The organism is Caballeronia cordobensis (assembly GCF_001544575.2).
GTDB lineage: Bacteria > Pseudomonadota > Gammaproteobacteria > Burkholderiales > Burkholderiaceae > Caballeronia > Caballeronia cordobensis.
Map to the genome: position 1 here is coordinate 54378 of NZ_FCNY02000022.1, position 55994 is coordinate 110371.

General features: G+C 64.5%; 55 protein-coding genes and 4 tRNA genes (2 of these 59 cut by a window edge). 42 read left to right on the top strand and 17 right to left on the bottom strand.

Going from position 1 to position 55994, the window contains the following annotated elements; genetic code table 11:
- From moeA to AWB70_RS30925, 4 genes are all read right to left on the bottom strand, one after another.
- On the bottom strand, positions 1-549 hold the 5' end (the start) of the coding sequence (gene moeA / locus AWB70_RS30910; RefSeq protein WP_053568578.1) for a molybdopterin molybdotransferase MoeA. 756 nt of this gene lie to the left of the window's left edge; only the first 549 of its 1305 coding nucleotides appear in the window; its start codon is at positions 547-549; the stop codon falls past the left edge of the window.
- 135 nt (positions 550-684) lie between these two features.
- Positions 685-1239, bottom strand: a complete 555-nt coding sequence (mobA, locus tag AWB70_RS30915) for a molybdenum cofactor guanylyltransferase MobA (protein WP_231927739.1) — start codon at positions 1237-1239, stop codon at positions 685-687.
- A gap of 82 nt (positions 1240-1321) precedes the next feature.
- On the bottom strand, positions 1322-2428 hold the full coding sequence (moaA, locus tag AWB70_RS30920) for a GTP 3',8-cyclase MoaA (RefSeq protein ID WP_014191974.1): 1107 nt from the start codon (positions 2426-2428) through the stop codon (positions 1322-1324).
- Positions 2429-2665: 237 nt separating this feature from the next.
- Positions 2666-5989: an Rne/Rng family ribonuclease gene (locus AWB70_RS30925; RefSeq protein WP_053568577.1), complete on the bottom strand. Its 3324-nt coding sequence runs from the start codon at positions 5987-5989 to the stop codon at positions 2666-2668.
- Positions 5990-6373: 384 nt separating this feature from the next.
- Here AWB70_RS30925 and AWB70_RS38535 point away from each other — a divergent pair, with 384 nt between their 5' ends.
- The 5 genes from AWB70_RS38535 to AWB70_RS30945 are packed head-to-tail and all read left to right on the top strand — an operon-like array spanning position 6374 to position 9928.
- Positions 6374-6907 (top strand): hypothetical protein, encoded by a 534-nt coding sequence (locus tag AWB70_RS38535; protein WP_053568576.1) that lies wholly within the window; start codon positions 6374-6376, stop codon positions 6905-6907.
- The gene (gene rluC, locus AWB70_RS30930) at positions 6900-7898 is read left to right on the top strand and encodes a 23S rRNA pseudouridine(955/2504/2580) synthase RluC (RefSeq protein ID WP_041730549.1); all 999 of its coding nucleotides are present in this window, start codon (positions 6900-6902) and stop codon (positions 7896-7898) included. Before AWB70_RS38535 ends, rluC begins: the two co-directional genes overlap by 8 nt.
- Positions 7899-8558, top strand: a complete 660-nt coding sequence (locus tag AWB70_RS30935) for an HAD-IA family hydrolase (protein WP_014191971.1) — start codon at positions 7899-7901, stop codon at positions 8556-8558.
- The gene (locus AWB70_RS30940; protein WP_053568575.1) at positions 8555-8938 is read left to right on the top strand and encodes a Rieske (2Fe-2S) protein; all 384 of its coding nucleotides are present in this window, start codon (positions 8555-8557) and stop codon (positions 8936-8938) included. The genes AWB70_RS30935 and AWB70_RS30940 overlap by 4 nt, the downstream gene beginning before the upstream one ends.
- 27 nt (positions 8939-8965) lie before the next feature.
- Positions 8966-9928 carry a S49 family peptidase gene (locus tag AWB70_RS30945; protein WP_045450872.1) on the top strand — a complete coding sequence of 321 codons (963 nt, stop codon included), beginning with the start codon at positions 8966-8968 and terminating at the stop codon, positions 9926-9928.
- A gap of 3 nt (positions 9929-9931) precedes the next feature.
- On the opposite strand, the gene AWB70_RS30950 is transcribed toward AWB70_RS30945, so the two are convergent.
- On the bottom strand, positions 9932-10651 hold the full coding sequence (locus AWB70_RS30950) for an SAM-dependent methyltransferase (RefSeq protein ID WP_053568574.1): 720 nt from the start codon (positions 10649-10651) through the stop codon (positions 9932-9934).
- On the bottom strand, positions 10648-11265 hold the full coding sequence (locus AWB70_RS30955) for a Maf-like protein (RefSeq protein WP_053568573.1): 618 nt from the start codon (positions 11263-11265) through the stop codon (positions 10648-10650). Before AWB70_RS30955 ends, AWB70_RS30950 begins: the two co-directional genes overlap by 4 nt.
- A 340-nt stretch (positions 11266-11605) precedes the next feature.
- Here AWB70_RS30955 and AWB70_RS30960 point away from each other — a divergent pair, with 340 nt between their 5' ends.
- The 22 genes from AWB70_RS30960 to nagZ all read left to right on the top strand — a co-directional run bounded on the left by AWB70_RS30960 (position 11606) and on the right by nagZ (position 31538).
- Positions 11606-12238: a YceD family protein gene (locus tag AWB70_RS30960; RefSeq protein WP_053568572.1), complete on the top strand. Its 633-nt coding sequence runs from the start codon at positions 11606-11608 to the stop codon at positions 12236-12238.
- A gap of 139 nt (positions 12239-12377) precedes the next feature.
- Positions 12378-12557: a 50S ribosomal protein L32 gene (rpmF, locus tag AWB70_RS30965; protein ID WP_014191965.1), complete on the top strand. Its 180-nt coding sequence runs from the start codon at positions 12378-12380 to the stop codon at positions 12555-12557.
- Between the two features lie 138 nt (positions 12558-12695).
- The gene (gene plsX, locus AWB70_RS30970; protein ID WP_053568571.1) at positions 12696-13847 is read left to right on the top strand and encodes a phosphate acyltransferase PlsX; all 1152 of its coding nucleotides are present in this window, start codon (positions 12696-12698) and stop codon (positions 13845-13847) included.
- On the top strand, positions 13847-14836 hold the full coding sequence (locus AWB70_RS30975; protein WP_014191963.1) for a beta-ketoacyl-ACP synthase III: 990 nt from the start codon (positions 13847-13849) through the stop codon (positions 14834-14836). The genes plsX and AWB70_RS30975 overlap by 1 nt, the downstream gene beginning before the upstream one ends.
- A gap of 129 nt (positions 14837-14965) precedes the next feature.
- Positions 14966-15898, top strand: coding sequence for an ACP S-malonyltransferase (gene fabD, locus AWB70_RS30980; RefSeq protein ID WP_041731131.1), 933 nt, complete (start codon positions 14966-14968; stop codon positions 15896-15898).
- Positions 15899-15910: 12 nt separating this feature from the next.
- Positions 15911-16651, top strand: coding sequence for a 3-oxoacyl-ACP reductase FabG (gene fabG / locus AWB70_RS30985; RefSeq protein ID WP_014191961.1), 741 nt, complete (start codon positions 15911-15913; stop codon positions 16649-16651).
- Between the two features lie 249 nt (positions 16652-16900).
- Positions 16901-17140: an acyl carrier protein gene (gene acpP / locus AWB70_RS30990; protein WP_004197638.1), complete on the top strand. Its 240-nt coding sequence runs from the start codon at positions 16901-16903 to the stop codon at positions 17138-17140.
- Between the two features lie 143 nt (positions 17141-17283).
- Entirely contained in the window at positions 17284-18525 is a 1242-nt protein-coding gene (gene fabF / locus AWB70_RS30995) for a beta-ketoacyl-ACP synthase II (protein WP_014191960.1), read from the top strand.
- Between the two features lie 31 nt (positions 18526-18556).
- Positions 18557-19012: a protein YgfX gene (locus AWB70_RS31000; protein ID WP_235024396.1), complete on the top strand. Its 456-nt coding sequence runs from the start codon at positions 18557-18559 to the stop codon at positions 19010-19012.
- Positions 19013-19108: 96 nt separating this feature from the next.
- The gene (gene rpoE, locus AWB70_RS31005) at positions 19109-19708 is read left to right on the top strand and encodes an RNA polymerase sigma factor RpoE (RefSeq protein WP_008342103.1); all 600 of its coding nucleotides are present in this window, start codon (positions 19109-19111) and stop codon (positions 19706-19708) included.
- Positions 19709-19786: 78 nt separating this feature from the next.
- The gene (locus tag AWB70_RS31010) at positions 19787-20422 is read left to right on the top strand and encodes a sigma-E factor negative regulatory protein (protein WP_053568570.1); all 636 of its coding nucleotides are present in this window, start codon (positions 19787-19789) and stop codon (positions 20420-20422) included.
- 4 nt (positions 20423-20426) lie between these two features.
- Positions 20427-21470 (top strand): MucB/RseB family sigma factor regulatory protein, encoded by a 1044-nt coding sequence (locus AWB70_RS31015; RefSeq protein ID WP_053568569.1) that lies wholly within the window; start codon positions 20427-20429, stop codon positions 21468-21470.
- Positions 21471-21491: 21 nt separating this feature from the next.
- Positions 21492-23027, top strand: a complete 1536-nt coding sequence (locus AWB70_RS31020; RefSeq protein WP_014191956.1) for a DegQ family serine endoprotease — start codon at positions 21492-21494, stop codon at positions 23025-23027.
- 5 nt (positions 23028-23032) lie between these two features.
- Entirely contained in the window at positions 23033-23305 is a 273-nt protein-coding gene (locus AWB70_RS31025; protein ID WP_053568568.1) for a glutaredoxin family protein, read from the top strand.
- A 125-nt stretch (positions 23306-23430) separates the two neighbouring features.
- Positions 23431-25221, top strand: a complete 1791-nt coding sequence (lepA, locus tag AWB70_RS31030) for a translation elongation factor 4 (protein ID WP_014191954.1) — start codon at positions 23431-23433, stop codon at positions 25219-25221.
- Between the two features lie 56 nt (positions 25222-25277).
- Positions 25278-26171 carry a signal peptidase I gene (lepB, locus tag AWB70_RS31035; RefSeq protein ID WP_045450865.1) on the top strand — a complete coding sequence of 298 codons (894 nt, stop codon included), beginning with the start codon at positions 25278-25280 and terminating at the stop codon, positions 26169-26171.
- Between the two features lie 163 nt (positions 26172-26334).
- The gene (rnc, locus tag AWB70_RS31040) at positions 26335-27423 is read left to right on the top strand and encodes a ribonuclease III (protein WP_053568567.1); all 1089 of its coding nucleotides are present in this window, start codon (positions 26335-26337) and stop codon (positions 27421-27423) included.
- A 58-nt stretch (positions 27424-27481) separates the two neighbouring features.
- Complete coding sequence (era, locus tag AWB70_RS31045; RefSeq protein WP_045450863.1) at positions 27482-28381, top strand: GTPase Era; 900 nt, start codon at positions 27482-27484, stop codon at positions 28379-28381.
- Positions 28382-28397: 16 nt separating this feature from the next.
- Positions 28398-29294 (top strand): DNA repair protein RecO, encoded by an 897-nt coding sequence (gene recO / locus AWB70_RS31050; RefSeq protein WP_045450862.1) that lies wholly within the window; start codon positions 28398-28400, stop codon positions 29292-29294.
- On the top strand, positions 29291-30064 hold the full coding sequence (gene pdxJ / locus AWB70_RS31055; protein ID WP_014191949.1) for a pyridoxine 5'-phosphate synthase: 774 nt from the start codon (positions 29291-29293) through the stop codon (positions 30062-30064). Before recO ends, pdxJ begins: the two co-directional genes overlap by 4 nt.
- Positions 30065-30075: 11 nt before the next feature.
- Positions 30076-30489, top strand: a complete 414-nt coding sequence (acpS, locus tag AWB70_RS31060; RefSeq protein ID WP_045450860.1) for a holo-ACP synthase — start codon at positions 30076-30078, stop codon at positions 30487-30489.
- Between the two features lie 20 nt (positions 30490-30509).
- The gene (gene nagZ, locus AWB70_RS31065) at positions 30510-31538 is read left to right on the top strand and encodes a beta-N-acetylhexosaminidase (protein ID WP_053568608.1); all 1029 of its coding nucleotides are present in this window, start codon (positions 30510-30512) and stop codon (positions 31536-31538) included.
- Between the two features lie 63 nt (positions 31539-31601).
- Here the strand turns inward: nagZ and AWB70_RS31070 are convergent, their stop codons facing one another.
- From AWB70_RS31070 to earP, 4 genes are all read right to left on the bottom strand, one after another.
- The gene (locus tag AWB70_RS31070; RefSeq protein ID WP_045450858.1) at positions 31602-32999 is read right to left on the bottom strand and encodes a sigma-54-dependent transcriptional regulator; all 1398 of its coding nucleotides are present in this window, start codon (positions 32997-32999) and stop codon (positions 31602-31604) included.
- A 181-nt stretch (positions 33000-33180) separates the two neighbouring features.
- Positions 33181-33522, bottom strand: a complete 342-nt coding sequence (locus tag AWB70_RS31075; RefSeq protein WP_053568566.1) for a BON domain-containing protein — start codon at positions 33520-33522, stop codon at positions 33181-33183.
- A gap of 263 nt (positions 33523-33785) precedes the next feature.
- A complete protein-coding gene (gene efp / locus AWB70_RS31080) occupies positions 33786-34343 on the bottom strand; it encodes an elongation factor P (protein ID WP_014191944.1) in 558 nt (185 codons plus the stop codon).
- Between the two features lie 174 nt (positions 34344-34517).
- Positions 34518-35684, bottom strand: coding sequence for an elongation factor P maturation arginine rhamnosyltransferase EarP (gene earP, locus AWB70_RS31085; protein WP_053568565.1), 1167 nt, complete (start codon positions 35682-35684; stop codon positions 34518-34520).
- Positions 35685-35797: 113 nt separating this feature from the next.
- Between earP and uvrC the strand changes: the two genes are divergently transcribed.
- The 6 genes from uvrC (at position 35798) to AWB70_RS31115 (ending at position 39795) form a co-directional block, all read left to right on the top strand.
- The gene (gene uvrC, locus AWB70_RS31090) at positions 35798-37894 is read left to right on the top strand and encodes an excinuclease ABC subunit UvrC (RefSeq protein ID WP_053568564.1); all 2097 of its coding nucleotides are present in this window, start codon (positions 35798-35800) and stop codon (positions 37892-37894) included.
- 110 nt (positions 37895-38004) lie between these two features.
- Positions 38005-38601, top strand: a complete 597-nt coding sequence (gene pgsA, locus AWB70_RS31095) for a CDP-diacylglycerol--glycerol-3-phosphate 3-phosphatidyltransferase (protein WP_041730547.1) — start codon at positions 38005-38007, stop codon at positions 38599-38601.
- Positions 38602-38771: 170 nt separating this feature from the next.
- Positions 38772-38847 (top strand) — tRNA-Gly (locus tag AWB70_RS31100).
- 87 nt (positions 38848-38934) lie between these two features.
- Positions 38935-39010, top strand: a tRNA-Gly gene (locus AWB70_RS31105).
- Positions 39011-39087: 77 nt separating this feature from the next.
- Positions 39088-39161: transfer RNA gene (locus AWB70_RS31110), tRNA-Cys, on the top strand.
- Between the two features lie 139 nt (positions 39162-39300).
- Positions 39301-39795, top strand: coding sequence for a GNAT family N-acetyltransferase (locus tag AWB70_RS31115; protein ID WP_053568563.1), 495 nt, complete (start codon positions 39301-39303; stop codon positions 39793-39795).
- On the opposite strand, the gene AWB70_RS31120 is transcribed toward AWB70_RS31115, so the two are convergent.
- Together AWB70_RS31120 and AWB70_RS31125 are read right to left on the bottom strand one after the other, a co-directional pair.
- On the bottom strand, positions 39790-40656 hold the full coding sequence (locus AWB70_RS31120; RefSeq protein WP_053568562.1) for a cytochrome c oxidase assembly protein: 867 nt from the start codon (positions 40654-40656) through the stop codon (positions 39790-39792). The genes AWB70_RS31115 and AWB70_RS31120 overlap by 6 nt on opposite strands.
- Before the next feature lie 2 nt (positions 40657-40658).
- The gene (locus AWB70_RS31125; protein WP_053568561.1) at positions 40659-41297 is read right to left on the bottom strand and encodes an SCO family protein; all 639 of its coding nucleotides are present in this window, start codon (positions 41295-41297) and stop codon (positions 40659-40661) included.
- 278 nt (positions 41298-41575) lie between these two features.
- Here AWB70_RS31125 and otsB point away from each other — a divergent pair, with 278 nt between their 5' ends.
- A complete protein-coding gene (otsB, locus tag AWB70_RS31130) occupies positions 41576-42328 on the top strand; it encodes a trehalose-phosphatase (RefSeq protein WP_053568560.1) in 753 nt (250 codons plus the stop codon).
- A complete protein-coding gene (gene otsA, locus AWB70_RS31135) occupies positions 42325-43704 on the top strand; it encodes an alpha,alpha-trehalose-phosphate synthase (UDP-forming) (RefSeq protein ID WP_053568559.1) in 1380 nt (459 codons plus the stop codon). Before otsB ends, otsA begins: the two co-directional genes overlap by 4 nt.
- A 50-nt stretch (positions 43705-43754) precedes the next feature.
- Here the strand turns inward: otsA and AWB70_RS31140 are convergent, their stop codons facing one another.
- Complete coding sequence (locus AWB70_RS31140) at positions 43755-45635, bottom strand: ABC transporter ATP-binding protein (protein ID WP_235024397.1); 1881 nt, start codon at positions 45633-45635, stop codon at positions 43755-43757.
- 841 nt (positions 45636-46476) lie between these two features.
- Between AWB70_RS31140 and AWB70_RS31145 the strand changes: the two genes are divergently transcribed.
- From AWB70_RS31145 to AWB70_RS31155, 3 genes are all read left to right on the top strand, one after another.
- Positions 46477-47541, top strand: coding sequence for a glycosyltransferase family 4 protein (locus AWB70_RS31145; protein ID WP_053568557.1), 1065 nt, complete (start codon positions 46477-46479; stop codon positions 47539-47541).
- A 220-nt stretch (positions 47542-47761) separates the two neighbouring features.
- Complete coding sequence (locus tag AWB70_RS31150; protein WP_053568556.1) at positions 47762-48592, top strand: hypothetical protein; 831 nt, start codon at positions 47762-47764, stop codon at positions 48590-48592.
- Positions 48593-48656: 64 nt separating this feature from the next.
- Positions 48657-49130, top strand: coding sequence for a DUF2214 family protein (locus AWB70_RS31155; protein WP_041730544.1), 474 nt, complete (start codon positions 48657-48659; stop codon positions 49128-49130).
- A 106-nt stretch (positions 49131-49236) separates the two neighbouring features.
- On the opposite strand, the gene AWB70_RS31160 is transcribed toward AWB70_RS31155, so the two are convergent.
- The 4 genes from AWB70_RS31160 to AWB70_RS31175 all read right to left on the bottom strand — a co-directional run bounded on the left by AWB70_RS31160 (position 49237) and on the right by AWB70_RS31175 (position 51443).
- Positions 49237-49311, bottom strand: a tRNA-Val gene (locus tag AWB70_RS31160).
- A 69-nt stretch (positions 49312-49380) separates the two neighbouring features.
- Positions 49381-50118: a DNA polymerase III subunit epsilon gene (gene dnaQ, locus AWB70_RS31165; RefSeq protein ID WP_014191931.1), complete on the bottom strand. Its 738-nt coding sequence runs from the start codon at positions 50116-50118 to the stop codon at positions 49381-49383.
- Between the two features lie 30 nt (positions 50119-50148).
- On the bottom strand, positions 50149-50610 hold the full coding sequence (gene rnhA, locus AWB70_RS31170; protein ID WP_014191930.1) for a ribonuclease HI: 462 nt from the start codon (positions 50608-50610) through the stop codon (positions 50149-50151).
- Positions 50610-51443 (bottom strand): class I SAM-dependent methyltransferase, encoded by an 834-nt coding sequence (locus AWB70_RS31175; protein WP_014191929.1) that lies wholly within the window; start codon positions 51441-51443, stop codon positions 50610-50612. The genes rnhA and AWB70_RS31175 overlap by 1 nt, the downstream gene beginning before the upstream one ends.
- 39 nt (positions 51444-51482) lie before the next feature.
- Between AWB70_RS31175 and gloB the strand changes: the two genes are divergently transcribed.
- From gloB to carA, 4 genes are all read left to right on the top strand, one after another.
- The gene (gloB, locus tag AWB70_RS31180) at positions 51483-52319 is read left to right on the top strand and encodes a hydroxyacylglutathione hydrolase (protein WP_053568555.1); all 837 of its coding nucleotides are present in this window, start codon (positions 51483-51485) and stop codon (positions 52317-52319) included.
- A gap of 160 nt (positions 52320-52479) precedes the next feature.
- On the top strand, positions 52480-54120 hold the full coding sequence (locus tag AWB70_RS31185; RefSeq protein WP_053568554.1) for a transglycosylase SLT domain-containing protein: 1641 nt from the start codon (positions 52480-52482) through the stop codon (positions 54118-54120).
- A 126-nt stretch (positions 54121-54246) separates the two neighbouring features.
- On the top strand, positions 54247-55491 hold the full coding sequence (locus tag AWB70_RS31190) for an MFS transporter (RefSeq protein ID WP_053568607.1): 1245 nt from the start codon (positions 54247-54249) through the stop codon (positions 55489-55491).
- Positions 55492-55836: 345 nt separating this feature from the next.
- Positions 55837-55994: the 5' portion of a glutamine-hydrolyzing carbamoyl-phosphate synthase small subunit gene (gene carA, locus AWB70_RS31195; protein ID WP_045450844.1), read on the top strand. It continues 985 nt past the right edge of the window; 158 of the gene's 1143 nt are visible here — the first part of the coding sequence; the start codon lies at positions 55837-55839; the stop codon falls past the right edge of the window.

The window sequence follows — 55994 nt, forward strand, 5'->3', positions numbered from 1 at the left end:
CGACGCGAGCAAGCCGAGATCCGACGCGCGCACGATGCGGCCCGCGATCAGCGCGGGTTTGCCTTGCGCGAGATCTTCGCCCGACAGGCGGCGGTTCTGGCCGGCGCGAATCGCCGCGGTGGAAAAGCGGATCGCGTCGCCCTCGCGGGTGACGAGTTCCTGCGGCACGACCGTGTCGCAGCCGGGCGGAATCAGCGCGCCCGTCATGATGCGCACGCACTGGCCCGCGTGCAGGGCGGCATCGAACGGCTTGCCGGCGAGCGCCGTGCCCGCGACAGCCAGATCCAGCGTCGCGCCGCCCGCGAGCTCCGCGCCGGCGAAGGCGTAGCCGTCCATGGCGGAATTATCGAAGGCAGGTACGTCGATGGGTGAGATCACGTCTTCGGCGAGCACGCGGCCAAGCGCGTCGACCAAACCCACGCGCTCGCCCTGCGCGTTCCGCGTGCGCGGCACGGCCCATTGACGCACGATGTCCTGCGCGGCGGTAACGGGCAGCGCGTTCGGATCGTAATGGGCGACGCAGGCGGAGAATTCCTTAGACGTGGTCATGAATCGGCGTGGATCGCGGCCGGTGCCCGGCGAAGAAGCAGCCACGAGGCCGCGCGGTGGTTGAGCGTCCGGACGCCGGATGCCGTTACGGCGGATCGAGCGAACAGGCGGGTTGCAACGGTCGGATTACAGCAATCAATGGCGTTCGAGCTCGGCGAGTTGCTGTAAATCATTGATATTGTAAAACGGGCGTTCATCGTGAAATCGCACTTCGGCCGCCGTGTGGCGCGCGTACCACGCGCGGACTTTGCGCTCGCCGGCGTCGAGCCAGGCGTCGAGATCGTCCGCGAGAGCGGTGCGTAAAAGCGCGAAAACCGGATGCGCGCTGACCTCGCCGGAGGCATCGACCGTTGCGGCGTAGGCAATGTCGGCGCGCTTTGCGTCGAGCGCGTGCATCAATGCGGCGCCGAGGTGTTCGTCGACGAAAGGCGCGTCGCACGGCGCGATCAGCAGGAATTCGGTGGTCGCGGCATGCAGCGCGGCGGCGATGCCGGCGAGCGGGCCGGGAAAGTCCGCACGCGTGTCGGCGATGACACGCGCGCCGAACGCAGCGCCCAGGCGCGCGTAATCGTCGAGGGAACGATTCGCGCTGATCAGCACCGCGGCTGCCTGAGGCGCGACGCGCCGCAGCACGTGCAGCGCGAGCGGCTCGCCGTGCAAAAGCTGCATGCCCTTGTCGACGCCGCCCATGCGCGAGCCGCGTCCGCCCGCGAGCACGAGCGCGGTGACATTCGAGGATGAATGGACGTTCAGCACGAGCAGGCAGCCCGGCTCAGCCGCCGATGTACGACATTTCGACGCGAGGCGAATCCTCGCGCGATGGCGCCGATGCGCTCCCGCGCAGTTGCGAATAGCGGTCGCCGCGTGCCTGCCAGATGCGCGCGATGGCGGTCGCGACTTCGTCGTCGCTCGCGCCGCTGCGGATCAGGCCGCGCAGATCGTGGCCGGATACCGCGAAGAGACACAGATACAGCTTGCCTTCCGTCGAAAGCCGCGCGCGCGTGCAATCGCCGCAGAAGGCGCGCGTCACGCTGGAAATCACGCCGATTTCGCCGCTGCCGTCGCGATAGCCCCAGCGTTGCGCCGTTTCGGCGGCGGTGTGCGCTTCGAGCGGGTCGAGCGGAAAATGCGCGCCGATGCGCTCGACGACCTGCGCCGACGGCAGCACTTCGCTCATGTTCCAGCCGTTCGACGCCCCGACATCCATATATTCGATGAAACGCAGGACCGCGCCGCTGCCTTTGAAATGGCGCGCCATCGGCACGATTTCCTGGTCGTTCGTGCCGCGCTTCACGACCATATTGATCTTGATCGGATCGAGCCCGGCGGCTTGCGCCGTTTCGATGCCGTCCAGCACGTCCGCGACGGCGAAATCGGCGTCGTTCATGCGGCGAAAGAGCGCGTCGTCGAGCGCGTCGAGGCTGACCGTGACGCGCGAGAGGCCCGCGTCTCTCAGAGAACGCGCCTTGCGCGCGAGCAGCGAGCCGTTCGTCGTGAGCGTGAGGTCGAGCGGGCGGCCTTCGGGCGTGCGCAAAAGCGCGAGCCGTTCGATCAGGAATTCGATGTTCTTGCGCAGAAGCGGCTCGCCGCCCGTGAGACGGATTTTTTCAACGCCATGCGCGACGAACACGCGCGCGAGCCGTTCGATTTCCTCGAACGAGAGCAGGGCGGCGTGCGGGAGAAACTGGTAGTCCTTGTCGAACACTTCGCGCGGCATGCAGTAGACGCAGCGGAAGTTGCAGCGATCCGTGACGGAGATGCGCAGGTCGCGCAGCGGGCGCGCGAGCGTGTCCGTGAGCAGCCCGGACGGCGACGTCGCGGTGCCGGCAAAGTCCGGTATCGAGCTGACATCGGCCAGGGGAATGATGCGTCGGGACATGATGACTCGGGGCTCGCCTCGGCCGCGATGGCCTTGTTCGATGGATGATTGATTCATCCCATTTTAGCGGAACCGCGCCGTCAAGACAGTAGGCCCCCTAGTGACACGGCGTCCCGGTTTTCCCGCAGTGTCAGGCGGTTTTGCCCGTGCAATGAAAAACGCCATCGATCCGAAAATCGATGGCGTTGACGGACTGCCGCCGGATCGCGCAGGCGACCCGGCTCACGCGGCTCGCGCTCAGTGGATGCTCTTGCCGGTTTCCACTTGTTGCATCGGCGTGGTGTCGGCCGGCGGAAGCGGCTTGCGCTCGCGCGGCACGCGCACCGGCGCCGGCTCGCGCGCGGCGGCCGCATTCGCTTCGCGCAGCTTGCCTTCGTCCGTGTTGACCCAGACGAGGCCTGCGTGCTCCAGCATCGGCTGAAGCGCGGCGACAGCGATCGGCGTCGACGTCGCGGGCGCGGCGGGCGCAGCCACCTTCACCGGCTCCGAAACCACGGCGACCGGTTCGCTGGCCGCGACGCTCGCTTGCGTTTCCACTTCCGCTTCCGTGCGCTCGACCGGCTTCACCGGCTCGACCGCGGTCGCTTCGGGCGTCGGCGCGACCGCTGCGGTTTTCACCGGCTCGGCAGGCTCGGCGGGTTCCGTCACGGCGACGGGTGCCGGCGCTTGCGCTTGCACGACAGGCTCAGCCGGCGCTTCGACGGCGGCAGGCTTCGGCTCTTCCGTCTTGACGGCGGGCACGAACGGGTCTGCCATCTGCGGCTCGGCGGTCTTCGGCGACGGGCCGAACGGATTCTCGACCTCGGGCGCCGGGGCGGGCTTCGCGAAGAGATCGAACGTCGTCGGCTCGGGCGTTTGCGCCTTCAGTTCGAATGGCTCGGCTTCGGCGGCACGCGCAACCGGCGCTTCTTCGGCGGCGGCGGGCGCTTCTGCTTGCGGCTTCGCTTCGACCGGCTCGGCGACGGGTTGAGCAACCGGCTGAGCAACGGGTTGAGCAGCAGCTTCGACGACAGGCTGCTCGGCCTCTTGCGGGACGGCAGGGCGCGTCTCGCGGCGGGCCGCCGCTTCCTGCGCGGCTTCGGCGTCGAACACGCCGGCTTGCGCGGACACGCTTTCCGCTGCGCCTTCCGATTCCGCGACGTCGGCTGCGTGATTCACGGTCATGCCGTCCTCATCGCGATCGCGACGGCCGCCACGACGGCCACGGCGACGGCGACGGCGCTCTTCGCCATCGCGCGCGGCCGCTTGATCGGCGGATGCGGCGTCGAAGCCGGTCTGTTGCGCGTCGACGTCGACTTGCACCGTTTCGACGATCTCCGACGCCACGGTTTCGCTCTGGGTCAGCGCCTCGACGGCGGCTTCCGGTTGCGGCTTGCGGCGCTCGCCGCGTTCCGGACGGTCGGCGCGCTCGCCTCGATCCGGACGCTCGCGGCGTTCCTGACGCTCGCCCGCCTCCGGACGCGCGGCGCGTTCCGCGTTGCGATCGCGCGGCTCACGTGCCTCGCGCGGTTCACGCGCTTCACGCGGCTCGCGTGCCTCACGCGGTTCCCGGGTTTCACGCGGCTCGCGCGCTTCACGCGGTTCGCGGACCTCGCGCAGTTCACGGCCTTCCCGGCCGCCGCGCGCCTCGCGGTCTTCCCGACGCGCGCCCTGACGGCCCGCGCCATTGCCAGCCGGCGTCGCGCCAGCCGCTGCGCCTTCGCGCGGAGCGCTGCCGCTGCGACGGTTACGGTTGCGATCGCCGCCGCCCGTGCGCTCGCCGCGCTCACGCTGCGGGCGCGCGGCCGGTTGCGCTTCGGCGGGAGCCGGCGCGGGTTGCGCCGCCGGCTGAATGCCGAACAGATTCTTGATCCAGGCGATGAAACCGCCGCTCGCCGCCACCGGCGCCACAGCGGGCGCGGCCTCGACAGGCGCGGGTTTGACCGGTGCGCTCGGTGCGGGCTTTTCGGGCGTGATGCCCTTCACGGCCGCTTCCTGCTTCGGCTTCACTTCTTCGGTGCGCTTGCTGTAGCCGGTTTCCGATTCCAGCTCGCTCGCCGCTTCCACGGCCATCTTCCACGAAGCGCGCGGATCGTCCAGACGCGCATCGTCGTGACGCAGACGTTCCAGCTTGTAGTGCGGCGTTTCGAGATGCTTGTTCGGGATCAGAACGACGTTGACCTTGAAGCGCGACTCGATCTTGTTGATTTCCGAGCGCTTTTCGTTCAGCAGGAAGGCGGTCACTTCGACCGGCACCTGGCAGTGGATCGCCGCGGTGTTTTCCTTCATCGCTTCTTCCTGAATGATCCGCAGCACTTGCAGCGCGGACGATTCGGTATCGCGGATATGACCCGTGCCGTTGCAGCGCGGGCACGTCACGTGGCTGCCTTCCGAGAGCGCCGGACGCAGCCGCTGGCGCGACAGTTCCATCAGGCCGAAGCGCGAAATCTTGCCCATTTGTACGCGGGCACGATCGTGCTTGAGCGCGTCTTTCAGGCGCTGCTCGACTTCGCGCTGGCTCTTGGCCGATTCCATGTCGATGAAATCGATCACGATCAGGCCGCCGAGATCGCGCAGACGAAGCTGGCGCGCGACTTCGTCGGCGGCTTCGAGATTCGTGCGCGTCGCGGTTTCCTCGATGTCCGCGCCCTTGGTCGCGCGCGCCGAGTTCACGTCGATGGCGACGAGCGCCTCGGTGTGATCGATCACGATCGCGCCGCCCGAGGGCAGCGGCACCGTGCGCGAGTACGCCGTTTCGATCTGGTGCTCGATCTGGAAGCGCGAGAAGAGCGGCACGTCGTCGTGATAGCGCTTCACCTTCGAGAGGTTGTCGGGCATCACGATATCCATGAAGGCGCGCGCCTGATCATGGATTTCGGTCGTGTCGATGAGGATTTCGCCGATATCCGGCTGGAAGTAGTCGCGAATCGCGCGGATGACGAGGCTCGATTCGAGATAAATCAGCATCGGCTGGCCGGCGACGCCGCTCTGCGACGCGGCTTCGATCGCGCGCCACAGTTGCATCAGGTAGTTCAGGTCCCACTGGAGCTCTTCCGCCGAACGGCCGATGCCCGCCGTGCGCGCGATGATGCTCATGCCTTCCGGCAGTTCGAGCTGCGCCATGGTTTCGCGCAGTTCTTGCCGCTCGTCGCCCTCGATCCGGCGCGACACGCCGCCGCCGCGCGGGTTGTTCGGCATCAGCACGAGGTAACGGCCGGCCAGCGAGATGAACGTGGTCAGCGCCGCGCCCTTGTTGCCGCGCTCTTCCTTCTCGACCTGAACGATGAGTTCCTGGCCTTCGCGCAGCGCATCTTGAATGCGCGCGGAACGCATCTCGACGCCGTCGCGGAAATACTGGCGTGCGACTTCCTTGAACGGCAGGAAGCCGTGGCGATCTTCGCCGTAGTTGACGAAGCAGGCCTCGAGCGACGGCTCGATGCGGGTGACGACTCCCTTGTAGATGTTGCCTTTGCGCTGTTCGCGCCCGGCAGTTTCGATATCGATGTCGATGAGCTTCTGCCCATCGACGATGGCGACGCGCAATTCTTCTTGCTGCGTCGCGTTAAACAGCATGCGTTTCATGAAACGGCTCCAGAGCAGCTTTCGCTTCCCCTCGTCATGCGAATCGGCGTCGGTGATCGCGCATCGCGATCACGCGCTCGAAGCGGGAAGGTGGGCGTGCCACGCTTTTTTGTGTGTTGTCACAAAGCACGCTGGAGCGGGACTTCTGGCGGGAGAATTGCCGAAAGCAGGCGCGCGGCGAACGAGCCGGCCGCGCCGTGGGGCACATGCGAACAATCGAAAAGACGCCGACGCGATTGTCTGGCGCGACGGAGGATGAACGGCGGCGCCGCGGCGTCGCGCGTCTCAAATTTGACGCGCTAGACGCAAGGGCGCTCTTGCAACAGAGCCTGATTCCTCCCGACGGCAGCAGCAAAGCGGGGTCGGAAGCGCGCAGGCCGCGACATGCTCGCGGTGCTGCGCTACCGACCCTCAGCCTTGCGGCTCGACCGCGCCGGCTCGACCGCGGGCTTCTCAGCCGCCAGCGGTTCAACCGTGTCTCGTCTCGTTGCGACGCTTTGTTTCGTATCGCGCTTCGCAGCAATCAGCGCAGCAGCGATTCACGTCGTCGATGGTTCGCAATCCGGCGAGCCGCGACTTGCCTTTTTCTCCCGCGCGATGGCAGGGCAGATTGGGGCGGGCGTCCGGCTGGTTCGCCGGGCGCCGTCGCTTCTCGCCGAAAAAATTCTTTTTGACCAAAAATCCGTTACCGGCGGCGATCGACTCGACCGAACGCGCCTGTGGGCTCCGTCCTTGCCGGTGATATCGCCGTGCGTGCAACTTGTCGCTCTTCGATTTCAGGGTGAGCAACCGACCTTGGGCGCAAGTAAAATAATGGTTTATCGCTTGCACCTTTACAGTCTGACCAATCACGGCCGCCGCTTGATCGTAAGCTGCGACTTTTTCAGGCTGCTCGCAAATTATATTCAGAATGAATGAGTTAGGCAAAACATCCCATAAACAGGTCGCAAGCGAACAGGTATCGATGATCGAAGTCGACGAGACCGCCGCCGGTCAGCGAATCGATAATTTTCTGTTGCGCGTCTGCAAAGGCGTCCCGAAAAGCCATATTTACCGGATTCTGCGCAGCGGCGAAGTGCGCGTGAACAAAGGCCGCATCGACGCCGCGTATCGGCTTGCGCTGGGCGATCTCGTGCGCGTGCCGCCCATCCGCACCGCGCAGGCGGACGAAGCGCCGGTGTCGTCGAACGCGCCCGCCGCCGAATTCCCGATCCTCTTCGAGGACGACCATCTGATCGTCATCGACAAACCGTCCGGCGTTGCGGTGCACGGCGGCAGCGGCGTCGCATTCGGCGTGATCGAGCAGCTTCGCAATGCGCGGCCGCACGCGAAATTCCTCGAATTGGTGCATCGGCTGGATCGCGAGACGTCGGGCGTGCTGATGCTCGCGAAAAAGCGTTCCGCGCTCGTCCATCTGCACGAGCAGATCCGCGAAAATCGCGTCGACAAGCGGTATTACGCGGTCGGACACGGCGATTGGCAGAGCGATTGGGGCCGCCGGCGCGCCGTGAAAGCGCCGCTGCACAAGTACGTGGCGGCGGACGGCGAGCGGCGCGTGCGCATTCAGGAAAACGGGCTGCCGTCGCATACGGTCTTTAATCTGATCGAGCGCTGGCGCGACTATGTGTGGGTCGAGGCGGAACTGAAGACGGGCCGCACGCATCAGATTCGCGTGCATATGGCGAGCATCGGCCTGCCGATCGCGGGCGACGCCAAATACGGCGATTTCGCGTTGAACAAGGAGCTCGCGCGGCCGAGCGCGAAACCGTCGCTCAAGCGCATGTTCTTGCACGCTTACCGGCTGAAAATCACGCATCCGGCGACGGGCGAGCCGTTGCAACTGGAAGCGCCGCTGCCGGCGGAGTGCCGGCGCTTCATCGAGCAACTCAAAAACCAAGAGACATCGTAAATGGCGCGGCAGCAATTCGATTTGATCGTTTTCGACTGGGACGGCACGCTGATGGATTCGACCGTCCACATCACGCGCAGCATTCAGGCCGCGTGCCGCGACCTCGGGCTGCCGGTGCCGGCGGATGAATCCGCGAGCTACGTGATCGGCCTCGGCCTGAAGGACGCACTGCAGATCTGCGCGCCGACGCTCGATCCGTCCGAGTATCCGCGGCTGGCCGAGCGTTATCGCTTCCATTTTCTGACCACCGGCCAGAAAACCGAGCTTTTCCACGGCGTGCGCGAACTGCTTCAGGAACTGCGCGATCTCGGCTATTTTCTCGCGGTTGCGACCGGCAAGAGCCGCGTGGGGCTGAATCGCGCGCTCGACGAATCGCGGCTCACGAGCCTTTTCGACAGCACGCGCTGCGCCGACGAAACCTTCTCGAAGCCGCATCCGGCGATGCTCCAGGAACTCACCCGCGAGCTTGGTCAGGATCTCGCGCGCACGGTGATGATCGGTGACACCACGCACGACCTGCAAATGGCGATCAACGCCGGCGCGGCGGGCATCGGCGTCGGATACGGCGCGCATCCGGCGGATTCGCTCGCGGCGCTCGGGCCGCAGTTCTGCGCGGACAGCGTCGCTTCCCTCGCCGGCTGGCTGCGGGAGCACGCATGAGCGAAGCGGCCAATGCGGTGCGCGTGTGCGCATCGGACGAACTCGTCGACGGCGGCGCGGGCGTACGTCTCCCGGCGACGGAGGCGAGCGGCGAGGCCGTCGTGTTTTTCGTGCGCTACGACGGCAAGCCGTACGGCTATCTGAACCGCTGCGCGCACGTGCCGATGGAGCTCGACTGGAACGAGGGCCAGTTCTTCGAAAGCTCGGGCCTATACTTGATGTGCGCCACGCACGGGGCGATCTACGAGCCCGACAGCGGCAAATGCGTCGGCGGCCCATGCCGCGGCGCGCGGCTTCGGGCCGTGTCGGTCGAAGAGCGCGACACGCCGGAAGGGCGCGCGGTCTTCTGGCTGCCCGACGACGCGCTGCGCCCCGCCTGATTCCCTTCTCCTCACACCGACCAACGCATGTCCGACAATTTTCCGCCGCGCGGCAACGACAACTGGGAGCGCGAGGCGCTCGAACGCATCGCGCTCGCCGCGATCCGCGAGCAGCGCGCCGCGCGGCGCTGGCGCATCTTCTTTCGCTTCGTGTTTCTCGCGGTGATCGCGCTGATCGCATGGGGCGTGTTCGATTTCACCGGCGACCGCGCCGCGAAGGCCGGCAAGCACACGGCGCTCATCGATCTCCAAGGCGAGATCGCCGCGAACAGCGATGCGAGCGCCGACAACGTCGACGCCGCGCTGCAGAGCGCGTTCGAGGACGAGAACACGGCGGGCGTGATCCTGCGCATCAATAGCCCGGGCGGCAGTCCGGTGCAGGCGGGCATCATCAACGGGGAAATCCGGCGGCTTCGCGCGAAATATCCGAAAACGCCGCTCTACGTCGTCGTCGACGACATGTGCGCGTCGGGCGGCTATTACGTCGCGGCGGCGGCGGACAAGATTTACGTCGATCGCGCGAGCATCGTCGGCTCGATCGGCGTGCTGATGGACGGCTTCGGCTTCACGGGCCTGATGGACAAGCTCGGCATCCAGCGCCGCATGCATACGTCGGGCGCGAACAAGGGCGCGTTCGATCCGTTCTCGCCCGAATCGCCCGCGATGAACGCGCACGCGCAGGACATGCTCGACCAGATTCACACTCAGTTCATCGACGCGGTGAAGCTCGGGCGCGGTAAACGTCTGAAGGATGACCCGGAGCTCTTCTCCGGCATGTTCTGGACCGGCGAGAAGAGCGTCGAACTCGGTCTTGCCGATGGCTTCGGCGACGCCAGCTATGTCGCGCGCGAAGTCATCAAGCAGCCGGATATCGTCGATTACACACAGAAGGAAAGCATCAGCGAGCGCGTGGTGCGGCGCTTCGGCGCATCGGTCGGCGACGCCGCCGTGCGCGCGCTCACGCTCGGCGGCAAGCTCCAGTTGCGTTGATCGCTACGACGCCAGCAGCAGGAAAATCGCCGGACGCTTGTGCAGTTCCGGCGCGGCCTGCTTCTTCCAGTCCGCCGCCGTGCGCGTGACGATGGTTTCGCCCGGCAGCGTCAGATCGACGGCGACGCAAATCAGCGTGGACGGCGCGCAGGTCGCGATGAGCGTGTCGAGCATCGCCTTGTTGCGATAGGGCGTCTCAATGAAAATCTGCGTCTGATTGGCCTTGCGCGACAGTTGCTCCAGTTCGCGCAGGCGCTTGCCGCGCTCGGCGGCATCGACCGGCAGATAGCCGTTGAACGCGAAGCTCTGTCCGTTCATGCCCGATGCCATCAGCGCGAGCAGAATCGAGCTCGGCCCGACGAACGGCACCACTTTCACGCCTTTCTGATGCGCGCGCCGCACGAGCAGCGCGCCCGGATCGGCGACAGCGGGGCAGCCGGCTTCGGAAACAAGGCCGGCGTCGGAGCCGGCGAGAATCGGCGCGAGCAGCCTGTCGATTTCAGCGGGCGGCGTGTTCACGTTCAGTTCGCGCACCTCGATTTCCTGAATCGGCCGTTCGGTGCCCACTTTTTTGAGGAAAGCGCGCGTGGTTTTCGCGTTCTCGCCGATGTAATACGCGAGCGCGGCGGCTTGCGCGCGCACCGGCTCGGGCAGGACATGCGCGAGCGCGGCGGCGTCGCCATCGCCGAGCGTGTTCGGGATCAGATACAGAACGCCGCTCATGCCGCCCCCAGAACCGGATAGCCGGCGTTCGCGAGCATGCCGGTCAGCGCGATGAGCGGCAGACCGATGAGCGCCGTGGGATCGTCGGATTCGATGGCGTCCAGAAGCGCGATGCCGAGCCCTTCGGCTTTCGCGCTGCCCGCGCAGTCGTACGGCGTTTCGGCGCGCAGATAGGCTTCGATCTGCGCGTCCGAATAGCGGCGAAAGCGCACACGCGTGACGATGTCGGCGGATTGCGCGTCGCCTGTGCGGCTGTCGTAGAGACACAGCGCGCTGTGGAATTCCACGTTGCGGCCGCGCATCGCCTGAAGTTGCGCGAAGGCTTTCTCGTGCGTGCCGGGCTTGCCGATCTGCTTGCCGTCGAAGGTTGCAACCTGATCGGAGCCGATCACGAGGGCCGCCGCGCCGTCGCCGATGCGCCCGGCCGCCGCGCGCGCCTTGGCGATCGAGAGCCGGACGGCGGTGGCTTCGGGCGTTTCGCCGGCGAGCGGCGTTTCATCGATATCGGGCGTGACGACGTCGAAAGGAATGCGCAGGCGTTCCAGCAATCCGCGCCGGTAGGGCGAGCTGGACGCGAGAATCAGGCGCGGCGGCGTGTTTAAAGCGTCGGACATGAAATGAATCAGTAGAAAGAGGGTAAAAACGACAGAGTGTGGGCAGGCTCTTAAGTATTTGACTCGAAAGAACAAAGCCGATATGATTTTGGGCTTTTCATCGGTACGTGTGCGTGCAGAGTCCAGCTGCAAAGAGTCCGCCTGCAAAGCGCGAGAACCCGATGAACCGGTGCAGGGCAGTAGCGGGAGCATAGAGCAGAAGCCAGGAAAGCGCGGCAGAGCACGAATGCCCGCTCAATGCAAATTCGGGCAAGCCACGCCTGCCTGGATGCGGCGTCGCGGTGCATACTGAACGCTCACCGGAAGCACTAACCCAAGCAAGGCCCAAGCAGGAGCGCACATGACTCAGAATCCTGGCAAACCTGTGAGCCCCGCCGATCTGCGCGCGCTCGACATTTACGAATTCGCCGAAAGCGGCAGGCAGGCGGCCGGCGCGCTGCGTGTGTCGCAGATGCCGCGCATGTTAGCCGAAGTGCCCGCGGAAGCGCCAGAGCGCGATACCGTGTTCACCTGGCAAGGCGAAGGCTCGACCCAGCCGGAATTGCAGGACGACGGCACGGATGCGCCACAGCCGTATCTGCGCCTCGCGGTGCACGGCTCGATGTGGCTCATGTGTCAGCGCTGTCTTCAGCCGTATTCGCAACATCTCGATGTGGATGCCACCTATCGGATCGTGGCGACGGAAGAAGAAGCGGACGAATATCCGCTCGATGACGATGAAGTGGAAGTGATCGTAGGCTCGCGCCAGTTCAATCTCGTCGACTTGATCGAAGAGGAATTGCTGCTGTCGTTGCCGCTTGTGCCGAAGCACAACGTCTGCCCCGAGGTGCACGAAAGTCTGCTCCCCGCCGGCGGCGAGGGCGAGGCGGCGGAAGGCGGCGAGCAAGAAGCCGAGCAAGATGTGGTAAAGCCGAATCCGTTTGCCGTGCTGGAGAAGCTCAAGTCGAGCGGTCCGGACGGCAAGAAGCATTGATGTAGCGAGGGCGGGGAAGTATCCGCCGAACGCGAACTCCCGCTTCAGGCGGTGGGCCGTGCGGCCCTGAAGTTCCTCCGCGACCGCGGAGATTGACCTCTCCCTGTGTTAGAATTCGCAAAATTTTTCTGGAGTAATCATGGCAGTTCAGCAAAACAAGAAGTCGCCGTCGAAGCGCGGCATGCACCGTTCCCACGACTTCCTGACGGGCGCGCCGCTGGCCGTCGAGCCGAGCACGGGCGAAGTGCATCTGCGTCACCACGTGAGCCCGAACGGCTACTATCGTGGCAAGAAAGTCGTCAAGACGAAGAACGACTAAGCGTTCAGCAGCGCTTGATGCGCCTGCCGGTACCGCTTTGCGGGCGCCCGGGCGCTACTCGCTCTTGACACTTTCCCGGTACGACGAGAAGGCGGCATTTCACTGCCGCTTTTTTGTGCCCGAAATTCGTCGCGTTCCATGACTGTAAAGATAACCATCGACTGCATGGGAGGCGACCACGGCCCGGCCGTGACCGTTCCCGCTGCCGTCAATTTCGTGCGCTCGCATCCCGACGCGCACCTGATGCTCGTCGGTCTCGAGCAGCCTATCCGCGGGCAGCTGAAGAAGTCGAAAGCGCTCGACGAACCTCGCCTGAGCGTCATCCCCGCCAGCGAAGTCGTCGCGATGGACGATCCCGTCGAAGTTGCGCTGCGCAAGAAAAAAGATTCGTCGATGCGCGTCGCGCTCAACCTCGTGAAGGAAGGCGAGGCGCAGACGTGCATTTCCGCGGGCAATACCGGCGCGCTCATGGCGGTTTCGCGCTATGTGCTGAAAACGCTCGCGGGCATCGAACGCCCCGCGATCGCGTTCGCGATGCCCAGCCAGAAGGGCTACACCACGGTTCTCGATCTCGGCGCCAATGTCGATTGCGAGCCCGAGCACCTGCTGCAGTTCGCGGAGATGGGCCACGCGCTCGTGGCGGCGATCGAAGGCCGCGAGCGGCCCACCATCGGCCTGCTCAACATCGGCGAAGAAGTCATCAAGGGCAACGAAACGATCAAGCGCGCGGGCGAGCTGCTGCGCGCGAGCACGCTCAACTTCTACGGCAACGTGGAAGGCAACGACATCTATAAAGGCACGACGGATGTCGTCGTGTGCGACGGCTTCGTCGGCAACGTGGCGCTGAAGACCTCCGAAGGTCTCGCGAAGATGCTCGCCGACATCATCAAGGAAGAGTTCAGCCGCAACTTCGCCTCCAAGCTGATGGCGCTCGTCGCGCTGCCCGTTCTCAAGCGTTTCAAAAAGCGCGTCGATCCCGCGCAATATAACGGTGCCGCGTTGCTCGGCCTGCGCGGGCTCGTTATCAAAAGTCACGGCTCGGCCGAAGCCTTCGGGTTTGAGTGGGCTATCAAACGCGGGTATGATGCCGTCAAAAATGGCGTGCTGGAGCGCCTCGTGCGCGCGATGGAAGAGAACGCGCCCGCTGCGCGCGAGACCGGCACGAACGGCTCCGCGGCCGACGTTCCCGGCGCCGCGGCGCATCAGCCCGCCGCCCAGTCCGCTGCGCAACCCAGTTCGCAGCCGAATCCGCCGGACGCGTCCGGTACTGCGCTACATTCGAAGGCATAATGGCTCAATCCAATCTTTACTCTCGCGTGCTGGGCACCGGCAGCTACCTGCCGTCCGAGCGCGTCACGAATCAGGACTTGGCGGACCGTCTCGCGAAGCAGGGCGTCGAGACGAGCGACGAATGGATCGTCGCGCGCACCGGGATTCACGCGCGTCACTTCGCGGCGCCGAATCAGACCACCAGCGATCTCGCGCTCGTCGCTTCGCAGAAGGCGATCGAAGCGGCCGGCATCGATCCGCAGTCGATCGATCTGATCATCGTCGCGACCTCGACGCCGGACTTCGTGTTCCCGAGCACGGCGTGTCTGTTGCAGAACAAGCTCGGCATCAAGAACAACGGCGCGGCCTTCGACGTGCAGGCCGTGTGCTCCGGTTTCGCATACGGCGTCGCCACCGCCGACAGCTTCATTCGCAGCGGCATGAATCGCACGGCGCTCGTCGTCGGCGCGGAAACCTTTTCGCGCATCCTCGATTTCAACGATCGCACCACCTGCGTGCTGTTCGGCGACGGCGCGGGCGCGATCGTGCTGCAGGCCTCGGAAGAGCCGGGCGTGCTGTCGAGCGCGCTGCACGCGGACGGCAGCTATTCCGACATTCTCTGCACGCCGGGCAACGTCAACGGCGGCGTGGTCGAAGGCACCGCGTTTCTCCACATGGACGGCCAGGCCGTGTTCAAGCTCGCGGTCAACGTGCTCGAAAAAGTCGCGCTCGAAGCGCTCGACAAGGCGAAGCTCACGCCGGACGACATCGACTGGCTGATTCCGCATCAGGCCAACATCCGCATCATGCAGAGCACCGCCCGCAAGCTGCACCTGCCGGCCGAGCGCATGGTCGTGACGGTGGGCGAGCACGGCAACACGTCAGCGGCCTCGATTCCGCTCGCGCTCGACGTCGCGGTGCGCGACGGCCGCATCAAGCGCGGCGACAACGTGCTGATCGAAGGTGTGGGCGGCGGCTTCACGTGGGGCGCGTCGGTCATCCGCTACTGATCGTTTATCGATTCCCTCTATTCATTCGCAACTGATCCCCCTTCATCGCCGACCCCGCGCGCTCGCATGGCGCGCGGTCCGCGCGGTTCCGTGAAGGCATCGCGGATCATTCCAATCAACGAGGACGATATGAAATTTGCGTTCGTTTTCCCCGGACAAGGCTCGCAGTCGATCGGCATGCTCAACGCCTTCGCCGATCACGCCATCGTGCGCGAGACCGTGCAGCAGGCCTCCGACGCGCTCGGCCAGGATCTCGGCAAGCTGATCGCCGAAGGCCCCGCTGAAGATCTCAACCTCACGACGAATACGCAGCCCGTCATGCTGACGGCGGCCTATGCGATCTATCGCGTGTGGGAAAAGGAAACGGGTCTCGCGCCCGCCATCGTCGCGGGTCACAGCCTCGGCGAATACACCGCGCTCGTCGCGGCGGGCGCGCTCGCGTTCGCCGACGCGGTGCCGCTCGTGCGCTTTCGCGCGCAAGCGATGCAAAGCGCCGTTCCGGTGGGCGAGGGCGGCATGGCCGCGATCCTCGGTCTCGACGACGACACGGTGCGAGCCGTGTGCGCCGAGGCGTCGTCGTCGGGCGTGGTCGAAGCGGTGAACTTCAATGCGCCCGCGCAGGTCGTGATCGCGGGCAGCAAGGCCGCCGTCGAGAAGGCATGCGAAGTGGCGAAGGCGAAGGGCGCAAAGCGCGCGCTGCCGCTGCCCGTCTCCGCACCGTTCCATTCGTCGCTGCTCAAGCCCGCGTCGGATCAGTTGCGCGACTATCTCGCGAAGGTCGAGATCAAGGCGCCGCGTATTCCGCTGATCAATAACGTCGATGTCGCCGTGGTCTCCGATCCCGCCGCGATCAAGGACGCGCTCGTGCGCCAGGCCGCCGGTCCGGTGCGCTGGGTCGAATGCGTGCAGGCGATGGCGAAAGACGGCGTCACGCACGTCGTCGAGTGCGGTCCGGGCAAGGTGCTCGCGGGGCTGACCAAGCGCATCGACGGCAACCTCGTCGGCGGCTCGATCTTCGATCCGGCATCGCTCGAAGAGACGCGCAAACTGATCGCTGGATAAAGGACTGACAACATGAATCTGGAAAACCAGGTGGCAATCGTCACGGGCGCCTCACGCGGCATCGGGCGCGCGATCGCGCTCGAACTCGCGAAGCAGGGCGCGACGGTCATCGGCACGGCGACGAGCGAAAGCGGCGCGGCCGGCATCGGCGAAGCATTGCAGCAGGCGGGCGGAAAGGGCCGCGGCGCGGTGCTCGACGTGACCGACGCGGCATCGAGCGATGCGTTCATCGACGGCATCGTGAAGGAATTCGGCGGCCTGAACATTCTCGTGAACAACGCGGGCATCACGAAAGACCAGCTCGCGATGCGCATGAAGGACGACGAATTCGACGCCGTCATCGACACGAACCTGCGCGCGGTGTTCCGTCTGTCGCGCGCCGTGCTGCGCCCGATGATGAAGGCGCGCGGCGGCCGCATCATCAACATCACGTCGGTGGTCGGTTCGTCGGGCAATCCGGGCCAGGCCAACTACGCGGCGGCGAAGGCCGGCGTGGCGGGCATGACGCGGGCGCTCGCGCGTGAAATCGGCAGCCGCGGCATCACCGTGAACTGCATCGCACCGGGCTTCATCGACACCGACATGACCAAGGTTCTGCCGGAAGAGCAACGCACCGCGCTCACCGCGTCTATCCCGCTTGGCCGACTGGGCGCGCCGGAAGATATCGCGCATGCTGTGGCGTTCCTCGCATCGCCGTTCGCCGGCTACATCACCGGCACGACGCTGCATGTGAACGGCGGCATGTACATGTAAGGCCTTAATAGGCATTTCACCGAAATTCGCTTAATATCCGCGCCGGGACGGGCGCGCAAAATGCTCGAAAGAGCGTCGTGCGCACCGCGCCAGCGCGGCAGTGAAGAATCGATGCGAAGCGGCCGGCGACCTCTTGATGAAGGGCGCCAGACAGCGGAGCATGGAACTGACGCGCCGTATTTTGCGGGTTCAAACCTGATAAAATGCGCGCACTCGTATTTTTGAACTTTTTTCCCCTCGGAGGGCTGCATGGACAACATCGAACAGCGCGTGAAGAAGATCGTCGCCGAACAACTGGGCGTGGCGGAAGCCGAAATCAAGAACGAAGCTTCGTTCGTGAACGATCTGGGCGCTGACTCGCTCGATACGGTCGAACTCGTGATGGCGCTGGAAGACGAATTCGGCATGGAAATTCCCGATGAAGAGGCGGAAAAGATCACCACGGTTCAGCAGGCGATCGACTACGCTCGCGCGAACGTCAAGGCCTGAGGCCGGACGCGCCAGCGACTCATCGCTCAAACAGCTTGATGCATCGTCGCTGCTACCGATTTGACAGCCACAGGGCTCACAGGGTGGTTTCCTGTGGCCGCTGTGGCTTTTGTTTTTCGTCATTCTATGGATAAGGGGTTACCGTGAGCCGTCGTCGAGTTGTTGTTACAGGCCTGGGGCTCGTGTCGCCTGTCGGCAATACTGTTGCCGACGGCTGGGCCAATCTGGTCGCGGGCAAGTCGGGCATCGCCAATATCACGAAGTTCGACGCGACGAACTTCTCCACGCGTTTCGCCGGCGAGGTGAAGGGCTTCAATATCGAAGACTACATGCCCGCCAAGGAAGCGCGCCATATGGATACCTTCATCCATTATGGCTTCGCCGCGGGCGTGCAGGCCATGCAGGACTCCGGCCTCGAAATCACCGATGAAAACGCGGAACGCGTGGGCGTGGTGGTGGGTTCGGGCATCGGCGGCCTGCCGATGATCGAAGTCACGCAGACCGAGTTGCTCAACCGCGGCCCGCGCCGCATTTCGCCGTTCTTCGTGCCGGCTTCGATCATCAACATGATCTCCGGGCATCTGTCCATCCGCTTCGGCTTCAAGGGCCCGAACCTCTCGATGGTCACGGCCTGCACCACCGGCCTGCACTGCATCGGCGAGGCGTCGCGCCTCATCGAATACGGCGACGCGGACGTGATGATCGCGGGCGGCGCGGAAGCGACCGTTTCGCCGCTCGGTATCGGCGGCTTTGCGGCGGCGCGCGCGCTGTCGCAGCGCAACGACGATCCGGCGACCGCCAGCCGTCCGTGGGACACGGACCGCGACGGTTTCGTGCTCGGCGAAGGCGCGGGCGTCATGGTGCTCGAAGAGTACGAGCATGCGAAGGCGCGCGGCGCGAAGATCTACGCGGAAGTGCTCGGCTACGGCATGAGCGGCGATGCGTACCACATGACCGCACCGCCGGAAGACGGCGACGGCGGCCGCCGCGCGATGGTCAACGCAATGAAAAACGCGCGGATCAACGCCGACGAGGTGAACTACGTCAACGCGCACGGCACGTCGACGCCGCTCGGCGACATCGCGGAGACGATCGGCATCACGCGCGCGCTCGGCGATCAGGCGAAGAAGGCCGTCGTCAACTCCACCAAGTCGATGACCGGCCACCTGCTGGGCGGCGCGGGCGGCCTGGAGTCGGTCTTCACCGTGCTGGCGATCCACAATCAGGTGTCGCCGCCGACCATCAACATCTTCAACCAGGACCCGAAGTGCGACCTGGACTACTGCGCGAACACCGCGCGGGACATGAAGATCGACGTGGCGGTGAAGAACTCGTTCGGCTTCGGCGGCACGAACGGCTCGCTCGTCTTCAAGCGTCATCAGTAAGCGCGGCGCGCTCGTCATCGGAGGAAACGACATGGCGAGCGCGTTCGTGAACCGGCCGCATGGCGATGCAAACGTCGTCATGCGGCCGTCGCGTTTCCTGGCCGGCGCGATGCTCGCGTTCGCGGCCGTGGCGAGCGCCTCGGTTTTCCAGTGCGTCTTCGCGCACACGGAACACGCCGGGCATGCGGCCGTGGCGTGCGGGGTGACGCTGGCGGCGCTCGGACTCGCGTCATACCGATGGCTGCGCGCACGGCCAGTCGCCCTCGGCCTGCATTCGGACGGCCTCACGCTGCGCGAGCGCGACGGCGCGACGCGCCACTTGCGCATCGCGGGCTACGCGCAATGGAGCGACCGCCTGCTTGCGCTCACGCTTTGCGGCGCGCGGGATCGCCGCGAAACGCTGCTCGTGCCGGCCGATTCCATCGATACCGACACTTTTCGCCAGCTCGCCGTCCAGGCGCGCCGCGCCGCCGCTTCCCACCTGTAACGACTGTAACGGCGCATGAGCGTTCCGGTAGCCTTACAGGCGGTAACGCTACAATAGCCCTCCGCGCAACTTCCCCAAGCTAATCGGATTTCCCAGGTGAGTGAAAAAGAAATCGACCAATTGCTGGTCGAGCGTGTCCAGAAGGGTGACAAGGCCGCGTTCGAACTGCTGGTCGCCAAATACCACCGCAAGATCATTCGACTGATCTCGCGCCTCGTGCGCGACCCCGCCGAGGTCGAGGACGTCGCCCAGGACGCCTTCATCAAGGCCTATCGCGCGCTGCCCCAGTTTCGAGGCGAATCGGCGTTCTACACATGGCTGTACCGGATTGCGGTCAACACCGCAAAGAATTACCTTGCGACCCAGGGACGCCGCGCACCCACTTCTACCGAAGCCGATGCGGAAGAAGCGGAAACTTTCTCCGACGCGGACCAACTAAGGGATATCAACACACCCGAGTCGATGTTGATGAGCAAGCAGATCGCTCAGACGGTCAACGCTGCGATGGCGTTGCTGCCGGAGGAATTGCGCACCGCCATCACGCTCCGGGAAATCGAAGGACTGAGTTACGAGGAAATCGCCGAAATGATGGATTGCCCTATCGGCACCGTCAGATCGAGAATTTTTCGTGCTCGTGAGGCCATTGCGGCAAAATTGCGTCCGTTGTTGGACACTCCCGAAGGCAAACGCTGGTAGCGGCAATCCACGGGGCAGGGACGCGATATCTGGGTTAGTTGGTGTCACTACGGGGTGGGGTCAAAGATGGGGCGCATCATGGGGTCGGTCTCGATGCAGAATCAAACACAGGCGGGTTCGCGCGGCGAGCGCATGTCGGCGTTCGTCGACGGTGAGTCGCTCGACGAGATTGGCAGCATCAGCCAGTTTCTGGCGGACCTGAAAAGCGACGAACGCGCGGCGTGGTCGCACTATCATCTGATCGGCGACGCCCTGCGCTCCGACGATCTTGCGGTCAGCCCGGCGCGCAGCAGCGCGTTCATGACCGTATTCTCCGAACGTTTCGAGGCCGAAGCCCACGTGCTCGCGCCGGCGGCGCTGCCCGCGGCGAAGGCGCGCGGCGGGATGTTGCGCCGTCGCGTCATGCCGGCCTTCGCGGTGGCCGCGGCCGCCGCGACGCTGACGTGGATCGTCGTGCCGCAACTGCAAGGCGTGGACGGCCGCTCCGGCGCGCAGGTGGCTAGCGTAGCCGTGGCGCCGGCGGATCCGCTGCAGCGTGTCGCGATGGCATCCGTGCCGGCGGCGACCGTGCGCGCGCCGATCGTCGAGGCGAACATCATCCGTGACGCCAATCTCGACCAGTACCTCGAAGCGCACCAGCAGTTCTCCCAACAGCCCATGATGCCTGGTTCCATGCCCTTGATTCGCGCGGCGGCTACATCGCAGGGTCAATAATTTGATGCCGAGTGTGCGGTTGAATAAAACGAACTATTGGGGGCGGCTGCCGGCATTCATGCTTTGCGCAGCCGCGTTGCTGACGGCGGCATCGGGCGCATTCGCTCAGGGCGACGATCCCGCCGCCGTTCGCAAGACGGCCGCCAGCCTGCTCAACCGCATCCACGAGGCGGCCCAGCAGCAAAATTACGAGGGTACCTTCGTCTATCAACGCGGCGCGACGGTGCAGTCGTCGCGCATCACGCACGTCGCCACGCGCGGCGACGGCGAATACGAATCGCTCGAAAGCCTCGACGGCGCGCCGCGCAAGATGCTGCGGCACGACGACGAGATGTTCACGTTCGTGCCGGAGCGGCATCTGCTCGTGGTCGAGCATCGGCAAAATCGCGATTCGTTCCCGGCCTTGCTCGCGGCGAGCGGCGATCAGGTGCTGTCCGTCTACGAGCCGAAGCTTCTGGGCAACGACCGCGTGGCGGGCGTGGAGAGCCAGGTGCTGGAGCTCGATCCGAAAGATTCCTACCGTTTCGCCTACAAGCTCTGGGCCGATGCGAAAACCGGCTTGCTGATGCGCGCCCAGACGCTCGGTCCGGATGGCCAGGTGCTCGAACAGCTCTCGTTCTCGCAGGTGCGCATTGGCGGCCCGATCGACAAGGCGCCCATTGCGAACGGCATTCGCAGCACGTCGGGCTGGACCATCGTGCGGCCGCCGGTGCAGTCGGTGGACATGGAAGCCTCGGGCTGGCAACTGGCGCCGAATATCGCCGGTTTTCGCAAGATTCGAGAGCTGCGCCGTCCGATGGCGTCGAGCCAGCAAGGCCAGCCGCCGATCCCGGTCGATCAGGCCGTGTTCTCCGATGGTCTCGCCACGATCTCCGTTTTCGTCGAGCCGGTCGAGAAAAATACGCGCAAGGAAGGCGCGGGCAACAGCGGCGCCACGCATGTGCTGGTCAAGCGCCGCGGGGATTTCTGGATCACCTTGCTTGGCGAAGTGCCGCAAGCCACATTGCAGCAATTTGCTTCTACCATAGAATACAAGCCTTCCAAGTAATCCCGTTCCCGGCCCCAACCTATGAGCAACTTCTCGCTGCGCAAGTTCATCGCGGCCGCGGCGCTCGCCGTGTGCCTGCCGTTCGTATCGCACTCTGCGTCGGCGGCGCCCGTGGTGAATTTGCCGGACTTCACAACGCTCGTCGATAAAGTGGGGCCCTCGGTCGTGAACATCCGCACGACCTCGCGCGTCGGTTCCGGCAGCGATCTGCGCGGACTCCCGCCCGGCCTCGACGAAGGCGATATGTCCGAGTTCTTCCGGCGCTTCTTCGGCATTCCGATGCCGGGCCAGCCGCCGCGCGGCGGTGGCGGAGGCGGCGGTGGTGGCGGCGGAAGTCAGGGCGATCAGGGCAAGGGCGGCAGCCGCAACGCGCCTGACGACAACCAGGACAATTCGGAACAAAGCAGCGGCGTCGGCTCGGGCTTCATCCTGTCGACGGACGGCTACGTGATGACCAACGCGCACGTCGTCGACGACGCGGACACCATCTACGTCACGCTCACGGACAAGCGCGAGTTCAAGGCGCGGCTCGTCGGCGTGGACGAGCGCACGGACGTGGCCGTCGTGAAGATCAGCGCGACGAATCTGCCGGCCATCACCATCGGCGATTCGAACAAGGTGCGCGTGGGCGAGTGGGTGCTCGCGATCGGCTCGCCGTTCGGCCTCGACAATACCGTGACCGCGGGCATCGTCAGTGCGAAGGGGCGCGACACCGGCGACTACCTGCCGTTCATCCAGACCGATGTTGCCGTGAATCCGGGCAACTCGGGCGGGCCGCTCATCAACATGGCGGGCGAGGTGATCGGCATCAACTCGCAGATCTACAGCCGCACGGGCGGTTTCATGGGCATCTCGTTCGCGATTCCGATCGATGAAGCGATGCGCGTCGCCGATCAGTTGAAGGCGTCGGGCAAGGTCGTGCGCGGGCGCATTGCGGTGGCGATCGGCGAGGTCACGAAGGACGTCGCGGATTCGCTCGGGCTGCCGAAGGCGCAAGGCGCGCTCGTGTCGAGCGTCGAGCCGAACGGCCCGGCCGACAAGGCGGGCGTGCAGCCGGGCGACATCATCACCAAGTTCAACGGCGTGAACGTCGAGACCGCGACGGACCTGCCGCGCATGGTCGGCGACACCAAGCCCGGCACGAAGACCACACTCACGATCTGGCGCAAGGGCCAGACGCGCGATCTGTCGATCACGGTTGCAGAAATGCAGCCCGACAAGGTCGCGAAGACCGAGCAGAAGAAGACGCCGCAGCCGAAGGAGCGCGCGAGCAATTCGCTCGGCCTCGCGGTGAGCGATATTCCTGCGGACCAGAAAAAGGCGCTCAAGCTGTCGAGCGGCGTTCAGGTCGATGCCGTGGAAGGGCCGGCGGCGCGCGCGGGTTTCCAGAAGGGCGACATCATCATGCGCATCGGCGATACGGATATCACGAGCGCGAAGCAGTTCCAGGAAGTCGCGCAAGGTCTGGACGCCAGCAAGATGGTCGCGGTGCTCGTGCGCCGTGGCGACAACACGCAGTTCGTGCCGCTGCGCCCACGCGTGCCGGCGCAGAAGTAAGCGCGATGACGTCGAAACAGCCGGGCGCGGCTTTCATCCTTTACGGGCGCGCCTGGTGTCATCTGTGCGAAGACATGCGCGCCGAGCTGGAACCAATTGCCGCGCGGCATGGGCTTGGCATCGAGTGGATCGATATCGACGAAGATCCGCTGCTGGAGGCGCGTTACGACGAACGCGTGCCCGTGCTCACGCTCGATGGCGTCGAATTGTGTCAGTACCGGCTCGACATGCGCGCGGTGCATGCGGCGCTGGGCGAGCGGGCTGCGCGCGCGTCGTGAAGCTGTCCGAGCCGAATTCCGCCGGGACACCCCCGTTTTCGGCTAAAATGCAGAAGTTTTCCCCAAATTTTCAAGGCGTGCTCCGCGTTGGTGAGGGCGCGCCTTTTTCGCTTGATCGGCACTGAATGAATCATATTCGTAACTTTTCGATCATTGCGCACATCGACCACGGCAAATCCACGCTGGCCGACCGCATCATCCAGTTGTGCGGCGGCTTGTCCGATCGTGAGATGGAAGCGCAGGTGCTCGATTCGATGGACCTCGAACGCGAACGCGGCATCACTATCAAGGCGCAGACCGCGGCGCTTTCCTATAAGGCGCGCGACGGCCAGGTCTACAACCTCAATCTGATCGACACCCCAGGGCACGTCGACTTCTCCTACGAAGTCAGCCGCTCGCTGTCGGCGTGCGAAGGCGCGCTGCTCGTCGTCGATGCCTCGCAGGGCGTCGAGGCGCAGACGGTCGCGAACTGCTACACGGCGATCGAACTGGGCGTGGAAGTCGTGCCGGTGCTGAACAAGATCGACTTGCCCGCGGCGAATCCCGAAAACGCCATCGCCGAGATCGAGGACGTGATCGGCATCGACGCGACCGACGCCGTGCATTGCAGCGCCAAGACGGGCCTGGGCGTCGCGGACGTGCTCGAATCGCTCATCGCGAAAGTGCCGCCGCCGAAGGGCGATCCGGACGCGCCGCTGCAGGCGCTCATCATCGATTCGTGGTTCGACAACTACGTCGGCGTCGTCATGCTGGTGCGCATCGTCAACGGCACGCTGAAGCCGAAAGACAAGATCAAGATGATGGCGACCGACGCGCAATACCCGGTCGAAAATCTCGGCGTGTTCGCGCCGAAGTCGACGAGCCTGCCGCAGCTGTCGGCGGGGCAGGTGGGCTTCGTGATCGCGGGCATCAAGGAACTGACGGCCGCGAAGGTGGGCGACACCGTCACCATCGCGAACCGTGCCGCCACCAAGCCGCTGCCGGGCTTCAAGGAAGTGAAGCCGCAGGTGTTCGCGGGTCTGTATCCGGTGGAAGCGAACCAGTACGACGCGTTGCGCGAATCGCTTGAAAAGCTGAGGCTCAACGACGCCTCGCTGCAATACGAGCCGGAAGTCTCGCAAGCGCTCGGCTTCGGTTTCCGCTGCGGCTTCCTCGGCCTTCTGCACATGGAAATCGTGCAGGAGCGTCTCGAGCGCGAATTCGACATGGACCTCATCACCACCGCGCCGACGGTGATCTACGAAGTCCAGCAACGCGATGGCACGACCATCTCGGTCGAGAATCCGGCGAAGATGCCGGAGCCGCAGAAGATCGAGGAAGTGCGCGAGCCGATCGTCACCGTGAACCTGTACATGCCGCAGGAATATGTCGGCTCGGTCATCACGCTGTGCACGAACAAGCGCGGCTCGCAGATCAACATGCAGTACCACGGCCGTCAGGTGCAACTGACCTACGAAATCCCGATGGCGGAAATCGTGCTCGACTTCTTCGACCGTCTGAAGTCCACGTCGCGCGGCTATGCGTCGATGGACTACGAGTTCAAGGAATATCGCGCGGCCGACGTGGTCAAGGTGGATATGCTCATCAACGGCGACAAGGTCGATGCGCTGTCGGTCATCGTGCACCGCTCGCAGAGCCAGCATCGCGGCCGCGAAGTGGCGGCGAAGATGCGCGAGCTGATTCCGCGCCAGATGTACGACGTGGCGATCCAGGCGACCATCGGCTCGAACATCATCGCGCGCGAGAACATCAAGGCGCTGCGCAAGAACGTGCTGGCCAAGTGCTACGGCGGCGACATCTCGCGTAAAAAGAAGCTGCTCGAAAAGCAGAAAGCCGGCAAGAAGCGCATGAAGCAGGTCGGCTCGGTCGAAATCCCGCAAGAGGCTTTCCTCGCGATCCTTCGTGTCGACGAATGACGCCTGCGCCCTGAGCCAGACAACGGGCAAACAACGATAACAACCGGAAGCGATTGATGAATTTCGCATTGATACTTTTGATTCTCGTCGTCTTGACGGGTATTGCATGGGTGCTCGACAAGCTGGTCTTTCTGCCGCAGCGGCGCCGCGCCGCCGAGGCCGCGGTCGTCGAGTTCGATCGCCAGCAGGAACGCGTGGGCGAGCGTTTCGCCGATGAAAACGCCGCGCAGACGCGCGCCCGCCTGCGCGATGACAAGCTGCGCCAGCCGTGGTGGCTCGAATACACGGCGAGCTTCTTTCCGGTGATTCTCGCGGTGTTCGTGGTGCGCTCGTTCATCATCGAGCCGTTCAAGATTCCGTCCGGCTCGATGGTGCCGACGCTGCTCGTCGGCGACTTCATCCTCGTGAACAAGTACGAGTACGGCCTGCGTCTGCCGATCACCAACACCAAGATGACCGACGGCAGTCCGCTCAAGCGCGGCGACGTGGTCGTGTTCCGCTATCCGAAGGACGAATCGGTCGATTACATCAAGCGCGTGATCGGCCTGCCGGGCGACACCGTCGCGTACGAAGACAAGAAACTCACGATCAACGGCAAGCCCGTGCCGGAAACGCCGCTGCCGGACTATTTCGACGACGAGCGCATCGGTTATGCAAAGCAGTTCGAAGAAGACCTCGACGGCCGCAAGAACCGCATCCTGAACAATCCGCAGGTGCCGCCGTTCATCGTGGGCGCCGACGATTTCCCGTTCCGCGACAACTGCAACTACAACGCGCAGGGCGTAACGTGCAAGGTGCCGCCGGGCAACTACTTCATGATGGGCGACAACCGCGACAACAGCGCGGACAGCCGCTACTGGGGCTTCGTGCCGGACAAGAACATCGTCGGGCGCGCGTTCTTCATCTGGATGAACTTCAGCAATCTGAAGCGCGTCGGCTCGTTCGAGTGACATGCATCGCCGGCTCGTCCGCAGCAGGACAGCCGGCGCTGCTCATGATTAAAACAAAGCTTCGAAACGGTGTGAAGAAGCGCGGCTAACACCGTCTCGCCACGCGTTTTCCGGCGCCGACCGGCGGAATCGTCCGCTTTCGCGCCCGCGTTATACTCTCTCCATGCCATCCTCTCCGTTGGAAAGCCGGCTGCGGTACGAATTTCGCAATGCGGAATTGCTGCGCCAGGCGATGACCCACCGCAGTCACAGCGCCATGCACAATGAACGGCTCGAATTTCTCGGCGATTCCGTTCTAAATTGCGTGGTGGCCGCGCTTTTGTTCCAACGATTCGGAAAACTCGACGAAGGCGACCTGTCGCGCGTGCGCGCGAATCTGGTCAAGCAGCAGTCGCTTTACGAGATTGCGCAGGCGCTGAACGTGTCCGAAGGGCTGCGGCTCGGCGAAGGCGAGCTGCGTAGCGGCGGTTTTCGCCGTCCGTCCATTCTGGCCGACACGCTCGAAGCCATCTTCGGCGCGATCTTTCTCGACGGCGGTTTCGACGCGGCGTTCACGGTCATCAAGCGGCTTTACACGCCGGTTCTGGATCACATCGATCCGCGCACCATCGGCAAGGATGCGAAGACGCTCCTGCAGGAATATCTGCAGGGACACAAGATCGCGCTGCCGACTTACACCGTCGTCGCCACGCACGGCGCCGCGCACAATCAGCAATTCGAAGTCGAATGCGCGGTGCCGAAGCTCGACGTGAAGGTGTCCGGCTCCGGCGCGAGCCGTCGCGCGGCAGAGCAGGCCGCGGCCAAGAAGGCGCTCGACGAGGTCATGGCGGCAGCCCCGACGCTCGGCGTGAAGCCGAAGCGCAAAGGCGCGCGCGCGGCGAAGCTCTCGGAATTCGAAGTCGTGCCGGGCGTCACCGGCATCCAGGCCGCGCTCGATCTGCGCTCGCCCGACCGGCGCGAGCGTCATCATGGCCCGCACGGCGCACAGCCGGGCACGCCGGAACGGCCCGCGACCGCACCGCTCGCGGTGATCCGCGCGACGCATGTCGAACCCTCGGTGGGCGCGTATGCCGCCGCCGACAAACCGGAGCGCGCCGTGATCCACAAGCCGGAGAAAGCGCCGAAGAGCGAGCCGGCACAGCCCGCCCCATCGGCTGAACGCGGCGCCGAGAGTGACACGGACACGCGCAACGGCGCAAGCCCTGACGCGCCCGCGGGCCGCATCGTGCGCGCCGCCGACGCGGGTCACTGACGCGCGCCGCGCGCCCATCGCGCATTCGCGCCCCAACGATTTCTTGCCGCACACATCTATGAACGCTCCTACTTCCTCTGGCTTCCGTTGCGGCATGGTCGCGATCGTCGGCCGCCCGAACGTCGGCAAATCGACGCTGATGAACGCGCTCGTCGGCCAGAAGGTGAGCATCACGTCGCGCAAGGCGCAGACGACGCGCCACCGCATCACCGGCATCAACACGCTGGACGACGCGCAGTACATCTTCGTCGATACGCCCGGCTTCCAGACGCGCCATAGCGGCGCGCTCAACCGCTCGCTCAACCGCGCGGTGACGTCGACGCTTACGTCCGTCGATGCGATTCTCTTCGTGATCGAAGCCGGCCGCTTCGGCCCCGACGACCAAAAAGTGCTCGACCTGATCCCGGCCGGCACGCCTACGCTTTTGATCGCGAACAAGCTCGATCGCGTCGGCGACAAGGATTCGCTCTTTCCTTTCATGCAGCAGATGTCGGGCTTGCGCGATTTTCGCGAGATCGTGCCGCTCTCGGCGAAGCATCCTGAAGACGTCAAGCGGCTGATGGCGGTCGTGAAGCCGTATCTGCCCGAAGGCGAGCCGATCTACGGCGAGGACGATCTCACCGATCGCAGCGAGCGCTTCCTCGCCGCCGAAATCCTGCGCGAGAAGGTGTTCCGCTGGACCGGCGACGAGTTGCCGTACACGAGCACGGTGCTCATCGACAAATTCGAAACCGAAGGGCGTCTGCGCCGCGTGTTCGCCACGATCCTCGTTGATCGCGACATGCACAAGGCGATGATCATCGGCCAGAAGGGCGCGAAGCTGAAGCAGATCAGCACCGAGGCGCGGCTCGACATGGAGAAGCTCTTCGACGGCCCCGTGTATCTCGAAACCTTCGTCAAGGTGAAGAGCGGCTGGGCGGACAACGAGGCGGGCCTGCGCGCATACGGCTACGAGTAATACATCGACCGAACCCATGGACGACGGCCCGAACGACGCCCGGATGATGCCTCCCGCCGACGATCGTCCTGACGACGATTTCGACGCGAGCGAGCGTCCCGTTGCGCGGGCCGCGAAGAAGCGCGCGCGGGCGGTGTCCTCGCCGATGTCCTCGCCGGTTGCGGCCGAGGGCGAGCGCGCGCCGAGAAGGCCGCGCTCCGAGTTTCGTATCGCCGAGCAGCCCGGCTTCGTGCTGCACAGTTATCCGTATCGCGAGACGAGTCTCATCATCGATGTGTTCTCGCGCGATTTCGGGCGCGTCGCGCTCGTCGCGAAGGGCGCGAAGCGGCCGCATTCCGCGCTGCGCGGCGTGTTGCAGACGTTTCAGCCGCTCGGCCTTTCGTGGTCCGGCAAGGGCGAAGTCCGCACGCTGACGACAGCCGAATGGGTCGGCGGCATGCTGCCGCTCGCCGGCGACGCGCTGCTCTGCGGCTTTTACGTGAACGAGCTGCTGGTCAAGTTCTGCGCCCGCGACGACGCGCATCCGGCGCTCTTCAATCACTACGTCCTCACGCTGTCGCGCCTCGCGCACGACGAGCCCGCCGTGCAGGTGCTGCGTTCCTTCGAGCGCGTGCTGCTGCGCGAAACCGGCTATGCGATGAACCTCATGCGCACCGTCACGCGCCAGCCGGTCGTGCCCGAAGGGCGCTATGTTTTCGATCCCGACCGCGGCGTGCGCGAAGCCGCCGACGATCTTCATGTGCAATGGCCCGTGATGTCGGGACAGACGCTCATCGACATGGAGCGCGACGATTACACGAATCCGCAGACCGCCGCGCAGAGCAAGACGCTGATGCGCTTTCTGCTGAATCACTACCTGGGCGGCACGCCGCTCGCTACCCGTCAGATACTGATCGACCTGCAAAAACTATGAGCTTCTTTCTCTCGTCGCCTGCGAGCGTGATCGATCTGGGTGTGAATATCGATCACGTCGCCACGTTGCGCAATGCGCGCGGCACGTCCTATCCCGATCCGATCCGCGCGGCGCTCGCTGCCGAAGAAGCCGGCGCCGACGCCATCACGCTGCACTTGCGCGAGGATCGCCGTCATATCGTCGATGCCGATGTGCGCACGCTGCGCCCGCTCCTCAAGACGCGCATGAATCTCGAATGCGCGGTGACGCGCGAGATGCTCGACATCGCGTGCGAGATCAAGCCGCACGATGTGTGTCTCGTGCCGGAGAAGCGCGCCGAACTGACGACCGAAGGCGGCCTCGACGTCGCCGGCCAGTTCGAGGCGGTGAAGGCCGCATGCAGACAGCTTGCGGATGCGGGCGCGCGCGTGTCGCTGTTCATCGATGCGGACGAGACGCAGATTCGCGCCGCGCAGGAAGCGGGCGCGCCGGTGATCGAACTGCACACGGGCCGCTATGCCGAAGCGCACGACGAAGCCGAACAGCAGCGCGAGTACGAACGTGTCGCGACGAGCGTCGATTTCGGCAATTCGCTCGGCCTCAAGGTCAACGCGGGCCACGGTTTGCACTACACCAACGTGCAGGCGATCGCCGCGCTGCCGGGCATCGTCGAGCTGAATATCGGGCATGCGATCGTCGCGCATTCGATTTTCGCCGGCTGGGACAACGCCGTGCGCGAGATGAAGGCGATCATGGTCGCCTCGCGCCTCGCTTCCGCCGGCATTCGCTGAAAGCGCGCGCCATGGCCATCTACGGAATCGGTACGGACATCGTGCAGGTGAGCCGCGTCGCAGCGGTGATGAGGCGCACCAAGGGCCGCTTCGCCGAAAAGGTGCTCGGCCCCGATGAATTGCGCATCTATCACGCGCGCAACGCGCGTTCCGAAGTGCGCGGTCTCGCGTTTCTCGCGACGCGCTTTTCGGCCAAGGAAGCGTTCTCGAAAGCGATCGGCCTCGGCATGCGCTGGCCAATGACCTGGCGCGCGCTGCAAACGCTCAACGAGCCGAGCGGCAAACCGATTTGCGTGGCATCGGGCGAGCTGAAGGAATGGCTGGAGGCGCGGAACATGACGTCGAAAGTGACGGTCACAGACGAACGCGATTACGCGGTGTCCTTCGTGATCGTCGAAGCGCCTGAATCCATCTCAAACACATAACGAAAACTCAATTGAATCCGATGAAACGCACTCCCGGCCCCGTCATGTACGACGTCGCCGGCACGACGCTCTCCGACGCGGATATCGAGCGTCTCACGCATCCGATGACCGGCGGCATCATTCTTTTTGCGCGGCATTTTCAGGACCGCGCGCAACTCGTCGCGCTGACCGATGCGATCCGGGCGGTGCGCGACGACATTCTGATCGCCGTCGATCACGAAGGCGGCCGCGTGCAGCGCTTTCGCACCGATGGCTTCACCGTCCTGCCCGCGCCGGGCAAGCTCGGCGAACTGTGGGACCGCGACGTGCTCGCCGCGACCAAGACCGCGACCGCGTTCGGCTATGTGCTCGCGGCGGAGTTGCGCGCGTGCGGCATCGACATGAGCTTCACGCCGGTGCTGGATCTGAACTACGGACAGTCGAAGGTGATCGGCGACCGCGCGCTGCACAGCGATCCGCGCGTCGTCGCGATGCTCGCGAAGAGCCTGAACCACGGTCTCGCGCTCGCGGGCATGGCGAACTGCGGCAAGCACTTTCCCGGTCATGGATTCGCCGAGGCCGATTCGCACGTCGCGCTGCCGACCGACGATCGCCCGCTCGACGACATCTTCGCCGCCGATGTGCGTCCGTACGACTGGCTTGGCCTGTCGCTGGCGTCGGTGATTCCGGCGCACGTCATCTACACGCAGGTCGACGACAAGCCCGCCGGTTTCTCGCGCATCTGGCTGCAGGACATTCTGCGCGGCAAGCTCGGCTTCAACGGCGCGATTTTCAGCGACGATCTCTCGATGGAAGCGGCGCGCGCAGGCGGCACGCTCACCGAGGCCGCGACCGCCGCGCTGACCGCAGGCTGCGACATGGTGCTGATCTGCAATCAGCCGGAGGAGGCGGGCAAGGTGCTGGAGCAGTTGCGCTACACGCCGTCGAAAATTTCGCAGCAGCGCTTGAGGCAGATGCGCCCGCGCGGCAAGGCGTTGCGCTGGAGCAAGCTCCAGGCACAGGCCGAGTATCAGGCGGCCCGCGCGCTCATCGCCGACATGTTGCGGTAAACGAACAACGCCACGGAATCCGTGGCGTTGTCGCTTGTGGCTTGTCGTATGCCGCGGCTGGAATTACGACGATTCCAGCTTCATCCGCTGCAACTTGTTATAGAGCGTCTTCGGGCTGATGCCGAGCAGCGTCGCCGCGCGATGCCGCGTGCCGCCCACTGCTTCGAGCGTCGCGCGGATCAGCATGTCCTCGACGTCCGCGAGCGCGGTGCCGACCGTGACCTGCACGCTGCTGCCGTTCAGCCCGCGGCCGCCGAGTCCGCCCGGCTCGTCGACGCGCAGCGTTTCGATCGTTTCGCCCGAGGCGTGATAGGCGCGCCGCACGCGCTCGCGCATCTCGCGCACGTTGCCGGGCCATTCGTTGGCGATGCATTCGCGGATGAACGCCGGGCTGACGCGCTTGGGCGACCCGCTCGTGATGCCCGCGATGTGATTCTCGCGATTCAGTTCGTCGACGAGCGTTTCGGCGATCAGCGCGATGTCGTCGTCGCGCTCGGCAAGCGGCGGCAGCATGATCGACGACGCCGACAGCCGCTGGAACAGGTCCTCGCGCATCGCGCCGCTCGCGACGGCTTCGCGGATCGGCGTGCGGGACGCGGCGATCAGGCGGAAATCCGTCATGATGCGGTTGCTGCCGCCCACGCGCATGAAGGTCTGCGAATCGAGCGCGCGTAGGAGCGCCTCCTGCTGTGCGGCGGGCAGCGAATCGATCTGATCGAGAAACAGCGTGCCGCCGCCCGCCTGTTCGAGCAGGCCCGGCTCGCGATTCTCCGCGCCCGCGAATGCGTTGCGCTCGTGGCCAAAGAGAATGCTTTCCATCGTGCGCTGCGAGCCGTCGCTGGCCGTGCGGTGCGCGGAGCAATCGAACGTGACGAACGGCCCCTTGCGGCGGCGGCTCAGTTGGTGGATCGTGCGCGCCGCGATCTTCTTGCCCGTGCCCGGATCGCCGCAGATCAGCACGGCGGCTTCCGTCGGCGCGGTGTGCTCGATCAGATCGTAGACGTGCTGCATCGCCGCGCTGCGGCCGATCATGTCGCCGAAATGGCCGAGTTCACGCAGCGTGGAGCGCAGCGCCTGAACCTCTTCGGTCAGCTCGTAGGGCCGCGGAATGCGCGCGAGCAGGCTGCGCAGACGCGGAATGTTCACCGGCTTCAGCAGATAATCCCAGATGCCGTGCCGCAGGCCTTCGATCGCGCTTTCCACCGTCGCGTTGCCGGTCATCACGATGACGGGCAACGCGCCGTCGGGCGGTTGCGACGGCAGGCTCGGCAGCAGATCGAGACCGCTGCCGTCCGGCAGATTCAGGTCGATGAGCACGACATCGGGGATGAAGCGGGTCAGTGCGGAGCGCGCCTCGGCGAGCGTCGTCGCGGTATCGACGGAAAAGCCGTCTGCCGTGAGGATCGCGGACAGGCCGGAGAGGCTATTGGGATCGTCTTCGACAATCAGTGCGTGTGGCATGGCGGACCAACGTATCAAAGTGGACTGTATTGCGCCGTCGCTCGTCAGGCTCCGGCGTCTCGTGGGCGGGAAGGGCCGATGCTTCGAATAGGCGCGCGTTCCGGCATGGGCGCCCGACTGCATCCCCGCTGCGGTTGTTGTCCTGCGTCACTCCTCGTTCGTCATCTGCGCTGCAAGCGCGTCATTGCTGCCTGAGATGCAGTTCGTTGCTGACCGATTGCACGCCCGGCACGCTGCGTGTCACGGCGAGCGCCTTTTGCATCTGCGCCTCCGAATCCACGTAGCCGGACAATTGCACGGCGCCGCGATACGTCGCGACGCTCATCGGCAAGGCTTTCAGTACCGGGTCCGCGACGAGCGCGGCTTTCACGCGAGCGGCAAGCGCGGCGTCGTCGTTGGCGATCTCGCTCCCCGTGTTCGCCGGTGTCGCCGGCGCGGACTTGCATCCGCTGAACGCGAGTGCGGTCGCGGCGAGCGCCGCAACGCCAAGAAGCCGGCTTACGATGAAAGGCATGTTTCGCATGTCGGTTCCGAAATCTTGATCCGCATTACGAGCAGAAATCGTGCCAAGCAGTTAATTTTTCCGATGGACGCGATCCGCGCCGGCGGGGCGCGGTTTCATCGGTCGTTTGGCATCGAAAGAGAACAGGGTGGAAGCGGTAAAGTTTGCCTGAAATTGTCAAAAAATTCATGCAAAAGAAAAAGCGCCCGCGAAGGGGCGCTTTTCCTGAAACCAGACGGCGGTGCTTACACGGCCGCCTGGCTTACGAGCCTGACGCGTACGACTTACGCGCGGCTGCGATATTCGTTCGTGCGGGTGTCGATTTCGATCTTGTCGCCGATGTTGCAGAAGAGCGGCACTTGCAGTTCGAAGCCGGTGTTCAGCTTGGCGGTCTTGAGCACCTTGCCCGACGACGTGTCGCCCTTCACCGCGGGTTCCGTGTAGATGATTTCGCGGACCAGCGTGGTCGGCAGTTCCACCGAGATGGCTTTCTCGTTGTAGAACACGACTTCGCACGACATGCCGTCTTCGAGGTAGTGGAGGGCGTCGCCCATCATTTCCGCTTCCACTTCGAACTGGTTGTAGTCGGCGTCCATGAAGACGTACATCGGGTCGGCGAAGTACGAGTACGACACTTCCTTGCGGTCGAGCACGACCACATCGAACTTGTCGTCCGCCTTGTACACCGTTTCCATGCCGGCGTTCGTCAGCAGGTTCTTGAACTTCATCTTCACGACCGCGGCGTTGCGGCCCGACTTGTTGTACTCGGCGCGCTGCACGACCATGGCATCGTTGCCGATCATGACGACGTTGCCGACGCGGAGTTCTTGTGCGGTCTTCATAAAACTGGGTCCTGTACGAATGGATTTGGCTGAATGCCTGAATGAATGGCTAACGGGAAGTCACTTCCGGCTGACGTGAGCAGCGCTCGCTTCCTCGGATAACCGCTTATTTTAACTGAGTTTTTGCTTATTTGGCCAGTCGCGTGGCCGGACCGGAAGGCGGCGGCGGGAGCGTCATCCGGCCCTGCGCGCGGCCACGTGCGCGACGAGATTGCCCGTCAGATCGCCGACGCCGGCCAGCTCGTCGGCCCACTGCGCGGCGCGCGCGTCGAGCGCCGCCCGATGCCGCCAGAAATCGGCCCAGTCGGGCACGCCCGCGTCGTTCCACGCGTGCCAGAAGCGCGTGACCGCGTCGCGGGCGGCGGGATCGAGGGCGCTCGTGTAGTGGGCGAGGGCGGCGTCGAGCTTCGGCAGATGCGCGTCGTCGGACTGAGGATAAATGTGCCAGACGAACGGTTTCTTCGTCCATTGCGCGCGCACGAAGGAATCCTCGCCGCGCACGAAATTGATGTCGGCGGCCCAGAGCAATTCGTCGAAGCGCGGCTGTTCGACGAAGCCGAGCGCATGCGCTTGCAGCGCGCCCGCGCGCGCGGTCGTGCCGGCCGTGAACGCCGGCACGTCGAAAAAGCGCGCCAGCGCGCCCGAAATGCGGCCTTCCGGAACCAGCAGCACGACGGGCGCGGCGCCATCGCGCCATTGCGCGAGCAGGGCATCGACGGCAGGGTTTTCATAGGCAAACAGCGACACGACGGTCTTGTTCGCGCTAGGGCGTTCGATACCCACGCGTTCCCGCCACCACGCCTGCGTGTCGAAGCGCGTGCGCCGGGCATCGAGATCGCATTCCTTCAGCACGCCGCCCGTGCCCTTGCCGAGTCCGGGAAAGAAAAAACTCTTCTCGAGCGGATAGCGCGGGTGCGGCGACGGCCGCATGTGGAAATCCGCGACCCAGTCCTCGCCGCTCAGATATTCGAGGTTGATCCAGACGGGTTTCGGCGCGCGGCGCGCCATCGCGGCGACATATGCATGCGGCAGCTCGCACGCGAACGCTTCGATCACGACATCGGCGATGGTGAGCGTGTGGCCCGCGTGCGCCGGTTCGCGCCAGTGCTCGATGACGATGCCCTGCGCCTCTTGCCGGTCGAGGGTCGCATCGACTTCGGGGCAGAGCGCATGGAACACCGCGAGGTCGTCGACGAAAAGCCGCACGCGCCAGCCGTGCTCGGCGCGCAATTGCCGCGCGAGACGCCAGCACACGCCGATATCGCCGAAGTTGTCGACGACCGCGCAGAAGATGTCGCACGCGAGGTCCGGGGCAGTCGTGGCGTCGGGGTGCGAAATCATGAGGACGAAGGCGCGCGGCGTAATGTTCTAAACTGGCGATTCTAGAATACTGTCCGCGGCGCGGCGCATGCTGGTGCGCCCGTACCGTCCCCGCATCCTCGCGACTTCGCTGCATGACTGATTCCGCCGCACACGAACCCGCTTCCGATCCGCGTAAATCGGAGAAGCCGGACCATCCGGAACCCGCGGACTTCGATCCGAAAAAGACGCTCGCGCAATTGCCGCATCTGCCCGGCGTCTACCGCTATTACGACGGCGAGGGCAACGTGCTCTACGTCGGCAAGGCGCGCAACCTGAAGAAGCGCGTGTCGAGCTATTTCACGAAGACCCTGCATTCGCCGCGCATCGCGATGATGGTCACGCGCATCCGCAAGATCGAGACGACCGTCACGCGCTCGGAAGCCGAAGCGCTGCTGCTCGAAAACAATCTGATCAAGGCGCTCGCGCCGCGCTACAACATTCTCTTTCGCGACGACAAGTCGTATCCGCTGCTCAAGCTCACCGGCCACAAGTTTCCGCGCATGGCGTACTACCGCGGCGCGGTCGACAAGAAGAATCAGTATTTCGGGCCGTTTCCGAGTGCGTGGGCGGTGCGCGAGAGCATTCAGATCTTGCAGCGCGTATTCCAGTTGCGCACCTGCGAGGATTCGGTGTTCAGCAATCGCACGCGGCCGTGTCTCCTGCATCAGATCGGGCGCTGCACCGCGCCGTGCACGAGGCTCATCAGCGAGGAGGATTACGCGCGCGACGTGTCGAACGCGTCGCGCTTTTTGCTCGGCCGGCAGGGCGAAGTGATGAAGGAGCTCGAACAGAAGATGCACGCGTTCGCGGCCGATCTGAAGTTCGAGCAGGCCGCGGCCGTGCGCAATCAGATGAGCTCGCTCGCGACCGTGCTGCATCAGCAGGCGATCGAAGTGGGCAGTGAGAGCGACGTCGATATCCTCGCGGTCGTCGCGCTCGGCGGCAAGATCTGCGTGAATCTCGCGATGGTGCGCGGTGGCCGGCATCTGGGCGACAAGGCGTATTTCCCGGCGCACGTCGAAAGCGCGATGGCGCTCGGCGATGAAGACGAAGCGGGACTGGAAGACGACGAGATCGTCGAAGCGCCATCCGCGGAAACCGAAGCCGAAGCCGAAGCCGGTTCCGCGGAACCCCGCGAAGGCGCGCTCGAATCCGAAGTGCTCGAAGCGTTCATGGCGCAGCATTACATCGGCAATCGCGTGCCGCCGGTGCTGGTCGTGAGTCATGCGCCGTCGAGCCGCCAGCTCGTCGATCTGCTGATGGAGCAGGCGGGGCACAAGGTGACGCTGCTGCGTCAGCCGCAAGGGCAAAAGCGCGCGTGGCTGTCGATGGCCGAGAACAACGCGAAGCTCGCGCTCGCGCGTCTTTTGTCGGAGCAGGGCTCGCAGCAGGCGCGCACGCGCTCGCTCGCCGAGACGCTTTCCATGGAAATGGACGATCTCGCGGCATTGCGCATCGAATGCTTCGATATCAGTCACACGATGGGCGAAGCGACGCAGGCCTCGTGCGTCGTGTATCACCATCACAAGATGCAGTCGGGCGAGTACCGGCGCTACAACATCACCGGCATCACGCCCGGCGACGACTACGCGGCGATGCGCCAGGTGCTTACGCGCCGCTACGAGAAGATGGTCGCGCAGGCCGCCGCGAACGCGAACGACGAAGCCACGACGCTGCAACCCGACGATGCCGCCGATCCCAACGTCACGCCCGACGCCGCAACGGCCGTGGCCGCGGGCGGCACGCTGCCGAACATCGTGCTGATCGATGGCGGCAAGGGCCAGGTCGAAATCGCGCGACAGGTGTTTTCCGAGCTCGGGCTGGATCACGGCATGCTGGTCGGAGTCGCGAAGGGGGAAGGGCGCAAGGTCGGGCTCGAAACGCTCGTGTTCGCCGACGGCCGGTCCGCGCTGGAACTCGGCAAGGAAAGCGCGGCGCTGATGCTGGTCGCGCAGATCCGCGACGAGGCGCACCGCTTCGCCATCACCGGCATGCGCGCGAAGCGGGCGAAGACCCGGCAGACGTCGAGGCTGGAGGAACTGGAGGGCGTCGGCGCCAAGCGAAGGCAAAAGCTCCTGTCGCGTTTCGGCGGGCTGCGCGGCGTGCAGGCGGCGAGCGTCGAGGATCTGGCGAGCGTCGAAGGTATTTCGCTTGCGCTCGCGCAGCAGATTTATCGTCAGTTACATTGAGCAGGACCGGCTCGCCGGCAGGCGCGCCGCGCGATCCGCGCGCCTTGTGAGCGCCGGATCGACGCGGCACAATGGCGGCTCCCTTACATGTCCTTCAACCGCTTTCGCCCATGCCGTTCAATCTACCGATCTTCCTGACGTGGCTGCGAATCGTGCTGATTCCGCTCGTCGTGGGCGTGTTCTATCTGCCGGACATGATGATGAGCCCGGAGCATCGCAATCTGCTCGGCATGCTCATCTTCGTGCTCGCCGCGCTCACCGATTGGTTCGACGGCTTTCTCGCGCGCAAGCTCGATCAGACGTCCGCGTTCGGCGCGTTCCTCGATCCCGTCGCCGACAAGCTGATGGTCACCGCCGCGCTCCTCGTGCTCGTGCAACTGGGACGCCTGAACGCGGTGATCGCGCTCATCATCGTCGGGCGGGAGATCACGATTTCCGCGCTGCGCGAATGGATGGCGCAGATCGGCGCGTCCAAGAGCGTCGCGGTGAATCAGCTCGGCAAGTTCAAGACCGTGTGCCAGATGGTCGCCATTCCGATGCTGCTGTTCTACGGACCGCTCAGGATCACCGGCGTGCAATGGGTCATCGATACGCGCGTGTGGGGCTTGTGGCTCATCTACGTCGCAGCGTTCCTGACCGTCTGGTCGATGTTCTACTACATGAAGCTCGCGTGGCCGCAGATTCGCGAGCGCGGCGGCATGCTGTGAGGTTCGCGCGAACACGCGCATCGTAAGAATCTGCGCCTGCGGCAAAAGTCGCCGCAAAATTCCTCTCACAAAACTGTTGACAGCCTTCTTTGCCTTCTACATAATCTCGTTTCTCTGATGCACGGCGCGACGCAGCAAGCGAAGCAGCAGCAGAGTTCGGTAGCAAATCTGCGGGAGTAGCTCAGTTGGTAGAGCGCAACCTTGCCAAGGTTGAGGTCGCGAGTTCGAGACTCGTCTCCCGCTCCAGATTTTTAAGGTTACGGTGTGATCGGCGCTAATTGGCTCAGCGTCACGAAACATCGGGAACTGGCAGCATCAGCGTCGCAGGATAATGCGGGAGTAGCTCAGTTGGTAGAGCGCAACCTTGCCAAGGTTGAGGTCGCGAGTTCGAGACTCGTCTCCCGCTCCAGTCAAAGGGGAAGCCAAGCTTCCCTTTTTGTTTGGTGAGTTTGCCGTCGGATGACGGCACACACAAAACCGCATAACGGCGCGGTAGCAAAGCGGTTATGCAGCGGCCTGCAAAGCCGTTTAGACCGGTTCGACTCCGGTCCGCGCCTCCAAGTTAAAAGCCCTGATTCGTCAGGGCTTTTTCTTTTTGCGCGCGTTCTCAAGTGCGCTACGCATGTGCGATTTCTTTCGTGCGATTTCGTGTCATCTCACCGACCGGCATAATCTCCGTACTTCTGGCACACGACTCCCATGACCGACCGACTCTCCCAACTCGAATGGCGCTGGAAGCGCTTCGACGACCTGACGACCGCCGAGGTCTACGACATGCTCGCCGCGCGCAGCGCCGTGTTCGTCGTCGAGCAGAATTGCGTGTATGGCGATATCGACGGGCTCGATGTCGATGCGTGGCATCTTTTCGCCTATGGCGAAGGTGAAAAACGCCCGGCGCTCGCGGGCTATCTGCGCGTGCTCTTGCCGGGCTTTCCGGACGAGAGCGAGAAGGACGTGCGCATCGGCCGCGTGCTGACCACAGTGAATTTTCGCGGCATGAAGCTCGGCAATGCGATGCTCGAACGCGCCATCGAGCGCATTCTCGAACAGTGGCCGGAGCAGCCGATCAGCCTGCACGCGCAAGCGCATCTGCAGCGCTTCTACGGCGCGTTCGGCTTCGCGCCCTCGTCGGGCGTGCATGACGAGGACGGCATTGCGCACGTCTGGATGCGCCGGCCCGGCATCGAATCATGATGCAGGCGCCTTCGCGACCGCGACCGGCGCGCTCACGCGCTCCTTTCTCAGCCGCGAGCGCGATGACAGCCGCAGCCAGTGACGCAGCGCGATCAGCGCGCCGATGACGCTCATCATCGAACCGGGAATCCACAGCAGCAGGCCGCCGATCTGCTGATCGCGCATCGGCGTGATCCAGGTGAACGCGCGGCCGCAGATCGAATAGATCGGATACAGCTCGTGCGGCGTGAAGAAGATGTACGCGCCGAGGATGATCTGCGGCGGAATCGCGGCGATCACGACGAGAACCCGCCGGCCGGGCGCAAGCCGCGCGGGCGGGGCGGGGCGCGGGTCGAGAATCAGCCACCAGAACAGCAGACCGTCGATGACCATGCTCCAGTTCATCACGCGATAGAGCCGGTAATCGAGCATCGCCTTGAAGTGGATCGGCGAAAGCAGCCAGAAATAGATCAGCCCGACGAACAAGGCGACCGCGATCACCGGGTTGAACACGATATCGAAGAACAAGCGCGCAACGCGCGTCTGCGCAGCCGGCCGCAGCCAGCGCTGCCGCCACGCGAACGGAATGCCCGCGCGCAGCGCCGCGCCCGGATACGACAACGCAATCAGAAACGGGCCGAGATGATGCAGCACGAGATGCTGCAAGCGGTGCATGAAGAACTCGTGCTCGAAGAAGTAGTCGAGCCGCGTGTGCAGCGCGACGTACAGCGCGACGAGCCCGAACCAGAACGCGATGCGCCGCGAGACCGACACCCGCGCATGCCGTGCGCCGCGCGCGAACAGGATGCCGGCGGCGAGCACGGCGATCACAACCGTCGGCGACGGCTCCCACGGATCGAGCCAGTAGAGAAGCGTGCTCATCGTCAGGCGTCCTTCGCGTGGATCACGCGCTTCAGATCGCTCGCGATGGCGTCGATGGAGTCGCGATCGGTGGCGAGCAGGCGCGCGTGGCCGGCGGCGTCGAAGATATAGACGGCCGAGCTATGCGTGACTTCGTAGGCGCCGTCCGGATCGCGCTTTTCCATCTGATATGCCACGCGGTAACGCTGCGCGACCGACTCGATCGCACGATCGTCGCCCGTCAGGCCGACTGCGTGCTGGTCGTCGAAGGCGCGCACGTAGGAACGCAAAAGCGCGGGCGTATCGCGCGCCGGATCGACCGAAATGAATACGATGCGCGTCTTGGCCGCGTCAGGACCTACGCGCTGCAAAACCTGCATGAGCCGCGCCATGGTTTCCGGGCAGACATCGGGGCAATGCGTGTAGCCGAAATAGACGAGCGTCGTGCGGCCCGCGAACGACTGCCCGGTGACGCGCGCGCCGCTGTCATCGACGAGCGAAAAATCCAGATCCGGCAGATGGCCCGATACGTCGGTCAGATGCCACGGCGCGGACGGCTTCGAGCAGGCAGCGAGCGCGCAGAGCGAGCACAGCGCGAAGAGGGCGATAACGCGGCGCGGGCGCGCGAGGAAAGCGGGGAGAGCGTGGAACAAAGCGTGCATCGGGGAAGGTGTCGCAAGACGATTCGCTACGGACGAGGTCGCAAAATACACGCCTTTGGCGGCGTGACGCGCGCATCATCGTGTTATCGGACTATTTTTGAGACGATATGCCGCACAGCTCAAGCGCGCTGAAAGCACGTTCGTATAAGGATGTAAGCTAAGACCTTTCTTAATCGAAAGGCCTCGCGCGGTAAGATGCGCAATCGTCGTGCGCGGTTCGCGGCCCTGTCGCGCGCGCTTTACCGGCAAACCACAGGCAAACCACAGGCCCAAGATCGATGCAAATTCTTCCCGATTCCCTGTCTCTTGCCGAGACCGCCTTTTTCTTCGATTTCGACGGCACGCTCGTCGAACTCGCTTCCACGCCCGACGGCATTTTCGTGCCGCGCTCAGTGCCGGACATCCTCGCGGCGCTGCGGCGCGCAACCAACGGCGCGGTCGCGGTGGTATCGGGGCGCGGCATCGACAATATCGATTCGTTCCTGCGGATCGCGGATTTGCCCGTGGCGGGCATGCACGGCGCGGAACGACGCGACTCCAACGGCGACGTGCAGCGCATCGGTTTCAACGACGAGCGGCTCTTGCGCATGGAGCACGCGCTCGAGAAGGTCGTCAGCGCGAATCCGGGCATGCTGCTCGAAATCAAGGGCGCGGCGCTCGCGCTGCACTATCGCAACGCGGCGGACCGTGAGCCGGCCGCGCGCGCGGCGACCGAAAAGCTCGTCGCCGATTACGCCGACGCGTATGTGCTCCAGCCGGGCAAGATGGTCTACGAGATCAAGCCGAAGGACGTCGACAAGGGGCGGGCGGTGCGCGCCTACATGGCCGAACCGCCGTTCACGGGGCGCAAGCCCGTGTTCATCGGCGACGATCTCACCGACGAAAAAGGCTTCGCGGTCGTCAACGAGTTCGACGGGCTCTCGGTGAAAGTCGGCGCGGGCGATACCGTCGCGCGGGCGCGCATCGAGTCGGTCGAGTTGCTGCTCGACTGGCTGCAAGTGATTTCGGGCACGGCCGGGAAGCACGCGTGAGCCGCCTCATCATCGTTTCGAACCGCGTCGCGCCGATTTCCGAAGGCGGACCCGCGGCGGGCGGACTCGCGGTCGGCGTCTACGACGCGCTCAAGGAAACCGGCGGCATGTGGTTTGGCTGGAGCGGCGACGTGCTCATGTCCACTCCGGAAGACATCAAGCTCGAAGAGCACGGCCCGGTGACGTTCGCGACCATCGGCCTCGTGCGGCGCGACTACGACCAGTACTACCGCGGTTTCTCGAATGCGACGCTTTGGCCCGCGTTTCACTATCGTCCGGACCTGATCGAGTTCGATCGCCACGAATACGACGGCTACTGCCGCGTGAATCGCTGGCTCGCCGCGCAGCTCGCGCCGCTGCTCAAACCCGACGACGTGATCTGGGTGCACGACTATCACCTGATTCCTTTCGCGCAGGCGCTGCGCGCGCTGGGGGTGAAGAACCGCATCGGATTCTTTCTGCACATTCCGTTTCCCGCGCCGCAGATTCTGCTCGCTGTGCCGCGTCATCGCGAACTGGTGGAGGCGCTGTGCGCGTTCGATCTGCTCGGCTTTCAGACCGAGCCGGATCTGCGCGCATTCTGCGAATACATCGAGACGGAGGCGGGCGGCGCGCTGCGGCGCGTCGGCGCGAAGCCGGTCGAGGTGCGCGCGTTCGGCCGCACGCTGCGCGCCGCCGCGTACCCGATCGGCGTCTATCCGGACGAAATCGCCGCGCTCGCGAAGGATGGCGAAAGCGGGCGCGATGTCGAGATCGTCAAGTCGACGCTGCATCATCGCAAGCTCGTGATGAGCGTCGACCGGCTCGATTATTCGAAAGGGCTCGTCGAGCGTTTTCGCGCGTTCGAGCGGCTGATCGAGCACGACTCGCATCAGCGCAACAACGTGTCGTTCTTGCAAATCGCGCCGCCCACGCGCACCGATGTCGACGCTTACCGCGACATCCGGCTTCAGCTCGAAGCGGAATCGGGCCGCATCAACGGCCGCTACGCCGAGCTCGACTGGACGCCGATCCGCTACATCCATCGGCAATACGAGCGGCAGGTGCTCGCGGCGCTGTTTCGCGAGGCGCACGTCGGGCTCGTCACGCCGTTGCGCGACGGCATGAATCTCGTCGCGAAGGAATACGTGTCGGCGCAGGACCCGGACGATCCCGGCGTGCTCGTGTTGTCGCAGTTCGCGGGCGCGGCGCGCGAACTGACGGCGGCGCTGATCGTCAATCCGCTCGATATCGACGACATGGCCGACGCGCTCGCCGCCGCGCTCAAGATGCCATTGAACGAGCGCAAGGCGCGCTACGAGGAAATGATGGCGCAGTTGCGCGAGAACAATGTCTCGGTCTGGCGCGACAACTTCATGCGGGATCTGAAGGCGTAAAAAAAGCCGCTGTCCTTTGAGGAACAGCGGCTTTTCTCAATCGAAGCCGGTCAGGCCGGCTGCTTGTGCGGCGTCGCGACGATCGACGGCACCTTGCCGTGCTGTTTCGCCAGCAATTCACGATACAGACCCGGACGCTCGCGCAAGGCCTGCGGCGAGCCGTCGTCGATGACCTTGCCCGCGCTCATCACGATGATGCGGTCGAAGTTCTGGAGCGTCGACAACCGGTGCGCGATCGCGATCACCGTGCGGCCGACCATCAGCCGGTCGAGCGCCTGCTGGATCGCCTCTTCCGATGCGCTATCGAGCGCGGAGGTCGCTTCGTCGAGCAGGAGAATCGGCGCGTTCTTGAGGATCGCCCGCGCGATCGCGATACGCTGGCGCTGGCCGCCCGAGAGCTTCACGCCGCGGTCGCCGACGATGGTATCGAAGCCTTCCGGCATCGCTTCGATGAAATCGGTGCAGCGCGCCTCGCGGGCGGCGGCGAGCACTTCCTCGCGGCTCGCCTCCGGACGTCCGTAGGCGATGTTCTCGAACACCGTGCGGTGGAACAGCGAAATATCCTGCGGCACGAGCGCGATCGCGTGGCGCAGGCTGTCCTGCGTGATCGCGCCGATATCCTGGCCATCGATCTTGATGCTGCCCTTCTGCGTCTCGTAAAAGCGCTGCAACAGCGCGAGCACCGTCGATTTCCCCGCGCCCGACTTGCCGATCAGGCCCACGCGCTGGCCCGGCTCGATATGAATGTTGAAGTTATCGAGAATCGGGCGGCGGCGCGGATACGCGAAAGTGACGCCCTCGAAATCCACGCGCCCGCCCTGCGGCACGAGCTCGGTCGCATCCGAGCGGTCCGGCATGCCGTGCGGTTCGAGCAGCGTCTGCACGGCTTCGGCGAGTCGCGCGACGTGCTGCGTCACATCGACGAGCGCGACGGCGAGATCGCGCGTGCCGTGCAGGATCGTGAAGCCGAGCGAGCTGACGAGCACGATATCGCCGGAAGTGGCGCGGTCCTGTGACCACAGCCACAGCGCCCAGCCGAGCAGTCCGGCGGACAAAATCGCCGTCACGACCGCGTGAAAGAGCCGCAGCTTTTCGAGATACAGCAGGCTTTGCTGGCGCGCGACCATTTCGGCTTTCACGGTCGAGCCGAAGCGCTTCTGCTCGCGGAAGGTCATGCCGAACGCGCGCACGAGCGACATGTTGCCGATCACGTCGACGAGCTCGCCGTCCACCGACGCCGCCTTCGACGCGAAATTGTGATGCCGCGCCGAGCCGCGCTTCGCAAGCCGGTAGAGGATCAGCGCGAGGATCAGCGATGCGGCCATCAAGCCCGCCGCCATCAGCGGATTGACGGAGACGATCATGACGATCGCGCCCAGCACCGCGATGCACGGCGGCAGGACGTTCCACGCCATCACGTTTTCGGAGGTGTAGATCGCGTTCGATGTCGCCGTGATGCGGCTCGCGAGCATGCCGGGCTGTTTCTCGGAGAAATACGTCGGCGAATGGCCGGACAGGTACGAGAACAGGTCTTTGCGCAAGTCGCCGGTGACGATCACGAACACGTGCGCGCCGACCCAGCCGCCGACCCGCCACAGCAGGTTGTCGGCGGCGATCAGGCCGACCAGGATCATGAACGCGCCCCAGAGCGGGCCGGGATGTCCGCGGCCTTGTCCGAGCACGTCGATCAGATGCTTGATCGCGTATTGCGAGGCGAGCGCGCAGCCGACCGCCGCGAACACGCTGAACAGCACGATGGCATGGGCGACGGGGTGCCGGCGGATGTAGCGCAGCAGGAACGCGAGCGGTCGATGCGCGTAGCTCGAAAGCTTCGCGTTGTGCGCGTTACGCTGGGAGACGGTGAGTTGGTCCAATGGTCTTTTTTGGTCGTAGAGCGGTTGAGCGTGTGTTGCGCCTTCGGGCACTGCCATGCGCTGCGATGTACGGCAACCGGCATGCGATGCGCCGCCCGGTGCGGCGCGACTGACGTCAAGCGAGGCGACGCTGCGCCGTCTCCATTCCGAATTGTAGCCAGTATCGGGGAGGGCAACGCGTCTTCGGGCATATGACGCTCGGCGCATGTGGCCATCCGAACATCGCCCGCGGCACACTTCGGGCTGCCCGAGCGCCAGAGCCACCGGGCGCGGGGCTCACGGTACGGGCGCGAATTGTAAGCGCAGTGATCGCATCGCGAAACTTTTTGCGATGCCCCGCTCGCCGGCGGACCGTCACGCCCTGCCGCAGCGATGCAGAAAAGCACGTGCCGCGCCAGGCGGCGATCCGGACGATGCGGCGAGGCTCCTACGGCCAGTTCGCCACCGCGAGGTGCGTGCCATCGCCCGAGCAGTGTCGAAAGCCCGTGCTCCAATTTAGAACATCCCTAATAAACAGGGGTTTGCAAAGTGTTTCCCCCTTGTAACAAGGTAAATAAGTTGAAATGGCTGCGTGTCGCGGTCTGTAAAAAGCTCCATAATCCGCTCCGGGTTTGCCCCTAGGCCATCGACAGGTTTTTGCAAGTTCCGGTCAACCGCCAAAGCCGATGCGCGTTAATTGCTGGCGCGCGACCGTTTTTGACACGTGGAACCTAATTTGCTTTGTCCAAACGCCTGCGCGACAAACCGGTGATCAGCGACCCCGCTTTTTCACTCGAGCATCAGCCTTAGCGCCGCGGCGACCGCGCCGCGGAAAGCTTCGCCCGAGCCGAGCGATTCGCTCTCCAACGTCAACACGACAGCAGTCTTTAGCCTGACCTTTCATTAGGAGTTTCACGACATGCGAATCGCTCAAATCGCGCCCCTCCACGAGGCTGTTCCGCCGAAGCTTTACGGCGGCACGGAACGCGTGGTGTCTTATCTGACCGAGGCACTCGTGGATGCTGGACACGACGTCACGCTCTTCGCGAGCGGCGATTCGCAGACCTCCGCGAAGCTCGAAGCCTTCTGGCCGCAGGCATTGCGCCTCGACCCGACCATCCGCGACGTGATGGCCCCGCACATGCTGCTGCTCGAAGAAGTCCGCCGCCGCGCCGACGAATTCGACGTGCTGCATTTCCACATCGACTATTACCCGTTCTCGCTGTTCGCGCGCCAGCCGGTGCCGTTCCTGACGACCATGCACGGCCGTCTCGACCTGCCCGAACTGCAGCCGATCTTCAACACGTTCAGCGACGTGCCGGTCATCTCGATCTCGGACAACCAGCGTCAGCCGCTGCAACAGGCCAACTGGTTGTCGACCGTGTATCACGGTCTGCCCGAAGACGTGCTCACGCCGTTCCCCAACGTGGAGCCGGGCTACCTCGCATTCCTCGGCCGCGTTTCGCCGGAGAAGGGCCTCGACCGCGCGATTCGTATTGCCGGCCAGGCAGGCATGAAGCTCAAGGTCGCCGCCAAGATCGACAAGGCTGACCGCGCCTATTACGAAGAAACGATCAAGCCGCTGATGGCGCTGCCGCACGTCGAGTACATCGGCGAAATCGGCGAAGCCGAAAAGCGTGAGTTCCTCGGCAACGCGCATGCGCTGGTGTTCCCGATCGACTGGCCGGAGCCCTTCGGTCTCGTCATGATCGAAGCGATGGCCTGCGGTACGCCGGTGATCGCGTTCAATCGCGGCTCTGTGCCGGAAGTCATCGAGAACGGCGTGTCGGGCTTCGTCGTCGAAGACGAACTCAGCGCGATCGCCGCGGTGAAGCGTCTCGACACGCTGCCGCGCGCGAAAGTGCGCGCCGCGTTCGAAAAGCGCTTCTCCTCGAAGGTGATGGCGGCGAACTACGTCAACGTCTACGAAGAACTGCTGCGCCAGAAGCGCCGCACCGTGCTGCGCGAAGTCAACGCCAGCTAAGCAAGACTTGCCGCCTCGGGCGGCATCGGCTGCAAAACAACGCCCCGCGCGCCTCAAGGCCCGCGGGGCGTTGTCGTAATAGCACACACGGGCATGCCATTGGAGCGCAAGACCGCGCTACGGTTGTGAAACCTCTGACGACATCCGTAATCTCCCTATAATGACCGGGCTTCGCCATGCGCGAAGCGGCTTGCATCGTACGTGGACAGGAGTGTTTCTTTTGGCGAGACCCAAGCAAATCAGCGCGAGCCCGGCACCGGGCGCGGGCACCGTGTTCGCCCTGCGGGCCATCGGGCTGGTGCTCGCGGCGCGCTGGGCGTTCTCGATGTCGCAGATGGGCTACCTGTCTTCGCTGCGCGCGATGACATCGTCGCCATGGGCGTGCCTGAACCTCGTGCTGATCTTTCTTCTCATCGTGTTGCCGGGCGCAAAGGCGCGCGCGGAGCGTCCGCTGCATCCGCTGCCGCAATGGCTGCGGCAGGCGCTGCGCTTTCTCGCGTTACTGGCCCTCGGTTTCGCGATGTTTTCCGTCGGCGCGTTCATCTGGAGTTCGGGCTGGCGGCGTTTCACGCAGGCGCTCGCCGAGACCAACGGCTGGCTCGTCGTCGGGCCGGCGCTCTATGCGGTCATCATGTGGATCTGCCGGCCGCGCGCGCTGTGGCGCACGAACATCGCCGCGCGCCGTTTTGCGATCGGCCGCTACGCGATTTCGCTCGATCCGGTCACGCGCACGTCCGTTGTTTGGGCGGAAAGCCGCAAGCTCGGGCAGTACGACGCGCGCGAATTGTCGGTGAAGTGGCCGGCGCCGCCGCCGGATGTCTCGCCATCGGCCACCATGCTTACGCCCGCCACCGAGCCCGCGGCGCCCGCGATGCGTTCGAGCGGCGAAGCCCGGCGCGGCCTCTTCGCGCGCCGGCCGAAAGTCGAATTGCTGTGGGATTCGCCCGCCGCGGCGGGGCACAATCGCACCACCGTGTTCCGTGCGCCGCTCGCGAGCGAAGGCGATCGTAACGCGGCGCGCGCGCTCGACGCGACGCTGCGTCAGGTCTGAATCGCCCGCTTTCGTCAGCCGATATTGCCGTACACGTCGTTTCTGTCTCTTGCGGGAGGAAAGGATGCTGATACGTTGGTTGCTCGCCGCGCTTCATCTTCTCGGCTTCGGCTTCGCGCTGGGGTCGGTGCTGGCGCGTGCGCGCGCCTTGCGCCGCCTGGAGCCGACGCAGTCCATCCAGGCGAACGAACTGCGCCTGCGTGACGTGTTCCGATCCGACAGCGTGTGGGGCGTCACCGCGATCGTGCTGATCGTGACGGGCGTGATGCGCGCGTTCGGCGGATTCGAGAAGGGCGGCGCGTATTATCTGCACGAACCGCTCTTTCATCTGAAGATGACGGCGCTCGTCGTCATCCTATTGATCGAAGTCTCGCCGATGCTCGCGCTGATCCGCTGGCGGATTGCGCTCGCGCAGGGCGGGCCGATTGATCTGACGCGCGCGCGGCGCTTTGCGTGGCTGAGCGAATTCGAAGCGGCGCTCGTCATCGTCATGGTGATCGCGGCGAGCGGCATGGCGCGAGGCGTGTGGGCCTCGTAGCGCGCCGGACGATAGCGCCGGACGATACAAATGAAAAAGGGCTCAGGTCGTTAAACCTGAGCCCTTTTTAACTTCGGTGTCTTGGCTTTACCAGCACCAGGAAGTCTGGTGGGTAGTACTGGGATCGAACCAGTGACCCCTGCCGTGTGAAGGCAGTGCTCTACCGCTGAGCTAACCACCCGAAGAGAAACGAGATTATGTCAGGCGTTTCGCGTTCCGTCTAGTGCTTCATTAAGCAAATTCGAAAAAATTATGCCGGGACGGGTTCGCCCTCGGCAGGCGCGGGTTCGGTGCGCCACACGCTCGTGCCCTTGAGCGCCTTATCCAGATCGGTCAGCACCGCTTCGTGCGCGGCGAGTTCTTCCGCGCTCGCGACGATCACGGGCAGGTCGAGATCGTCGAGCGCAATGCGCGATGTCGAAATCGAGCCCGACGCCGGCTGGTCGCCGAGCATGTCGATAACAAGGCTTTCCTGGCCGCGCGTCATCGCGAGATAGACCTCGGCGAGCAGCTCCGAGTCGAGCAGCGCGCCGTGCAGCGTGCGATGCGCGTTGCTGATGCCGAAGCGGTCGCACAGCGCGTCGAGCGAATTGCGCTTGCCGGGGAACATCTGCTTGGCCTGCGCGAGCGAATCGATCACGCCGGCGCACGTCTGGGCTACCTTCGGCAATCCGAGCTGCGCGAACTCCATGTCGAGAAAGCCGACGTCGAAGGGCGCGTTATGGATGATCAACTCCGCGTCCGCGATGAAATCGCGCAACTGCGCAGCGATTTCCGCGAACTTCGGTTTGTCGGAGAGGAATTCGGTCGTGAGGCCGTGCACCGCGAGCGCGCCGGGATCGCTGTCGCGCTCCGGGTTGACGTAGAGGTGCAGGTTGTTGCCTGTAAGACGTCGATTCACCAGCTCGACGCAGCCGATTTCGATGATCCGGTCGCCCGTTCTCGCATTCAGGCCGGTGGTTTCGGTGTCCAGTATCAGTTGGCGCATAGAGGGCGTGTTCTTTGGCTTGTTCGTTGATTAGCTGTCGGCGAGCGAAGTCACGCCGCGATTGGCGAGCGCATCGGCGCGTTCGTTTTCCGGGTGGCCCGCATGGCCCTTGACCCAGCGCCATTCGATTTCATGCTGCGCGACGAGGCCGTCGAGCCGCTTCCACAGATCGGCATTCTTCACGGGCGTTTTCGCGGCGGTCATCCAGTTCTTTTTCTTCCAGCCGTGGATCCATTCGCTGATGCCTTTCTGAACGTATTGCGAGTCGGTGTGGATGATCGCGCGGCACGGGCGCTTTAGCGCTTCGAGCGCGGAAATGACCGCCATGAGTTCCATGCGGTTGTTGGTGGTTGCGGCTTCCCCGCCGAACAGCTCCTTCTCCAGCGAGCCGAAACGGAGCAGGGCGCCCCAGCCGCCGGGACCGGGATTGCCTTTGCAGGCGCCGTCCGTGTAGATGTCGATTACCTTGTTCGATTCGGTTTCTTGAGTCATCAATGCTCGTTGCGAGTCTCGTTGCGCGTGTGGGGAGCGGCGACCGGCGCGAGGCCAGGCGCGAGCGCGGGCTTCTTCAGCTTGCGCGGTCCGATGAGGCGCATGCCGCGCACGCGCTTCACCGCGGTGATCATGTACGCCGCGCCGAAGATGGGCCACCAGCGGTCGCCCGCGGCTTCCATGAATTGATAGCGTTGCAGCCACTTGTCCGCGACGAGCGGCGGACGATAACAGCCGAAGCGCCCGCGTTCAAGGTCGAACCCGAGCAGCTTGATCCAGTCTTTGATGCGCGTGAAGGCGATCATTTCGTGCGCCGCCGGCACGAACGGCCGTCCCGCCACCTTGCCGAGCGATTGCCGCGCGCCCCACAGGCTCAGCGAATTGAAGCCGAGGATGATCAACTGCCCTTCGGGCACCAGCACGCGCTCGGCTTCACGCAGCAGCCGGTGCGGATCGGGCGAGAATTCGAGCGTGTGCGGCAGCACGAGCAGATCGACGCTCTGCGCTTCGAACGGCAAATCGAGCAGATCGCACCACACGGTGCTGCGTCCGTCCGGCGCGCTCGCGGCGGGCAGCGCGCTCACGCCGGGCGTGCTCGCGCGTGGCGGCGCATAAGGCGCGCTCGATGCGCTTTCGGCGTCGAGCACGAGCGCACGGCCGGTCATGCGATTCTCGCGCAACGCGTCGAGCTGCGGCATGCCGAGCTGAAGCGCGTGATAGCCGAAGATGTCGGACACCACATGATCGAGCTGCGCCTGCTCCCAGTCGAGCACGTAGCGTCCGGGCGCCGAGCTCGTCCAGGTGGGCCAGTCTATAATCGATCGGTCAGACATGGTCGGGTTGCCGCATAGAAGATCGCTATGGATTCGCTAATGAAGAATTCGCCTGCTCAGGATGCATTGGTTCGAAATGCACTCGAATACGTGCCGGTTCCGGCGTTCGAGGACAACTACATCTGGCTCGTCTCGGACTCGCGCGATGCGGTCGTGGTCGACCCCGGCGATGCCGCGCCCGTGGAGGCGTATCTCGCCAAACGCGGCTGGCGGCTGACCGCTATTTTACTCACGCACCACCATCAGGACCACGTCGGCGGCGTGAAAGCGCTGCTCGATAGCCGAAAGGCAGAGGGCGGGATTCCCGTCTATGGCCCGGCTGGCGAGCGCATCGAGCATCTGACCGCGCGTGTGACGGGCGGCGACAGCGTGCAGATCGACCATCCGCCGATGGCGCTTTCCGTGATCGACGTGCCCGGTCATACGGCAGGCCACATCGCCTATTTCCAGGCCGACGACGGAAGCGGCACGCCGCATCTATTTTGCGGCGACACGCTCTTCGCGAGCGGCTGCGGCCGTCTCTTCGAAGGCACGGCGCAGCAGATGCTGAGCTCGCTCGACGCGCTCGCCGCGCTGCCCGAGAGCACGCAGGTTCACTGCGCGCACGAATATACGCTGTCGAATATCCGCTTTGCGCGCGCGTGCGAGCCGGACAACGCGGCGCTGCTTCGCTGGAGCGACGACGCGCAGGCGCTGCGGTCCGCGGGCAAGCCGACGCTGCCGACGACCATCGGGCACGAAAAGGCGGTGAATCCGTTTTTGCGCGCGGATATACCCTCGATCCAGGCGATGCTTTCGACGCAATTTGGGGCGCCAGTGACGGACCGGCTCGAAGCTTTTCGAGTGATGCGAGGCTGGAAAGATAAGTTCCGTTAACCCGAAACTATGGGTGGAACTTCATCCGAAACGTGGGAATCGGCGTTAGATGCTGGATTTTGCAGGGGTTTTGCGCGCATTCTTATTGACGTCTTAAGGGCGGTTCCGTACTATCGGCTGCAAATTTCCAAGCATTATTTTGTGGAAGCCGAGACGTTCCATGCGACTAACTCTTAGTGCGCTGTCCGTCCTGATGCTCGCCGCCTGCGCGAGCCAAGGGCCGACAGTGTCCGATCCCATTTCAGCCTCCGCGAATTCCAACGCCTCGCAGCAACAAGTCGCCGACACCATTCGCCGCACCGCAGCAGCCAAGGAAACCATCAACGTCGACAAGACGCCCGTCACTTCGCTCGCGGGTTCGTCCGACCTGTGGAATCGCATTCGCAGTGGCTTCCAGATTCCCGATCTGCAAAGCGACCTCGTCGATATGCAGGTCAACTGGTACGCGCAGCGCCCGGATTACGTCGAGCGCATGACCACGCGTTCGCAGAAGTACCTGTATCACATCGTCGAGGAGCTGGAGCAGCGTCACATGCCGACCGAGCTGGCGCTGCTGCCGTTCATCGAGTCGGCGTACAGCCCGCAGGCGTTGTCGGTTGCCAAGGCGGCGGGCATGTGGCAGTTCATGCCGGGCACCGGGCGCGACTACAACCTCAAGCAGAACATGTGGAAGGACGAGCGCCGCGACGTGCTCGCGTCGACGAGCGCCGCGCTCGACTACCTCCAGCGCCTGCACGACATGTTCGGCGACTGGCATCTCGCGCTTGCCGCGTACAACTGGGGCGAGGGCAACGTGCAGCGCGCGATTGCGCGTAACGAGGCGGCGGGCCTGCCGACCGACTACGAAAGCCTGCGCATGCCCAACGAAACGCGCAATTACGTGCCGAAGTTGCAGGCGGTCAAGAATATCGTCGGCAATCCGCAAATGTACGGGCTCACGCTGCCGGACATTCCGAACCATCCCTATTTCGTGACGGTCACGACCGCGCGCGACATCGACGTGACGATGGCCGCGAAACTCGCCGGCATGAGCGTGGAAGAATTCCGCTCGCTCAATCCGTCGTTCTCCAAGCCCGTGATTCTCGGCGCGACCAATCCGCAGGTTTTGTTGCCGTTCGACAACGCAACATCGTTCCAGCGCAATCTCTCGTCGTACTCGGGCGCGCTGTCGTCGTGGACCACGTACACCGTGACGGAGCGCGCGCGTCCGGCGGCGATCGCCGAGAAGATCGGCGTCGATGCCGACACGCTCATGTCCGTCAATCGCATTCCGGCGGGCATGCGCCTGAAGCCCGGCTCGACGATCGTCGTGCCGCGCACGGATGACGACGACGAAGACATCAGCGCCGATGTCGCCGAAAACGCGACGCTCGCGATCGAGCGCGACGTGCCCGACACGCGCAGGCTCGTGATCCGCGTGCGCCGCAAGCAGGCCGTCGCGACGTTGGCGGATCGCTACAACGTGTCGCCAGCGCAGGTGCGCGCCTGGAACCGCACGCGTGGCGACATGGTCATGCCGGGTCAGGTCGTCGTTCTGCATGTGCCGTACGGCCGTTCGGTGCCGGCCGAGCCGGGCCCGGTGCGCGTCGAGACGGTGGCGGCGTCGAGCCGCTCGTCGGGCGGCGTGTCGCGGATCGGCACGCGCGTGCCGGAGTCGAAGCCGTCGCGCGGCAAGGCGACCGCCCATTCTTCCGGAAAAGTGACGAAAGTGTCGGCGTCCACGGCAACGCATGCTGCCAAGCCCGCCGCGGCCAAGACCGCGAAGCCGGCAACCAGCACGAAGAGCGCCAAGAAAAAGTAAGCGGAAGCGTTTGGTCCGCGCGCTAATCCACGCCGTCACCAAGGTGACGGCGTTTTTATGTCGATCGTCCCGTTAAACTGGCGCTTCAGAAAAATCGAAGAAACGCCCCAGCAACGTACGTTTCGCATGCCGTCCACTGTCCGTCTCCGCGTCTTTTTCCTGTTCGCCGCCGGTTACTTCGTCTCGTACGTGTTCCGTGGCGTCAATCTCGGCTTCGCGCCGCTCATCACGCACGACCTCGGCCTGTCCGCGGCCGATCTCGGCCTGCTCACTTCGCTGTACTTCATCGGCTTCGCCCTGGCGCAGATTCCCGTCGGCGTGCTGCTCGATCATTTCGGGCCGGCGCGCGTGACCGCGGGCATGCTGGTGTTCGCGGCGGCGGGCATCGGCGTGTTCGGCGCATCGAGTGGTCTGGCAGGCCTGATGGCAGGGCGGCTCTTGATCGGCGTCGGTGTGTCGGTGTGTCTGGCCGCGGCGTTCAAGGCGTCGGCGCAGCATTTTCCGGTCTGGCGCCTGCCGCTCATCAACGGATTGACGATGGCTGTCGGCGGACTGGGCGGCGTCGTCGTGGGGTCGCCGCTCTCGTCGCTGCTGCATGTCGCGACGTGGCGTCAGGTGTGTTTCGGGCTGGCTGTCTTCACGCTCGTCGTCGCGGCGGCGATCGCGCTGTTCGCGCCGCGCAAGGCGGACGCGCATCATCAGGCGGACATCGTCACGCAGTTCAAGGGCACGTGGCACATCATGAAGAGCGCCGCGTTCTGGAAAATCGCGTCGTTTCCCGTCGTCACGCAGGGCGTGTTTTTCGCGATGCAGTCGCTGTGGATCCGCCCCTATCTCACCGATGTGATGGACCTCACGCCGGCTCACGCGTCCGCGCTCGTGTCCGTGCTCGGTTTCGCGATGATGTTCGGCTCCGTCAGCTTCGGCGCGGCGGCGCGCAGTCTGGAGGGGCGCGGCGTGTCGGTGTATGCGTTCTGCGGCGTGGGCATGGTGCTTTTCGTGGTCACGCAGTTGCTGATGGTCTTGCGGGTGCCGCTGCCGCCCGCCGTGCTGATCGCGGCGTATGGCGTTTTCGGCGGCACCGGCATTCTGAGTTACGCGGTCGCGGCGCGCTATTTCCCGACACACATGGCCGGGCGTGTGAATACGACGCTGACGCTCGTCATCTTTCTGTTGATCTTCGGCTTTCAGGTCGGCGTCGGCGCGATGCTGTCGCTATGGCCGGCGCAAGCGGGGCGCTTTCCGGCGTCGGCGCACATCACCGTCTGGGCGGCGCTGATCGCGCTGCAAGTCGCGAGCGCGATCTGGTACATGCTGCCGGGGCGCGCGCTGCAGCGAGGCGAGCCGGAAGTGGAAAACGCGGCGTCGTAATCGCTGCGGCGGCGCGCGGGGATGCTCAAGCGGAGCAATCCCAAATTTGGCAGATGTGGCGTTTTAACGCTATAATTCGAAGGTTTGAGCATATCAACCCGCACCCTAGCGCCTACCTCCCATTCACCGTCGTTCGCTGCGCATCAGCTGCGCGCCGCACGCCGCCCATCGCCTGCTTGAAGACTCCGTTGCCACGCTCATCGCGTGCCGGTTCGAGCCGCGATGCGCGCTTCGCGAGCCGCCGGCACTGTGCAAAGGAAACCCGCGTGCTTTTGAGCCGCGGGAAGCCAAGCCTGAATTTCGGACAGACAGGTCGGTAACAGGGTGTCCCCCAAGGAGCTTCCCGTGTTGCCGTCATTTTCCCCCGCACTGCTCGCACTTGCCGACGGCACGGTCTTTCGTGGTCAATCGATCGGCGCGCCCGGTTCGACGATCGGCGAAGTGGTATTCAACACCGCCATCACCGGCTATCAGGAAATCCTGACCGATCCGAGCTACGCGCA

Excerpts from the sequence above, each read along its gene's own strand:
- AWB70_RS31185 (WP_053568554.1), top strand. The coding sequence starts at position 52,480 with ATGCGACTAACTCTTAGTGCGCTGTCCGTCCTGATGCTCGCCGCCTGC.
- AWB70_RS30950 (WP_053568574.1), bottom strand. The coding sequence starts at position 10,651 with ATGAGCGGCGTTCTGTATCTGATCCCGAACACGCTCGGCGATGGCGAC.
- AWB70_RS30955 (WP_053568573.1), bottom strand. The coding sequence starts at position 11,265 with ATGTCCGACGCTTTAAACACGCCGCCGCGCCTGATTCTCGCGTCCAGC.
- AWB70_RS30945 (WP_045450872.1), top strand. The coding sequence starts at position 8,966 with ATGTCCGACAATTTTCCGCCGCGCGGCAACGACAACTGGGAGCGCGAG.
- era (WP_045450863.1), top strand. The coding sequence starts at position 27,482 with ATGAACGCTCCTACTTCCTCTGGCTTCCGTTGCGGCATGGTCGCGATC.
- nagZ (WP_053568608.1), top strand. The coding sequence starts at position 30,510 with ATGAAACGCACTCCCGGCCCCGTCATGTACGACGTCGCCGGCACGACG.
- lepB (WP_045450865.1), top strand. The coding sequence starts at position 25,278 with ATGAATTTCGCATTGATACTTTTGATTCTCGTCGTCTTGACGGGTATT.
- AWB70_RS31145 (WP_053568557.1), top strand. The coding sequence starts at position 46,477 with ATGCGAATCGCTCAAATCGCGCCCCTCCACGAGGCTGTTCCGCCGAAG.
- recO (WP_045450862.1), top strand. The coding sequence starts at position 28,398 with ATGGACGACGGCCCGAACGACGCCCGGATGATGCCTCCCGCCGACGAT.
- rluC (WP_041730549.1), top strand. The coding sequence starts at position 6,900 with ATGAATGAGTTAGGCAAAACATCCCATAAACAGGTCGCAAGCGAACAG.
- AWB70_RS30940 (WP_053568575.1), top strand. The coding sequence starts at position 8,555 with ATGAGCGAAGCGGCCAATGCGGTGCGCGTGTGCGCATCGGACGAACTC.
- acpP (WP_004197638.1), top strand. The coding sequence starts at position 16,901 with ATGGACAACATCGAACAGCGCGTGAAGAAGATCGTCGCCGAACAACTG.
- earP (WP_053568565.1), bottom strand. The coding sequence starts at position 35,684 with ATGATTTCGCACCCCGACGCCACGACTGCCCCGGACCTCGCGTGCGAC.
- fabG (WP_014191961.1), top strand. The coding sequence starts at position 15,911 with ATGAATCTGGAAAACCAGGTGGCAATCGTCACGGGCGCCTCACGCGGC.
- fabD (WP_041731131.1), top strand. The coding sequence starts at position 14,966 with ATGAAATTTGCGTTCGTTTTCCCCGGACAAGGCTCGCAGTCGATCGGC.
- AWB70_RS31175 (WP_014191929.1), bottom strand. The coding sequence starts at position 51,443 with ATGTCTGACCGATCGATTATAGACTGGCCCACCTGGACGAGCTCGGCG.
- AWB70_RS31015 (WP_053568569.1), top strand. The coding sequence starts at position 20,427 with ATGCCGAGTGTGCGGTTGAATAAAACGAACTATTGGGGGCGGCTGCCG.
- dnaQ (WP_014191931.1), bottom strand. The coding sequence starts at position 50,118 with ATGCGCCAACTGATACTGGACACCGAAACCACCGGCCTGAATGCGAGA.
- otsB (WP_053568560.1), top strand. The coding sequence starts at position 41,576 with ATGCAAATTCTTCCCGATTCCCTGTCTCTTGCCGAGACCGCCTTTTTC.
- mobA (WP_231927739.1), bottom strand. The coding sequence starts at position 1,239 with ATGGGCGGCGTCGACAAGGGCATGCAGCTTTTGCACGGCGAGCCGCTC.
- efp (WP_014191944.1), bottom strand. The coding sequence starts at position 34,343 with ATGAAGACCGCACAAGAACTCCGCGTCGGCAACGTCGTCATGATCGGC.
- moaA (WP_014191974.1), bottom strand. The coding sequence starts at position 2,428 with ATGTCCCGACGCATCATTCCCCTGGCCGATGTCAGCTCGATACCGGAC.
- AWB70_RS31025 (WP_053568568.1), top strand. The coding sequence starts at position 23,033 with ATGACGTCGAAACAGCCGGGCGCGGCTTTCATCCTTTACGGGCGCGCC.
- AWB70_RS31125 (WP_053568561.1), bottom strand. The coding sequence starts at position 41,297 with ATGCACGCTTTGTTCCACGCTCTCCCCGCTTTCCTCGCGCGCCCGCGC.
- rnc (WP_053568567.1), top strand. The coding sequence starts at position 26,335 with ATGCCATCCTCTCCGTTGGAAAGCCGGCTGCGGTACGAATTTCGCAAT.
- pdxJ (WP_014191949.1), top strand. The coding sequence starts at position 29,291 with ATGAGCTTCTTTCTCTCGTCGCCTGCGAGCGTGATCGATCTGGGTGTG.
- rnhA (WP_014191930.1), bottom strand. The coding sequence starts at position 50,610 with ATGACTCAAGAAACCGAATCGAACAAGGTAATCGACATCTACACGGAC.
- AWB70_RS31190 (WP_053568607.1), top strand. The coding sequence starts at position 54,247 with ATGCCGTCCACTGTCCGTCTCCGCGTCTTTTTCCTGTTCGCCGCCGGT.
- AWB70_RS31115 (WP_053568563.1), top strand. The coding sequence starts at position 39,301 with ATGACCGACCGACTCTCCCAACTCGAATGGCGCTGGAAGCGCTTCGAC.
- AWB70_RS30975 (WP_014191963.1), top strand. The coding sequence starts at position 13,847 with ATGGCTCAATCCAATCTTTACTCTCGCGTGCTGGGCACCGGCAGCTAC.
- gloB (WP_053568555.1), top strand. The coding sequence starts at position 51,483 with ATGAAGAATTCGCCTGCTCAGGATGCATTGGTTCGAAATGCACTCGAA.
- AWB70_RS30935 (WP_014191971.1), top strand. The coding sequence starts at position 7,899 with ATGGCGCGGCAGCAATTCGATTTGATCGTTTTCGACTGGGACGGCACG.
- AWB70_RS31155 (WP_041730544.1), top strand. The coding sequence starts at position 48,657 with ATGCTGATACGTTGGTTGCTCGCCGCGCTTCATCTTCTCGGCTTCGGC.
- rpmF (WP_014191965.1), top strand. The coding sequence starts at position 12,378 with ATGGCAGTTCAGCAAAACAAGAAGTCGCCGTCGAAGCGCGGCATGCAC.
- AWB70_RS31000 (WP_235024396.1), top strand. The coding sequence starts at position 18,557 with ATGGCGAGCGCGTTCGTGAACCGGCCGCATGGCGATGCAAACGTCGTC.
- AWB70_RS31070 (WP_045450858.1), bottom strand. The coding sequence starts at position 32,999 with ATGCCACACGCACTGATTGTCGAAGACGATCCCAATAGCCTCTCCGGC.
- AWB70_RS31140 (WP_235024397.1), bottom strand. The coding sequence starts at position 45,635 with ATGGCAGTGCCCGAAGGCGCAACACACGCTCAACCGCTCTACGACCAA.
- uvrC (WP_053568564.1), top strand. The coding sequence starts at position 35,798 with ATGACTGATTCCGCCGCACACGAACCCGCTTCCGATCCGCGTAAATCG.
- AWB70_RS31075 (WP_053568566.1), bottom strand. The coding sequence starts at position 33,522 with ATGCGAAACATGCCTTTCATCGTAAGCCGGCTTCTTGGCGTTGCGGCG.
- pgsA (WP_041730547.1), top strand. The coding sequence starts at position 38,005 with ATGCCGTTCAATCTACCGATCTTCCTGACGTGGCTGCGAATCGTGCTG.
- AWB70_RS31120 (WP_053568562.1), bottom strand. The coding sequence starts at position 40,656 with ATGAGCACGCTTCTCTACTGGCTCGATCCGTGGGAGCCGTCGCCGACG.
- AWB70_RS31010 (WP_053568570.1), top strand. The coding sequence starts at position 19,787 with ATGGGGTCGGTCTCGATGCAGAATCAAACACAGGCGGGTTCGCGCGGC.
- plsX (WP_053568571.1), top strand. The coding sequence starts at position 12,696 with ATGACTGTAAAGATAACCATCGACTGCATGGGAGGCGACCACGGCCCG.
- AWB70_RS30925 (WP_053568577.1), bottom strand. The coding sequence starts at position 5,989 with ATGAAACGCATGCTGTTTAACGCGACGCAGCAAGAAGAATTGCGCGTC.
- AWB70_RS31020 (WP_014191956.1), top strand. The coding sequence starts at position 21,492 with ATGAGCAACTTCTCGCTGCGCAAGTTCATCGCGGCCGCGGCGCTCGCC.
- AWB70_RS38535 (WP_053568576.1), top strand. The coding sequence starts at position 6,374 with ATGCTCGCGGTGCTGCGCTACCGACCCTCAGCCTTGCGGCTCGACCGC.
- acpS (WP_045450860.1), top strand. The coding sequence starts at position 30,076 with ATGGCCATCTACGGAATCGGTACGGACATCGTGCAGGTGAGCCGCGTC.
- AWB70_RS30960 (WP_053568572.1), top strand. The coding sequence starts at position 11,606 with ATGACTCAGAATCCTGGCAAACCTGTGAGCCCCGCCGATCTGCGCGCG.
- lepA (WP_014191954.1), top strand. The coding sequence starts at position 23,431 with ATGAATCATATTCGTAACTTTTCGATCATTGCGCACATCGACCACGGC.